Source organism: Aquimarina mytili (genome assembly GCF_016735115.1).
GTDB classification, from domain to species: domain Bacteria; phylum Bacteroidota; class Bacteroidia; order Flavobacteriales; family Flavobacteriaceae; genus Aquimarina; species Aquimarina mytili.
Genome location: NZ_JAERQJ010000012.1, coordinates 1 through 57671, shown reverse-complemented (window position 1 = coordinate 57671; position 57671 = coordinate 1). Strand labels below are relative to the sequence as shown.

The following is a 57671-nucleotide window of genomic DNA, read 5'->3' as shown; positions in this document are numbered from 1 at the left end:
GGTATTTTTATCAGGATGGTCCTGCATCATATTTTCTAGCGATGGAAGCCTGAGTGGTAAAAACTGACCAAAGTTGATATACAGCTCATTATTATGAGTTCCATTTTTTCGTAGATCGTTGTCACTAATTAAGGTTTCTCCATTCATAGTTAATTCTAGCCTAACTTTTCTATACGTATCATGTTCTTCGCGAACGGTTATCGATAAGGTTACAGGGATATATCTTGCAACTCCTGTAGCCGGCCAGTTATACTCAATAAAATGCCCCTGAAAGGTCGTTTTTCCACTTCCAATCACAGTAACCGGGGCGTAATTTGTGCTATATCCTTCTAAAGAAGCTAAACGCTCTTCGGCAGAGATCGGGATCCAATCGTTATTTTGATGTTGTAGGTATTCTTTTAGAGTTTGACTATTAAAGATATCATTATCAGATAACATCTGTAAAGCCTTCGCTTTATCTCTGGGCACCCCATATCCAAAATAATGCATAATCGCCAGCCAGTGTTTTGCCATAGGGTGGTTACTGCTTTCAAAATGCATCTTGGCTTTATTGACTAAATTGGTATTGGTAAAATCATCATTAGATACCAGGTTTTTAAGGCTAAGATATCCAAGGATGTAATGAGCAATATCCTTTTTATAATCCTGGGTAATTAAGGTTTCAAGATCATTAGATATGGTAGCATAATTAATATAATACTCCTCTTTATATTTATTGGTTAACAAGTTGATCCCATGCGTAAGCATAGCAGCAGGATATTTATAATATGCTGCCCTGAAAATGTGTAAATAGGATAGTTCTTTACGTCTGCCAAAAAGTGTAGTATAATCTCCTTTTTGTAAATGAAGTAAGCCCTTGGCATAAGCTGATGATGGATTGGTTTTTCCATAAGACTCTTCGGCACAAGGAGTGATATATTCGATCAGTTCATCTATTAACTCAGGAGGAAAGTTCTGAAATTGTGATTTGTTGCGTAAAACATCTTCTGCTTTTTGATCACAGGTTGGTTGTGCATAACTATGATACACAAAACATAGGGCAAACAAGAGTAGCCCAAAAAGATTTGATTTGTTCATTTTTATTTGTTTTAAAAGTTAATTTATGTAGTACTGAGTACTTAGTATTGAGTATTGAGAGATTTTTAGTTCATGTTTTTTAGAATTTTTGGTACTTGATTTTTTATCTAAAAACAGAGTATACAAATCCCTGTACAGCTAAAAAACCATTGTTTTTTTGCTGTATATAATGACCTTAAGAGTTATCCTCTTAATCGGTCAGGATCATCAAAGTGTTTGTGAATGCCTAAGTGCGCTCATTTTGGCTCCGCTCAGTACGTACTATATTCTTAGGCTGAGCGAAGTCGAAGTCTAAGGGGATCGTTGGTTTGTCATATACATTGGTTTTAAGGTTGTTAGTATAGTATTGAGTATTGAGATATGAGTATAGAGACCTTTTTTCTCAATATGTATTATCCTGAATTATAAATAAGAACAACTACGTCTCTTCGAGTGGTTTTTTATAAAAAAATTGTATCGAGAAATATAGAGTAATCCAAATTTTCTTGTTTTCGATACTCCAAATCACAGATTTGGCACTCAAACTAACGAAAATTTATTATTCACAGGTTTGGTATATCATAGGCCTGGCTTTAAGGTTGTTAGTATAGTATTGAGTATTAAGATATGAGTATTCAGACTTTATTTTCTCAATATGTATTATCCTGAATTATAAATAAGAACAACTACGTCTCTTCGAGTAGTTTTTTATAAAAAATCATATCGAGAAATATAGTGTAATCCAAATTTTCTTGTTTCGATACACCAAATCACAGATTTGGCACTCAAACTGACGAAAATTTATTATTCACAGGTTTGGTATATCATAGGTTTGGTTTTAAGGTTATTACGATATTTCTTATACAAGATTACGACATCATAGTTTCATTTTTCGATACTGGGAGGGTTCTAAATGTTAAAGTTTGTGTTTGTAATATTTTGGTTCCATTCACATCATGACTTCGCTCACATTTCGGCTTCGCTCAATGTTCGGGGAGATACTAACTAGATGAGTATCTCTATAAGTAAGCTCAAACACTCATGCGTCCACCCATACGTTCTTTATCAAAAAAACCAACGGTAAACCCTACGGCTTTTTCATACACAAAACTTTGTAGGTTATGATCATACTCTATAGGAGCGCCAAGTTGTTTCATTACATTTATGATACGGTACAGCTTGGTTTTTGAGATCCCAAGTTTGTAGGCAAAATCATCTGGTGTACCCGTAGCCTGCATACGAACCAATCTATCGACTCTTTCTATAAGCTCTATTTGTTTGATAAGAATATTCATATTGTTTTCCCTTTCTTTTTAATTGTTACTTTACCGTAGATGCTTCGTAGTTAGAAATTATCCTCATCATAGAAAGAAGCTATCCACTTATATTTACCCACTTATTACCCCTTCCATTTTACCTTCTTAATTTTTGACACCAATACTCTCCTCTAGTACAAACGTATTTCTTGTTATATAAATCACTTGTATGGCATGTTCTGCAGGGGTTTGTTTTTGATACAGTTTGAGGATCCAACGGAAGAGAATGGTTTCATAATGACTATGGTGTATCGGGTTGTAGATAAACTGATCCATAGTAAGGTGTAATGCCTGTAAAATATCGGCTAAATAATGATGCTTTTGGTGTTGTGGGTAGGCGTGCATACAATCGTTTTTGTTGAGATCAAAAGTATGAGGCAATACAGGTGATTTGCAAGAGAAGTATGTCGTAATTTATAAAATAAGGGGTCGTGTTTTATAAATTCGGTATCGTAAAAAACATTCACAAAACACTGAATACCAACCTATTAAAACAACACGGATTCGATATAGGAAAATTACGTCAGTTCGAATGCTTCGACTTTAGGAGAAGTGTACTTCGATAACCTCAGCAGAACTATCGAGAACAGTAATTTTCTTATCAAAAACTTTAGTAGTTGTACATTTTTATTCTTGCTCTTCTAACTTTTTAATAAAATAAGAAGGATGAATTCCAGTTTTTTTATAAAACTTTTTAGAAAACTCTCTGTAGAATTAAACCCGATTTTTTTGGCAATGGCTTTAATGATATATTTTCTAAATACAGTAGCTATTAGTTTTTATGATACTTAATTAATATCCATATATCACAAACAAAAAAACCGAGGCATCTCGGTTTTTTTTATGGATTATAATCTAAATCCAATGCTTGCATATCGGCTCGCCAAAGTTTTATATATGCAAGAACGTATTGTTATAAAAGCCCTAAATCTTTGGTCATTGCTACCAGGTGGATTGAGTTTTTGGCTTTAAAATTATATTTCAGTTTGGTCAATCGTTTTTCTATAGAACTTACACTATGAGGTGATATTTGATTTTTCTTAAAATACTCTCCTATTTGCTCTTGAGTAAGGCCATCTGATAAATGTTTTAGCAATAAAATATCATAGTCCTTGAGTTCAAAAACATTATTCTTACTCATTGCATTTTCTAACTGCGGAGACAGGTAGGTATTGCCTCTGTATACTTCATCAACCGATTTTACTAATTCATTTAAACCTTTTCGACCCTTGCATACATATCCGTTGATATGCTGATCGGTAAAAAATGATTTTACTTTTCCGGGGCGATCCTCCATAGAGTATACAATAATTTTTATATCGGGTTGTAATGCCCTTGCAGCCTCAATTAGCTCCACGCCTGAGCTCATTTCTCGCTCTCTGTGACTTGTCTTAAACGATAGATCAGTAATCATAAGATCAAAAGGATCTTTGTCTTTATGGGCGCGTTTAAATCTAAGGTACCCCTCATCGCAATACTGTGCTTGTTGGATATTATCAACTCCGGTTCTTTCATAAAGGATATTGGCAATCCCATGATTGATACTCCCAAGGTCTTCTGTGATCAAAATTTTCTTGAACATAAGCTTTTCATTTTACTTAACTCGGAAAAATATTTTGGCTTTAAAGCCTTTTCCTTTCTCTGAGTCAAAGATAAATGATCCACCAATTGAATTTATACGGTTTTCCGCATTCTGGAGTCCATTACTATAAAAAATTTCATTTTTATCGACTCCCACCCCATTATCAGCATAACTAATTTCCGCAGTTTTTTTACCTTTTTTTCTAAAAGTGATCGCAACAAGGCTTGCCTGGCTATGTTTTTTCATATTGATCATTAGCTCTTGTATAATGCGATGTATCACGATTTTTTTTTCGGGTTTTACAGCTTGCCAATTAATGTCATCAATATCTTTGATAATAATTTTTGTATCATAAGAGCTATAACTACTTAGCATTCCGCTAAGTTCTTGCGCATAATTTTCTCCAATATCAAAACTGCTATTTTCTCTGGAAATATCTCGAGTTCTGCTATAAATATCCTCTAATCTGTCCAATACTTCATGATCATCGGTATTATTTTGAATGGTATTCATCACATGATATACATCGTTGGCCAGCTCGTCATGAATTTTTTTTGAAATACGGGTTTCGGCATTAAAAACATCCCGTATTTTTTCTCTTTTATGTCGTTGCTGAAGCAAATAAAAGATCAATCCAGCTGCCAGCAATAGGATAATGGTGCCAAAAAGATAGATAATTTTTTCTCGATCTTTTTTTGCCGTTTCTGCCTTTAGGATTAAATTTTCGTTGGTGAGTTTATCATTTTCATACTTGGTTACGGCATAGATCTCGCGGTTGCTTTGGTTGATTTTGCTTAGCTTATGATAAGTTTCATTAAACACCTTGGCTTCCTCATTAGTATTGTCTTTAAGCTGAAATACAAAACCCAGAGCTTCAATGATTGAGGTTAGGCTTTTTAACTCTAAGGCATTTTTATAAGCTTCTTCCGCAAAATGCAATGCTTTTGATTCTTCTTCTTTATCTAAATAATATTTAGTAAGGTGGATATTACTAGCTATTAATCCACCAGTGTCATTTATTTCATTGCGTATTTTTAAAGCATCTCGAAGTAATTTTTGAGATTCTGTATTCTCTTTATTTTGAAGCCATTTCACATGCCCTAAATTATCTAATACCCGGGCATACTCATATTTGTTATTTTGGATTACTAAATTATCTTTTAAACCAGAAAGAATAGATATTGCTTTTTTATAATTTTTTTGATCTGCAAATATATTAGCTTGTGTATTTTTAAAAACTAACATATAATTCTTACCTATGATTTTAGAAGAAATACTATCACTGCCAAGATCAAGAGCCAATTGATTATACCTCAATGCCTCATTATAGTTTTTTTGTTCTAAATTAGAAACTGAAATTATATGATATAACCCCGAAAGGCGCTTAATATCTGGAGTATTCTCTATGTATTTAACCCCATCAATTGCAGTCGTCTTACTCCCAGAATAATCACCTAAAGTTACCTGAATATTTGACATTTGAAGTAAACTTGCTCCTGATTCAATACTATCATTAACTAATCTAGAAATCTTAAAAGCTTCATTATAATATTTAAAGGCTTCAGCTAATTGATTGTTTTTTTTATGGTAAAGTCCCAGTTTAGTATATGCCTTTATCATATAAATCGTATCTCGATTTTCTTGAGCCAAATCATATAATTTTTGAGAATAAACAAAAGCACTATCGTAACTTCTTATTTTTCCAAATAACTTTGTTTTCCGCATTAATCCTAAATAAATCAATGAATCTTGTTTATCCAAATAAACTCTGTCCAAAAAAGAAGCTATGTACTGTAACCGTTTAGAAAATGATAATGAGTCCTTATCACTTAAAGCATAATATAGAGAACTACTATCTATCTCTTGTCGTGAATTAGTAATTTTTGTCTGTTGTTGACCAAAAACCGAAGATATACTATATAAAATTATAACCCCTACCAAAATAAAAAAAGGGGAATTGACGCGCCAAAGTTTCATTCCCCAAAATTACTAAATTAAATCTGGTCTGCATATTTGGATATAAACATACAGACCAGATTTAATAATAGTTTGATTTCTATACCATTAAATTTTAACCTTCATCCTCATCTTCCATTTGTCCATTTTCTCCTGTAGTAGCAACTTCATCAATAGCCGGAGCTTCGTTATCGGCAATGTTATCTGCGGTACAAGCGGTAAAACTTGTGGTCATACATAGGGCGATTAGTATATAAAATATAGTTTTCATGATTTTTTCTTTTTTCGGATTTAACAAAGGGGTTACTGTCCGGATTTTTTTTCCAGATATTTTGATCATCAGTAACCGTTAGGTAATCGGGAGTACTCCTTTGATTTTCGGAAAGTTGAAATCGTAAACAGTAGTCTTTGGTAACTTTCCAATTTGACCATTTACTACTGTGTTACGGATTTCCGTAAAAACTGGGTTGATACATTTGCTATGTTAGCAAAGTATAACCGGAACTAGTTACTATGTGAATTTAGGAAGACTTTGCAGGTTGTTTTATAAACGATTCCAGAGATTCCAAAGATTCCGCAAAAAGCTTAAAGATTCCAATAATTTGAATAGCTATGAACCAAAAAACAAGTCTAACGTACAAGAATGAGATTCTTGAAAAGTACAGAAAAGAAAAAGGTGGCGAGATGAGCAGCTACCTTCTAAAACCTACGAGAAAACAAATAAAAGAAGCCTGTATATGGCTGCTTAATCGTAGAAAAGGTAGTTATGACGAGGGGATTTTAAATCGCTTTTTTAAGTTTAAAGAAGGAGAGAATAAACTCTATGCCATCGAACGCACTAAGGGAGACAAGTTTAAACCAATTGTAAATTTTTTAACAGGAGAAACAAAATCAACAACACCAGCCAACTTAGAACTGATTAGCTGGCTTATCGATTTTAGGCCCAGGCCATTATCTGTATATTTAAGATCAAATCACCCAATACACAAGCCTCTAGAACCCAATCAAAATACAATCTATGCAAATAACGAAGTAGAAATACCTGATATCCCCGAAACTAAAGTGATTCATAAAAATGATAAAAGCATCACTATTATTTCTCAGATCAATCCAACTCTTAAAATTACGACTATAGTGTCGTTATAAAATAGAGGAGACAAAAAAGTATATACGGGAATCACAATATATGTTGACCACAATACATTTAGGGGCTACTATAAAAAGTAAAATTTAGGACACATAGTATAATACGGTTTAAAAACCATGGCTATGCTACACTCTTTTATGTATTAAATACATGGGTTACTCTATATCTGCACATCGTCAAATATCACCCCACTATTAACACATTTTAGACTATACATCAAAGATTTTAAGCAGTCGCTTCTTTTTTCTTCTTGTAGTGCACATTGTTTCTCCAATATGAAAAAGCCCCCAATACCACTAAAAAAGCTATCGAATAAAAAACTGCATTAGGTGTTACTACTTTATCCCCACTGGCATAAGAGTGTAACCCTTTCAGATAAAAGTTTACTCCAAAATAAGTCATCAACACACTGTAGATAGCAAGTATAGATGCAAAATTAAACCACCATCTGCCTCTTAACCCCGGGACTAATCGCATATGAATTACAAAGGCATACACCATAATACTAACCAAAGCCCAGGTTTCTTTTGGATCCCAACCCCAATAACGACCCCAACTCTCGTTGGCCCACATACCCCCTAAGAAGTTTCCGATTGTAAGCATCACCAGTCCAATGGTCAATGCCATTTCGTTTATAATTGTAATCTCTTTGATATTAAGATCCATTCTTTTCTTATTAGATTCTGTAGTCAAAATCATGAGGAGTAAAGAAAGGATTCCTAAAATTGCTCCCACAAAAAATGGCCCGTAGCTCCCAACAATGATAGATACATGTATTAACACCCAATACGAGTCTAATACAGGTTGTAGGTTTGCGATGGCTGGATCGGTCCAGTTTTGATGTGCAAAAAATAAGATAATTGCTGCCACAAACGTAGTTGCAGCTATGGTGAGGTTACTTCTTTTACCAAAAGCCAACCCAATGGCCAGTGTCATCCAGGCAACATAAATCATAGACTCATAGGCATCACTCCATGGAGCATGACCAGATACATACCAGCGTATAATCAATCCGGCGGTATGCAAAATAAAGAGCAAAATTACCAAACCGATGGTTCCGTTAATGAGCCCTCTGATTATTTTAGACTCTTTAAAAATTCTAACAATTACAAAAATCATTAAAAACAACCCGATCAATCCATAATATCGATATAAGGTTCTAAAGATGTCATATTTGTTTAGTGCAATTTCAGCTTTGATCTTTTTATCAGTTGGCAGTACTTCGCTTCCAAATTTTTTCTGGAAACTTTTTATGCTTTCCACATATTGATCTGGTTTGCTATAATCCCCTGTTTTTTTTGCTTCAAAAAGCGATTGTCTATAAATCTGAATAATCTGTCGGGTATATACAGAATCCATCCCCGTAAACTTGTATTCGTTTAACTCTGGTGGAGAAACCCATTTATTCCCTTCATCTCCCGGTACCGGAAAGACTCTAAGAATCCCACCGCCTAATGCCTGATTAAGCAGGTAAAATTTTTCGTGGGTTTTTAAGAAATCCTTTTCAAAACTACTCGGGGTGTTGGTACTACTTGCCCGTTCCAGATATGGAGTCAATTTATAGGTCCCGTCAGGCTCGACAAGATCAATAAGAGAAACTCTTCTTTCTGATTTAGGAACACCTAATATTTTACGAATACTATCATTTTCTCGCTGTAATTCTATCAAAGGAATACTATACCAGATATATGGATTTTCTACCATAGATACAAATACCTGATCTGCACTTAAGCCTTCGTAGGTATCTTTTTTACTTAGTTTACGTAGTAATTCTGAAGAAAATGTGTTTACAGGCTTCATTCGCCCTCGTTCATCCTGGATCACAATACTACCAAACTTAGCCGCGTGCTCGGCATCTACAGCATTGGTTTTAATAACCGAATCTAATTGCGATTTGCTGGGTAGGGTTTGTAGATGCGTACTATGATTTGGTTGATTTTGTGCAAAAGAAAATGTTGATATACCAATGGCAAGCCATACAGATAGCGTTTTCTTTTTAGACTTTACTTTGTTTAACATCACCTCGAGATCTTTAAAACGTGATCCTTTTGTAAAAAGAATTAACATCAACCCAAGATACAATAACATATAACCTGCATAGGTAATCCAGGTACCCCATCGATCATGATTTACAGATAATACGGTTCCTTTTTCGTCTGGATCAAAAGATGCTTGAAAAAATCGATATCCTTTATGGTCTAACACATGGTTCATATATATATCATATGGGCGTGAAGAATTTTCTTCTACGATATCTACCTTGCTTTTAAAAGATTTATAGACATTTTGTGTTCCTGGATATTTTTCTGCTATAAAATCATTTAATTTTAATGAAAAAGGTAATTCTAATTGTTTAGATCCATAACCAAAATACATATCTAAACCTCCAAGAGAAAGTTTCATCATATCATTATTATACCCCTTCCCTCCAAGTAATTTTACTTCTTTAGTTTCTTCTTTGGTAGTGACTTCTAAAATTAATGCATCTTCCTGACCTTTATCTTTAATTTCGATAGGTACGATATCGTATTTTCCTTTCATTGCCGGCTCAGGAATCACAAACTGCATTCCGGCAGTTTGATAGAGTGACCTTAGTATTAAAGGCTGTACACTATCTTTAAAAACTAATCCTTGTTTTTGATCTGCCATACGCAGATAAGATCCTTCAAAAGGAGACTCTATAAAATAGTCATCATCATCGGTATAGGTAATATTGATAGCTCCTTGGGTGGGTTTATTAAATGCAACCAACACATTATGAATGTTAGCTACTTCTCCTTCTTCAAGAAAATGATCGTGTCGATTGCCGTCTCCTGCCTCTACAATCTTTAAATAATTTTTTCCGTCTTCAGAAGGAACTAACCCCATTTCTGCTCCTTGGATAAACTTTTTATATGCAATTGTAACGGGTTGTTGATTATAATCAGTCTGTATCGTAAAATGATTATCGGCAGCTTCGGCAAGTTCTAAAGCTTCAGAGAGAATACGCCTGCGAGGTTCTCCATTAATTTCACCATCCAAAAATACCGTTAGATATGTTTTTTCAGAAAGAAAAGTAGACGTGGTCTCCCCTTCTCTAATAGGCATTACTCCTTCATAACTAATATATCTTGTTACAAAAGCACCAACAATAATTAAGATAAACGATAAATGAAGTAATAATGTAGCCCATTTATCTTTTTTATACAGTCTGTACCTAACAATATTTCCACAAAAATTAATAGCAAAAAACACCATAATGGCTTCGAACCACCAGGTATTATATATCCATATTCTGGCCGCAGTAGTACCATAAGCATCCTCTAAGAAAGTACCTACTCCCATAGATGCTGCAAAAACAATAAATAAAACTGCCATTAATCGTGTTGAGAACAAAATGCTTATAAGCTTATCCTGCATAATAATCTTTCTTTTTTAGCTCGGCAAATTTAGTGTTTTTAGCAGGATAAAGTATAATTATCGGCTTTTGATTTACGGGTTTTAACAGAAGTGTTAATCTTCTTTAATTTTTAAAAGGAACTTGCTTATTTTAGCCAAATGATTAGAGTCGTACTACTTGGTGCCGGAAATGTAGCTCAACATTTATATACTGCTTTGTGCAATCAAACCTCTGTTGAGGTTATACAATGCTATAATCGTAAAGGATCAAAGCTACATCCTGATCAAAAAAAAGAGTTGGTAACCAATACGCTAACCGAACTTGTGGACGCAGATATCTATATATTAGCGATCAGCGATGATGCCATTGAGGAAGTTTCTTCTAATCTGCCTTTTACAAATCGATTGGTCGTACATACCTCTGGTAGTGTTCCTATGGATACTATACATAGTTCAAATCGTAAAGGTGTTTTCTACCCTCTACAAACATTTAGTAAAGATAAAACGGTTGATTTTAGTACTATTCCATTTTGTTTAGAAGCCGAAAACGAAAAAGATTATAACCTCTTAAAAGAACTGGGAGTTACTTTATCTCAAAAACTTTATAAAATATCATCACAACAACGTAATGCTCTTCATGTATCCGCTGTGTTTGTAAATAATTTTACAAATCACTTATTTTCTATCGGAAATGACATTTGTTCGGATAATGATATTCCTTTTGAAATATTGCATCCATTAATTAGAGAAACTGCAGATAAAATTGCAACAATGAATCCTGATAATGCACAAACAGGCCCCGCAATACGTAATGATCATAAAACTATTAATCGACACATAAAATTTTTATCTGATACAACACAAAAAGAATTATATCAAACCCTTACAAAGGCTATACAATCTAAATATGGAAAAAAGCTATAAAGAATATCTACAGCACATCACAACATTTATTTTTGATGTAGATGGCGTATTAACTGACGGAACCGTTTTGGTTAACACCAATGGAGAACTTCTGAGAACTATGAACATTAAAGACGGTTATGCACTTAAAACTGCTGTACAACAAGGATATAATGTATGTATTATTTCTGGAGGAAAGAATGAAGGTGTACGACAGCGATTAAAAAATTTAGGGATCCCAGATATTTATCTTGGGGCGCATCAAAAAGTAGAACAACTCAATGAGTATTTCGAAAATAAGAATATCAAAGCCGAAAATGTGCTCTATATGGGTGATGATATTCCGGATATGCCGGTAATGCAAATCATCGGGTTACCAACATGCCCGCAAGATGCTGTTGCAGAAATCAAAGAAGTTTCTAAATACATATCGTATAAAAAAGGAGGAAAAGGTTGTGTGAGGGATGTAATCGAACAAGTACTCAAGGTTCAAGGAAAGTGGATAACAAGTTTTGATGCAGAAGCTTAGATTTGTTGATGGTTGAAATCCCCAAAAAAGTTAAGCGACACAAATTATTTTTATTACTTAGATGAAACTCGTATTTGCTACAAATAATCGTAATAAACTAAAAGAAGTACAAGCCTTGGTTCCTTCGGGAATTGAATTATTGAGTCTTACTGATATTGGTTGTAAAGAAGATATTCCTGAAACTTCGACAACTATTGAAGGTAACGCTATCCTAAAAGCCAATTATGTTAAAGAAAAATATGGATATAATTGTTTTGCTGATGATACTGGATTAGAAGTCGAAAGTTTAGATGGCGCTCCAGGAGTATATTCGGCAAGATATGCTGGTGAATCAAAAGATGCGGATGCAAACATGAATAAACTTTTACTTGAATTGGATAAAAAAGAACATCGTACTGCTCAATTCAAAACAGTCATTGCCCTAACTATTGATAACCAGCTTGAAACATTTACCGGAATATGCAAAGGTGAAATTACAAAAGAAAAAAAGGGCACTGGTGGTTTTGGATATGATCCTATCTTTTGGCCTAAAGGGTATTCTGAAACCTTTGCAGAGCTCCCACTATCTGAAAAAAATAAAATCAGCCATCGCGGAAAAGCGGTACAACTATTAATAGAATATTTGAATCGTTAACCTGCCCCAGGAAACGCTAACATCTCTCCCATACCAACCGTAAAAAGCCAATTACCATAAATTGCATGCTCTACAGAGACTAAAGTGGTCGACTTTGTTTTTTGATAAGTATATGCAAATAACACACCCCCGATAAAAGTGAGCACTTGTACTAAAAAACTCTTTAGAAAGAGATGAGCCAAAGAAAAAAGAATTGCGTTTATAAAGATAAACAGCCACTTGTTTTTAACCAATCCTTCATAGCGTTCATAAAAAAATGTTCTATAAATAATTTCTTGCGGCCAAACAGATAAAAACGTATAAATAAACAAAATCATTACCCACAATTCTGGTCTTTTAAGCAGCACTGAAAAAAGTTTATCTGGCGCAACAAAAAATACATACAAGCCCGTAACTACAACGATGATTGCTATTTTAACAATGGTTTCTCTCCAAAAAGGTTTCCAATACTCCTTATTAGGTAACCTCAATTTTAGTAACCCTTTTCTCCTAAGTATTAGTAATATATATACAAAACCAATTATTGTAAACACAATTTTAAAAATAATAGAATAACTAAGCAGAAAACTTATAGGAAGCAAAACGAAAAGAAAAAATAATTCAAAACCTTTATATAGATTGGTATGCATCTCTTTGACTTTTAAGCTAATTTCAGCATAAAAAATGAAAACCTCATCATTTAAATTGTGATCATAACCAAATATGCTATTATTTAACATTTCAAAATTTCACCTAATTTCTATACCATAAAAAAAGCCTCGGACTACCGAGGCTCATAAGTTTAGTGTGACCATAATTTGAGGTATTATATCACTTAGGGCAAAAAAAGTTAAAAAACAATTCCAATTTTTCTCTTACTTTTTCTAATTCCTTTCAAAAGTAATATAATCAAGTGTTTACCCTATAAAAAGCAAGGCAAAAAACCTAGTTTTTGTCGACTAAAAACAAATTAAATCGATTAAATGTATTTTTCCAATATATTTCGTAAGCTATACTCCTGATTTAGTGGAATACAAAAAACCCCGGATAACCGGGGTTTTAAAGTTTTGGGGTGACTTAATTCGGGGGGAATTATTTTGTCTTGGGGACAAAAAAAGTCTAAACAATCAATCAAACAAACAATTCTAATTCTTCTTTTTCTTATTCTTTCACAGGTCAAAAATAATATAGAGAATCGTTTTTGCATTAAAATTGAATATCAATAAAACTTACTTTATCGGCAAAAAGCATATTTTATCGTTAAAATGTGATTTATAAATCGTACTAAATTATAAAACCTATTTATGAATGAATTAAACTCTGGCTATACGTTGCATAAATTTTATTAATATCGTAACATTACATCCATAAAATTTCGAATACAACATATGGAAAGTCAAAACATCACTCCTACTGATCCCCAAAACGAAAATATTATTGAGAACAAAGAGTTAAACATTTGGGAGGCAATATTGCCAGTAGTGATCCTAGTAGGTATGTTATTTTTTAACGTTTATCTATTTGGGGATGATGCTTTAAGTGGCAGTAACCAATTCATCTTATTGCTAGGTGCTGCAGTAGCTGCAATGGTCGGTTTTTTTAATAAAGTTACTTACAAACAAATGATGGAAGAGGTTGCAAGAAATGTAAAATCCACTACAGGCGCACTTCTAATATTATTAATGGTTGGTTCGTTAGCAGGTACATGGCTAATTAGTGGTATTATACCGACAATGATTTATTATGGATTGCAAATTTTGAATCCTACTATCTTTTTAGCAGCATGTGTGATTATTTGTGCTATCATATCTATTGCTACGGGTAGTTCCTGGACTACATCGGCTACAGTGGGTATTGCACTTATTGGAATAGGTGACACCTTAGGAATCTCTTTAGGAATGACAGCAGGAGCAGTAATTTCAGGAGCATATTTTGGTGATAAAATGTCCCCACTTTCAGACACTACAAACCTTGCCCCGGCAATGGCTGGTGGAGAACTTTTTTCGCACATAAAATATATGGCTTATACTACAGTTCCAACTATAACCATAACCCTTATCGTTTTTATTATTATTGGATTTGCTATTGATACTTCTGGTACTCCGCAAATCGATGAACAATTAAGTGCCATAAAAGATGCTTTTAATATTACTCCATGGTTGTTTATAGTCCCATTATTAGTGATTGGGTTGATTATTAAAAAAACTCCTCCATTAATTGCACTTCTGGCCGGAACATTATTAGGAGGAATAGCAGCAATTATTGCACAACCCGATATCGTAATGAATATTGCAGGCAGTACAGAATTAACTTTTAATTCTGCTTATATGGGGGTAATGAAAGCCATAACAGTGGATACAGCTGTAGAAACCAGTAATGCAGAGCTTAATGATCTGTTTTCTGCAGGTGGAATGTCGGGAATGCTTGGCACTATATGGTTAATTGTTTGTGCAATGGTTTTTGGAGGTGTCATGGATGCTATAGGAGCATTAGCCAAAATAAGTAAAGCTTTATTGAATGCTTTTGATTCTGTTTTTGGACTTTTTGCCAGTACTGTAGCAACTTGCCTTGCATTGAACGTTACTGCTTCTGATCAATATCTCGCTATTGTAGTACCTGGTAGAATGTATGCCAAAGCATTTAAAGATAAAGGCCTGGCACCAGAAAATTTAAGTCGAACTCTTGAAGATTCTGGAACGGTAACTTCTGTTCTTATTCCGTGGAACACATGTGGTGCATACCAAAGTGGTGTATTAGGAGTTCCTGTTGCAGATTACTTCTTTTTTGCCATTTTTAATTGGCTCAGCCCTTTTATGACACTAATCTTTGCGGCCTTTAGAATTAAAATTAAGGAATTAACGCAACGTTAATACGGCATAAAACATAAAACACTACAAAAGGCATATGAGTTTCATACGCCTTTTTTATATAATACATTTATACAATCGGAATTGGTTTTTTATCATTGCCTATAGCAACAAATTTAAAAGAGCCTTTTACGGCGAGTTCTCTATCAAAACTATACATATCTTCTTTGTATATCTGAACATCTACGACACAACTTGTTCTGCCAACATTAGAAACTTTAGCCACCAACTCAACAATAGTTCCTTCAGGGATAGGTTTTTCAAAATCAACTTTATCCGAAGATATTGTTACTACTTTTTTTCTACTAAAACGAGTTGCACATATAAATGAAACTTCATCCATGAGTTGCAGTGCTGTGCCTCCAAAAAGAGTTTCATAATGATTTGTGGTATTCGGAAAAACGGCTTTAAAAATTCTGGTTTCAGATTTACTTATTAACTCGTCTATAGTATTCATATAATCCTGTATAATTTTTTCTTATTATTATGAAGTTAAAGATAAATCTTATCATAGTATCTTTACCATACATTTAAAAAAAATCGAATGAATATTATAGAAAGTTTGCAGTGGCGTTATGCAACTAAAAAATTTGATAGTACAAAAATACTTCCACAAGAAAAAATCGATACCCTCATCGAGGCATTTAACTTAACAGCTACTTCATACGGGTTGCAACCCTTAAAATTAGTAGTGATCAAAAACAAAGAGCTTCAAAAACAGCTTACAGAGCATTCCTGGAATCAACAACAAGTTGCCGATGCATCTCATGTATTGGTATTTTGTATTGAAAATGCTGTTGGAGAAGACTATATTTCCAAATATTTTGACAATGTAAAAACTACTCGAAATACTCCTGATGAAATACTAAAACCATTTAAAGATCAGTTAGTGGATTCATTTAAAAACAAACCAGAAGAAGAAATACATAACTGGGCATCAAAACAAGCGTATTTGGCAATGGGAAATTTACTTACGGTATGTGCTGTAGAAGAAATAGATGCTTGCCCGATGGAAGGCTTTATTCCTGAAAAATATAATGAAATACTAAATCTAAGTAACCATGGACTTACTTCTGTACTTGTGTTACCGGTGGGATATCGAGCACATGATGATATGTTTTCTGAATTTAAAAAGGTAAGAAGATCTATTAAGGATACTATAATTACTATATAATGCTGCATTTTTGTTTTTATAAATAGTAATCACAGGTATTTAGATAGTAATACTCAAAAAAATATAAAATAGCAACAGGAAAATCAAAACTCTTTTCGGTACTTTTGCCGAAAGGAGTTTTTAATTTTAACACTACAGTTATGCCAGGATTTGAATTATTTGGTGCCGAAGAAAAAAAAGAGGTTCAGGATGTATTAGATAATGGAGTTTTAATGCGATATGGATTTGATCCTATGAGAAATGGTCATCATAAAGCATTAGAGTTAGAGAATGATCTGGCAAAAAAAATGCAAAGTAAATATGCTCAAGTAGTATCTAGCGGTACGGCAGCATTAACTGTAGCTTTGGCATGTGCTGGTATTGGATCAGGTGATGAGGTAATCATGCCTACATTCACTTTTGTAGCAAGTTTTGAAGCAATATTATCAGTTGGAGCTACTCCCATCTTATGCGACATCGATGACACATTAACTCTGGATCCAAAAGCAGTTGAAGCTGCGATTACTGCAAAAACAAAAGCCATAATGCCGGTTCATATGTGCGGATCAATGGCCGATCTTAAAGCTCTAAAAGCTATTAGCGATAAACACAACCTTATTTTATTAGAAGATGCCTGCCAGGCTATTGGCGGAACCTATGATGGTAAGCCACTTGGGAGTTATGGTGATTTAGGTTGCTTTTCTTTTGACTATGTAAAGACTGTAACATGCGGAGAAGGTGGCGGAATTATTACTAACTCTGAAACGTATGCAGACAGAGCCCATAAATATCAAGATCATGGCCATGATCATATTGGCAATGACCGCGGAGCAGAAACACATCCATTTTTAGGATACAATTATAGATTATCGGAGCTAAATGCTGCCGTAGGTATAGCGCAATTGAGAAAATTAGATCATACCATCGCTGTTCAGGAAAAGAACTATACAATTTTACGGGATGCCCTATCATCAATTCCTGAAGTGACTTTTAGACGAGTACCTGAAATGGGGGTTGAAAGCTACGCTTTCTTAAGTATATTCTTACCTTCAGAAGATATCGCCAGAAAGGCTCATAAAGCCCTAGGAGCACATGGCGTAGATGCTTGTTTTTATTGGTATGATAATAACTGGCATTACTACAAAAAATGGGAGCACTTATTGGAGCCAAAATCTTTGAATACATTATCTAAAGAAATACAAACAGGCTTACAAAAAAATAACAAATCTTTTGATGCAAGTGATGCCTGGATGGGAAGAACAATCTCTTGCTTAATCAAATTAAGCTGGACAGAAATTGAGGTCAAAGACAGAGCTTCAAAAATGGTAGATGCTATACAGAGTGTAGTGTAGAAATACTAAATTAATTTAGTATTCTACATATTCAACAATTTCTAATCCATATCCAATCATCCCTACACGTTTTTGTTGAACAGTGTTCGAAACTAAACGTAGTTTATGAATATTGATATCATGTAATATCTGTGCTCCGATACCAAAATCTTTGGAGTCCATAATAATCTTTGGAGCTTTTATTACACTATCGCCATCCTGAATTTCTTTTAAAGCGCTTAAACGACTTAAGAGATTTAAAGACTGACTTTCTTGATTAATAAAGAGTATGGCGCCTTTGCCTTCATTATTTATACGCTGAAACATTGCGTCCAATCTCTTATCAGCATTGTTAGTTAAAGTCCCCAGAATGTCATTATTATATAATGTAGAGTTAACTCGGGTGAGAACCGGTTCATTATCATTCCAGCTACCTAGGGTTAATGCAATATGAATTTGATTATTTGTAGTTTGTTTATACGCTCTAAGCCTGTATTTACCAAAGCGTGTTACAATATCAAAATCTTCTTTTTTATCAATTAATGAATCGTGTTGCATACGATATGCCACAAGATCTTCAATTGAGACCAGTTTAAGGTCGAATTTTTTAGCAACCTCTAACAATTGAGGTAAACGAGCCATAGTGCCATCTTCATTCATTATCTCAACAATAACACCGGCCGGTTTAAGACCAGCCAATCGAGCAAAATCAATAGCAGCTTCGGTATGTCCGGTTCTTCTTAGCACTCCTCCTTCTTTAGCTTTTAAAGGAAATATATGACCTGGACGTGCCAACTCATGAGGTTTGGTATCTGGGTCTGTTAATGCTAAAATCGTATTGGCTCTATCACTTGCGGATATCCCTGTAGTAACCCCGTTTCCTTTTAGATCAACAGAAACCGTAAAAGCAGTTTCCATAGGGTCAGTATTATTACCCACCATCATATTCAACTTCAAATCTTCGCAACGATTTTCTGTTAAAGGAGCACAAATAAGGCCTCTACCATGAGTAGCCATAAAATTGATCATCTCTGGCGTAGCCTTTTCTGCAGCGGCTAGAAAATCTCCTTCATTTTCTCGATCTTCATCATCAACAACAATAATAACTTTTCCTTGACGGATATCTTCAATAGCTTCCTGGATTGTATTCAACTTGATCTTTTTTTTGGTCTCAGTAATCTGCGACATAGTAGTGTTAGCTTAAAAAATTTTCACAAAGATATCTAAAAAGAACGCTACTTCTTAGATTTAGATACTCGTTTTATAAAGAAATCTCTTATCGGTTGAATAAATACATCTAGATTAAAAATCCCTTGATCTGTAGTAGCTCTGTATGTTAAAAATATACTAAGTGGAAATATAATAAATGTAGCTAACCACGAACCTATAAATGGAGGAACCCCTCCTTCTTCAGCACTATTTTTTGCAAAAATCCCAATGAAATGATAAGTAAGAAATAGTACAACGCCTATAACTATTGGTAGACCTAAACCTCCTTTTCTTATAATTGCTCCTAATGGTGCGCCAACAAAAAATAATAAAATACAAGAAATACCCAGAGCATATTTATCATGTAGTGACATCTCGTATTTATTTAAAGCTCTCTTTCTAACAACTTGATTTCTAAATGTAGTATTAATGTTTCTTATGATTCCATCAGTATTAGAATATGCCAGCTTATAAATTTGTAATTTTTGTCCTGTATCAAAATGATCTTTCAAATCTATGATATCCGTTGATACAGTACTCTGTTGTGCCGCATATTTTATATTCTTATTGATGTCCTTTAATCCGTTTCTTCTTTCTATATTATTTATTACAGCAGTAACACTATTATTAACATGTATAGACAAGGTATCGATCTCACTACTTAGCTCATTTACATTAAGCATATTATATCCTTTATGATATTGTTGTTCATCCATATCCACATTATCTAAAGAAGACAAATCTATATTAAGAACGTACTGCTTAAAGTGGGTCTTAGCAAAAGGGAGTTTTTTTCTTCTCTTTGCCGATTTTGGTTGAATTTCATCATAATAATTACCATCATTAAGCACCAATGTCACCAAATCAGAGTTAACACTTCCTTTTAGCTCTCCATCTACGGCTTTAATTACTGTAAAATTACCAGGTCGAGCGGCTTTTTTATGAATAATAATATCTTTGAGAAATTCATCATTATCACCGTACTTTTCGGCGACTTTAATATTTATATCTCCCAGATCATTAAATTGATTGGGAGTAATTACCATAGCGGGTTTAACCTTAACTATATTTTTTCTGAGATTAATAAATCGTTTTTCTGACGCAGGAATAACTGTATTAGAAAAGAGAAATGCACCTATACCTACAAAAAATATGAAAACAGACAATGTTCTCATTGCTCTTTGAAGAGAAATACCTGAAGATTTCATTGCCGCAAACTCATAATTCTCAGCAAAATTTCCGAAAATCATAATAGAGGTTAATAAAACTGTCAGTGGCAATACCATGGGAATTAGTCTTGGCGTAGCAAAGGTTAAAAACTTTAGAATGACAGAAAAATCTAAATCTTTACCTGCTAATTCTGATATAAACAGCCATATAGTCTGCAATAAAAGGATAAACATAATAATAATAAAGAGCGGAAAAAATGTCTTTAAAAATGTAGTTAAAATATATCTGTCAAGAATTTTCACAAGTTTTGTATTTCCGAATTATCTTATATTGGACATGTTTACTAAAAATCAAAGAACGCGTATATTTTAATACTCGTTCTTTGAAAAACATACATAAAATTATGTAACTGTCTTAATATTAAATCTTTCTTTATGAAAAGAACCGTTCTAATCTAGACGATTTATATAGTAATTCTCATATTTTGATTCATCAAACTTAAATAATGTTTCAGAAATTGGTTGATTCGTTTTAAAACTATTTACGGTAAAAGTAACATTAGTTCCATTGTTAAGTTTCTGAACCATTTTGTAAATATGCTTAGTTTGCTTATCAATACCAAGTAATATTTCTTTTAAATCACTTTTAGAATCAATTGGAGTCAATTTAATGAATTGAATTTTTCTTCCATTTAAATCCCTAACGGCATCCATTTTATACGAATATCCTTCTTCATAAAAAGTTAACATTTTAGAAGGTGTTATACTATTGGCATCTTCTTCATCTTGAGATGATATATTTATCTCTTCATCTTCAGGGATAATAACGTATATTTTTTTGCCATCATACATTCGTTGAGTTCCCATTAGGCTAAGAAGGTATTTATTTCCTTGTAATGTTACATCTCCTCTAGTTTCCTGAGATACATTTTCTGTTGGATTATTAAGGGCATATTTAAAGCTTATCACAATATTAGTATATCCTTTAACCTTTTTAGAAACCTCATCTAAAAGACTTTTAGCACTTTGGGCTTGTGCGGTGGTAATTCCTAGTAAAAACAGTAAAAGTATTGCCTTTTTTATCATTATTTTTTCTTTAATTGCTATTATCTTTAAACTAAATTATTTTATTCTTGCTCCAATAATTGTTGGAGTGAAACTAAATCAGGAACTAAAACCTGTCTGGCTTTACTACCTTCAAAAGGACCAACAACACCAGCAGCTTCTAACTGATCTATTAATCGACCAGCTCGATTGTATCCTAGCTTTAATTTTCTTTGTAACAGAGATGCAGATCCTTGTTGCGCTGTAACGATTACTTCGGCAGCTTCATTAAAGAGTTTATCTCTATCGCTTTTATCTATATCAAGACTTGTGCCACTTTCTTCACCTACATATTCTGGTAATAAGTGTGCATCAGGATATGCTTTCTGGCTGCCAATATATTCGGTGATTTTTTCTACTTCCGGGGTATCAACAAATGCACATTGAATCCTAATAATATCATTTCCTTGTGTATACAACATATCCCCACGACCTATTAATTGGTCTGCTCCACCTGTATCAAGAATGGTACGTGAATCTATTTTAGAAGTTACTCTAAATGCGATTCGTGCAGGGAAATTAGCTTTAATCATACCCGTAATCACATTAACCGATGGTCGTTGTGTTGCTATAATCAAATGTATTCCTATTGCTCGGGCTAGTTGGGCTAACCTAGCTATTGGTGTTTCAACCTCTTTACCGGCCGTCATAATAAGATCAGCAAACTCATCTACAACTAATACAATATAGGGTAAAAATCTATGCCCATTTTCGGGATTAAGCTTTCTAGCCTTAAATTTTGTATTATACTCTTTAATATTTCGAACCATTGCATTTTTTAGCAGATCATAACGAGCATCCATCTCAATGCAAAGAGAGTTAAGGGTATTAATTACTTTAGTATTATCTGTAATTATTGCCTCTTCTGTATCGGGTAATTTAGCAAGATAATGACGTTCGATCTTGTTAAAGAGCGTAAGTTCTACTTTTTTAGGATCGACAAGTACAAACTTTACTTCGGCTGGATGTTTTTTATACAATAAAGAGGTTAGTATTGCATTAAGCCCTACCGATTTACCTTGTCCTGTTGCTCCTGCCATCAGAAGGTGAGGCATTTTAGCTAAATCGACTACAAATGTTTCATTAGAGATTGTTTTACCAAGGGATAACGGTAATTCCATTTCAGCATTTTGAAACTTGGGTGATGCAATAGCTGATCTCATTGATACAATGGTAGCATTTTTGTTAGGAACCTCAATACCAATGGTTCCTTTTCCTGGTATTGGCGCAATTATACGAATCCCTAAGGCCGCCAAAGATAATGCGATATCATCTTCTAAGTTTTTAATTTTAGAAATACGTATTCCAGCCTCTGGAACAATCTCATATAATGTAACTGTAGGACCTACTGTAGCTTTAATTTGAGCAATCTCAATCTTATAATTTTTAAGAGTCTCAACAATTCTGTTTTTATTTTCTTCTAACTCTCCTTGATCAATTGTGATTCCTCCAGCATTAGCTGTATAATCCTTTAGTAAATCAATGGTTGGAAACCTATAATTACCAAGTTCTAATTTTGGATCAAACTCTCCAAAATCTTTGACCAATTTATTGCTCAAGTTTTTTACAACTTCTTCTTCAACAGTTGTTTCAACTTCCATTGCAATATCCTCTGGATTATCTTCAGATTTTATTATTATTTTTTCAGGGATTTCAGAATCTCTATTTTTTGGATTACCGTAAAAGTCATTAATCGTAGGATTTAAGGTAACTTCATTAGTATTCTCTTCTTTTTTAACACTTTCAACAATAGGGCTAGCGCTTTTTTCTTCACTCTTTTTGACTTTCTCCTTGGACCTGGCTATGATTGCATCAATTTTTTCTTTAATACCAGAACTTGTTGATTCATCTGTACTCGGAACCGGCGTTGGTATTGAATGACCATTATTTGTTTTTGGAGTTTCGTCAAAATCCTTTGCGATAGCTTTTTGTGTGTTTTTTATAGATGCTGTAAGTTTTTCTGGGGTATATCGCAAACGTACTACTATATATACAATCGCAAAGAATGCAAGAACGAGTACCGTTCCAATAAACCCTATATAGTCTTGTAAGAAATCATTGGTTTCGTATCCAATTATTCCGGCCATCAGACCATTTTCGCTTTTTGTAAATCCAAGAACAACTGAAACCCATATCATTACCAAAGTTCCCCAAAACCAAAATCCGGCTAATTTTCTTTTGTTTAAATCAAAGAACAGATATACACCTGTCAATGAGGTTAAAAACGGGATTACTAATGCAGAAATACCAAAACCTTTAAAAATAAAGAAATGACTTACTACTGCTCCAAATTTGCTTAACCAGTTTTTGGGCGATGATGTTCTGTTATAGAATTGTGATATTTCGCTCTGATCAATTTTCCAATTAAAGAAAAATGAAATAAAAGCAAAAAATAAACCTATCCCCAAAAAGAATAAAAAACTACCCAAAACAACTTTTTGCTGTCTTGATAATGTAAATTTTTCTCTTAATGAAGTTTTATTTTTAGTTGTTTTCCTTTTTGTACTTACCTTTCTTTTAGCCATTTTTTGAATGTCTTATCGCAAAAATACGAATATCTATATTGGAACGTAAAAATGCCTGAAAAATTTTCTAAACAAAGTAAGGTATATAAATAATCAATCCTATAATAACGGCTATGACAGCAGCTATAAAAACCGCTCCTGCAGCAACATCTTTTATAAAACCAATTTTATCATGAAAGTCAGGATGTATGAAATCTGCAACTGCTTCTACAGTAGTATTAACACCTTCAATACTCATTACCAATCCGATGGCAAAAATTTGCAACATCCACTCCGTTGTAGTAATTTGAAAATAAAAACCTAGTATCGTTATAATAACAGCAATTCCGGCCTGAACTTGGATACTTGGTTCAGTTTTTAGTAACAGCAATGCTCCTTTCAAGGCATAACCACAACCACGCAACCTACCTAATATAAAATCAGAAACTTTACTCATTATGTGCTAATATCCTAAGACAGTGTTTTTAGGGCTGCTGCATAATTTGGCTCCTGAACTATTTCTGGCACCTGCTCTGTATAGGCCACTACACCCTCTTCATCAAGTACTACAACTGCTCTAGAATGCAATCCTTTCATCGGACCATCTGTAATTTCTACTCCATAGTCTTTTCCAAATTTACCATCTCTAAAGTCTGAACTATTGATAACATCTTCTAAACCTTCTGCTCCGCAAAATCGAGCTTGTGCAAAAGGTAAATCTCTCGATATACACAAAACTTTAGTATTTTTTAAGTTACTCGCCTCTTTATTAAATTCTCTTACCGAAGCAGCACATATACCTGTATCCACCGAAGGGAAAATATTCAAAATAACTTTTGAACCTCTGTAGTCAGATAGTCGAGATATTGACAAATCTGTATTTACTAATTCAAAATCAGGTGCTTTTTGACCAATTGCGGGTAAGTTACCGCTAGTATGCATTTCGTTTCCTTTTAAAGTTATTGTAGCCATAATAAATGATTGTTGTTTTTTTGAGCCTTAAAATTAGTAAGATTAAATGGTAATTTTAATAAAGTTTATAGAAAATAAAAAAACCTTCCGGATTGGAAGGTTTTTAATTTTTCTTTTTCAAGTATCAATAGATCCTAAGACCCGTTGCATAAAATTATTTAATGCTTCTTTTTTTGGAGTTCCTTGTTTGATCATTTTATCAACTTCGAGAGCTCCATACATATTAGAAATCAATTCTCCGATAACATCAAGCTCTTCATCTTTAAGAGAGGATACCTCGGTTAATGCTTCTAAAGTTTCTATGGTTTCTACCAAAAAATCTTCATCATTTTCTTCGATGAAACTGGTAAGATGCTTAATTACTGGTAACTTCATCTACTAACTCTTTAAGAACATCAAATTTGTTGGTTTGTACCTGATTTACGAAAGTTCCATCCTTAAAAGTGGCAAAAGTTGGAAGATTATCTACCGTGGCCATTTTTCTGGATTCTGGATATTTTTCGGCATCGACTATAATAAAAGCAGTAGCGTCATTTTCTGTTGCTAGCTTTTTAAATTTTGGCTTCATAATTCTACAATTACCGCACCAAGAAGCCGAGTATTGAACTACGACAGTATTATTATCTGCAATTAGTTGTGAAAGATTATCTTCTGTTAATTCTTGAACCATTTGAATTGATTTTAAAGATTAGAAGCAAAATTTCTTCAGAAGGTATTCTGAAGAAATTTTACAGTACGATATTAGTTAGATGCTAAATAAGAAGCCACACCATCTCTATTAGCATTCATTGCTTCTTTACCTTCTTCCCAGTTAGCTGGACATACCTCTCCATTCTTCTGAACATGAGTATACGCATCTATTAATCTTAAAAATTCTGCAACATTTCTTCCTACTGGCATATGATTTACACCTTCATGAAAGACTGTTCCTTCTTCATCAATTAAATATGTAGCTCTATAGGTAACATTATCACCTTCAACAGTTACAACTCCAGTTTCTTCGTTATATTTTTCGTTAGTAATATCAAGAATTCCTAATGTACTTGATAAGTTACGATTAGAATCTGCTAAGATTGGATATGTAACTCCTTCGATTCCGCCATTATCTTTTGCTGTATTAAGCCATGCAAAATGTACTTCAGGAGTATCACAAGAAGCACCAATAACGATAGTATTTCTGTCTTCAAATTCTTTTAACGCCTCTTGAAAAGCATGTAATTCTGTAGGACACACAAAAGTGAAGTCTTTCGGGTACCAAAAAAGTAATACTTTTTTATTATTCTTTTGAGCTTCTTCTAAAACATTAAGCTTAAAAGTATCTCCCATATCATTCATTGCGTCAACGTCTAAATTTGGGAATTTCTTGCCTACAAATGTCATATTAATTTATTTTAAAATTTAATTATTGATTAATTTTTTACAGCACAAATATACACCTACTTGTATAAAAAAAATGAGTGCTCAATTTTTATTATTTATATCTAAATAGTTTTTACTAATCATGACTTATTTTTCAAATAAATAACATTTTTTCTTACAAAAAACTGTATTCACCTACATAAAATACGGATAAATTACACTTTTATTACGGTGAATTGCACAATGTTAAATCTATTTTTGTATTTTCGTCAACTGACTTAAACCATGAATTACAAAGAGTTGAGAAACTTAATTTTATATATAATCCTTTCAATCCTAGTAGGTTTTACACAAAGCCTACAATCTCAACCTTCTCTAATTTCTGATAGTATACAAAGCTATATTGAGAAAGCTGAAAAACTACAAGAAGCATATCAATACGAAAAGTCTCTAGAAATTGCTAAAGCTGCTTTGCAAAATGCTCAATATAATAATGATGATAAAAGCCTTGGTTATATCTATAATATCATTGCCAAGAATTATGAAATTAATGAAGAAGATAACAAGGCAAGAAGTAATTATAGAAGAGCACTTGTCTATGCACAAAGTTCTAACAGCAAAATACTAGAAACTGATCTTTATAATAATCTGGCACGGGTATACACTAAACGTAATCTTACCAGGGTAAAAGGAGTTACCTACTATAAAAAATCATATGAGTTTGCCACAAAACTAAATGATACGGCTAGAATGATAAGGCCATTATTAAACCTTGGCGAATATTATATATCCAGAAATGATTATGACAGTGCATATGAAAATCTTGCACCTGCTATAGAATTAATTCATGAGAACTCTTCAAACCTTGTAAAGACAAAACTGAACGGTCTATTAGGTAAATATTTTTTAAACACTAAAGAATATGAAAAATCTGAAGAGTACATAGAATTGTCAATATCTTATGCCCTAGGTGAAACAAAAAACAAAAACAATAATGACGAATTAATTTCTACATATTTTGAAGAATTAGCCTCATCATACGAAACTAAATCACAACTTTATCACAAACAAGAAGATTTTCAAAAGGCATATGATTACCAAAAGAAACAATTTCAAAATATCTTAAAGGCTAAAGAATTTAAAAAATTAATAGATCTTCAAAGGGTTAATATTAAATATGAAGTTGATCAATACGAAGAGAAAATCAAAAAAGCTGAAACTGAAAAGAAAGAAAGTGAAAGCGAAGTATTAAAGTGGAGAATCAGTATTATACTGGGTATTATTGTGATCCTAATCTCTTTGGCTTTCTTAATTAGCTCATACAGAAATAATATTCAAAAGAAAAGACTAAACAATGTCCTGATTGACAAAAACAAAGAGTTAATAAGTGCAAAAGAAACAGCAGAGCAAGTATCTACTCTAAAATCTCAATTTATATCTACAGTAAGTCATGAACTTAGAACTCCTCTTTATGGTGTTATAGGACTAACATCATTGTTGATGGAAAATCCGGACAAGAAGAAAAAAGATGAATACTTAGAGTCATTAAAATTTTCTGGAGATTACCTTTTGGCATTAATTAATGATGTACTTCAACTTAGTAAGATAGAAACCAATGAAGTAAAATTAGAAAAAGTAACTTTTGATATCAGGTCATTAATTGAAGGAATTGTTAACTCATTACATACCAAACAAAAAAGCAACAACAATACTGTTCACATTGATATTGATAAAAAAATAAATACCACCTTACTTGGTGATTCAGTAAGGCTATCACAAATACTAATAAACCTAATCGGTAATGCTCTTAAATTTACTAAAGATGGTAACATCTGGATCAATGTAAATTGTATCGATTGTAAAGCTGACAGTTACATATTGCGTTTTATCGTAAAAGATGATGGTATCGGAATTCCGAAAAATAAACAGCAAACTATTTTTGACAACTTTGCGCAAGTAAAAAATGAAAATCAAGAATATGAAGGAACAGGCCTAGGCCTCGCGATTGTAAAAAAGTTGATTCAACTACATAATAGTGAGATTAATATAAATAGTAAAGAAGGTAAAGGTTCTGAATTTTATTTTGACCTCTTTTATGAAAAAGTAGTAAAAGAAGAGGAAATTTCATTAAAAACTGGCGAAAATTTAAGTATTGGAACAAGTAACTTTAACGTACTCATTGTTGACGATAATAAAATAAACCAAATCGTAACACAGAATATCTTAAAAAAGAATGGATATACCTGCAACATTGCGAGTAATGGTATGAAAGCCATTGAAATGATAAAACTTGAAAAGTTTGACCTTGTATTAATGGATATTAATATGCCTGAAATGAATGGCCTTGAGGCAACAAAAGTTATACGAACTTTTAATACACATACACCAATCATTGCATTAACAGCGGTCGAAGAAGGAGAGATAAGAAATCAAGCTATCTCTGTCGGTATGAACGATGTAATTATTAAACCCTACGATACGCAACAATTCTTTCAAACCATTATGAGAAATATCTCAAGAATGAAAATGGTTTGATTTTTTTATAAAATTTCAAGGAATTTAACCCCCATCGATATTTTCTCTGTTAATTCTTATATCATTTCTTTTGAATACCGTAATTTAGAGGTGTAAATCTTCAGATTATCATTTAAACATATGGATTCAAAAAAAATGGGTTTTAATACCGTTTGTACTCACTTTGGCGAAATCAAAGACGAACAATTTAAAGGTGCAGTTTCACCAATATATCTTTCAACTTCTTACGCATTTGAAGATGTCGATGTAAAAAGATACCCGAGATACTTTAATACCCCTAATCAAGAAGCTTTATCCAAAAAAATAGCAAAACTTGAAAAAGGCGAGTCTTCTTTGATATTTGGTAGCGGAATGGCGGCTATTAGTACTACCCTATTCGCATTCTTACAAAAAGGAGATCATATTGTATTACAAAGAACACTATATGGCGGCACAGCCAATTTGGTAAATGAAGAATTTACAAAACATGGTATCGAATTTTCTTATGTAGAAACTCAAAACATAAGTGGTTTTGAAGAAAAAATACAATCAAATACAAAAGTAATTTATATAGAAACTCCATCAAATCCTTTGTTAACCATAACCGATATACAAGCGATTGGAGACTTAGGGAAGAAAAAAGATATTATTACTATGATAGATAATACTTTTGCTTCACCAGTAAATCAAAATCCAATAGCATTAGGTATAGATGTCGTTTTGCACTCTGCAACTAAATATCTAGGTGGTCATAGTGATATCTTAGCCGGAGCTGTTGTTTCTTCAGAAAAAAATATAGATCGCATTTTTCAGGTAGCCAAAAACTTTGGAGGTAGTTTAAGCGATTTTACAGTATGGATGCTGGAAAGAAGTATAAAAACTCTGGGCATTAGAGTTAAGCGACAAAATAAAAATGCATTAAAACTTGCTAAATGGCTTGCAAAAAATGATGACATAGCTGCTGTATACTACCCTGGATTAAAATCTCATCCAGACCATGAAATTGCAAAAAAACAAATGAAAGGATTTGGAGGAATGCTATCGTTTGAATTAAAAGAAGGATTAAATTCGAGTGATTTTCAAAAAGAATTAACGCTTATAAAAAGCTCTATGAGTTTAGCAGGAGTAGAAAGTACCATTCTCTCCCCTACTTTAACCTCTCATGCGTTATTAACCGGTGAAGAAAGACAAGCTCAAGGTATTAAAGATGGTTTATTGCGATTTAGTGTTGGTATTGAAGAAAAAGAAGATTTAATGGAAGATATCCAACAAGCTTTAAATAAAATAAAAGTCCCAGAATTAGAACACTAAACTATGAAATTAGACATCCTAGCTATAGGAGCACATCCAGATGATGTAGAATTAAGTTGCTCAGGTACCATTGCAAAAGAAATTGACAAAGAAAAAAAAGTTGGAATACTAGATCTTACAAGAGGTGAATTAGGAACGAGAGGAACTCCAGAAATTAGAGATCAAGAAGCCAAAAAAGCTGCACAAATTTTAGGGGTATCTATAAGAGAAAATCTTGGATTTAGAGATGGTTTTTTCATGAATGATGAAAAACATCAGCGAGCAATAATTACTATGCTTCGAAAATACAAACCCGAAATAGTATTATGTAATGCAATTGATGATCGACATATAGATCATGGCAAAGGAAGTAAATTAGTAAGTGACTCCTGCTTTTTATCTGGACTAAGAAAAATTGAAACTACATATAATGGAGAGCTTCAAGAGGCATGGAGACCAAAACACGTATACCATTATATACAATGGAAAACTATTGAGCCCGATTTTGTTGTTGATATTAGTAATTATATTGACAAAAAAATCGAGAGTGTAGAAGCTTACGAATCTCAATTTTATGATGCTAATAGTAAAGAACCTTCTACCCCGATCTCTAGTAAGAACTTTTTGGACAGTATAAAATACCGTGCAGCAGATTTAGGTAGAATTATTAATGTGAAACACGCAGAAGGCTTTACCGTAGAACGCTATGTAGCAGTCGATTCCATTTTTGATTTAATTTAATGCAAAAAAATGTTTGTAGAAATGAAGAAATACTTTATTTTTGCAGCCTAAATTTAAATGGTGGTTGTAGCTCAGTTGGTTAGAGCGCCTGATTGTGGTTCAGGAGGTCGTCGGTTCGAGACCGATCTTCCACCCAAAAGACAAAGCTTCTCGGAAATGGGGAGCTTTTTTTGTTACACCAACATAAAGGAAATAAACTAATCGGTCGAGAAGCCTGTACTGAGCCCAGTCGAAGTGAGACCGATCTTCCACCCAAAAAAACAAAGCTCCTCAGAAATGAGGAGCTTTTTTTATTTTAAGAGAACGTGTTTTTATTCTCCTTCTTTCTCTATTTTATCTACAACAACCTTTTTTGCTCTATTTGCAACTTCCCAAGCCGTATAAAATACTAATTGAGCACGTTTGGCCATTAAATCATATTCGATCTTATCAGGCGTATCTGTGATCTTATGGTAATCCATATGTACACCATTAAAATAAAATATAATAGGTATATTGTGTTTTGCAAAATTATAATGATCACTTCTAAAGTAAAATCGATTAGGATCATTCTTTGCATTGTATGTATAATCCAAATCCAGTTTGGTGTATTTTGAATTAACTTCTTCACTAATATTATGCAGTTCGGTACTTAATCGATCACTTCCTATCAAATACACATAATTATTCTTGTCCTTTTCTTCATGTGCTTGATCAATTCTTCCAATCATATCAATATTAAGATCTGTAACCGTATTTTCTAAAGGAAAAACAGGGTTTTCTGTATAATATCGAGAACCATACAACCCTTTTTCTTCTCCAGTTACATGCAAGAATAAGATCGATCTTTTTGGCCCTACACCATCGTCTTTAGCCTTTTTAAATGCTTCTGCTATTTCAAGTAAACTAACAGTACCAGATCCATCATCATCAGCACCATTATATACGTTACCATTTGCATCTACACCTACATGATCATAATGAGCAGAAAGTACTACAATCTCATCCGGTTTTTCGGTTCCTTTTATATATGCCAATACGTTTTCTGAGGATTTTATTCCTCCTCTAAAATAGTTCTCAGGTATTTCCTGATAGTAATCATCTCCTCCCATAGGAGAGGGTATTTTCATTTTCTTATACTGTTCTTTTAAGTATTCTGCTGCCTTTTTTTGACCAGGCTCTCCTGTATCACGACCTTCAAAATCATCACTCGCAAAAATGTAAAGATGCTCTTTTAGTTCTTTAGAAGTAATACTTTGAGCATAGGCAACAACAGTTGTCTTATCATTTTTTTCAGATGTCGAATCTAGCTTAGAAGTATTTTCAGAAGAATTTTGCGAAGTTCCACAACAACTCACTATAAAAGCTCCGGCAATTATTAACGTACTTTTCATTCAATTATTTAATTAAGAGCACACAAGATACTCATTTCATCCTATATTTTTCAAAGAATATTCAGGTATGCAAAAATTACCTAAAAATTATTTTAAAAATATTCTTTTTAGAATTAAAAAAGGTTTTATATTTGCACCCGCATTCAGGGAATAAAACCTGATTCGACATAACACTGGAGAAATGGCAGAGTGGTCGAATGCGGCAGTCTTGAAAACTGTTGAGGGTCACACCTCCGGGGGTTCGAATCCCTCTTTCTCCGCAAAAAGCCTTGTAAATGTTTGATTTACAAGGCTTTTATTTTTACTTGACAAAATTATCGACAATTCTATTTTTTACATTGCCGAAAAATATATAAAATCCGTTTCTGTACTATTTTTCTTAAAATTAGCCTTGAACAGTCACTATGTTCTGTTGACAATACTTCTCATTATATTATATGTAAAATCCCCATTATTGGGATTACCTGTTCCATTTATAAGTTTTAACTTTATGATTTGCAGAAAACATCAATCAATACCGCTGTATGGAATATAAAACCAAGTTATTCATCCCAAGACAACTTATTGAAAAAAAGACAGAAATACTTAGGTATTATAAAAATGAAATCACTTTTGAAGATGCTAAAGCTTATATTTATGGAGGTACAGATCTAACTGAAATAACCGAGTTTATAAGTTTCGAAATTATAGATATCAAAAATTTAACAATAAGACTTAAGTTATATCACCATAACAATACGGTGACTACAATTAAAAAAATGTCGTTTAGACAATTAACTATTGAGTCCTCTAATAACTTCAATCAAAACCCAAAAAAAAGCTGGGAGGAGTTAACACCTCAAGAAAGAGTAGAGATATGCCAACACGAATTATCAAGATGGAGCCTTATTCTCAAATCAGAATTTTCGAATTCATTAGAAATCGAAAACGGCGAATCTTTCGATTACATTGAATTAATAAATAATTGCACTACCAGCGAGGGGTTTGAAATAAAGATACACTCAAAGACTATTAAATATCATGCTTCGTTTGAGATGCCCCCTGAAGTTTACAATGTATTATGTCAAGAACAAGCTGGTTCTGAAGCGAGACAAGGCTGGTTTGTAGATTGGAATGGTACGAACCCAGTAAAACCGGATAAAAATCATGGTCTTATAAACACATCGTATCCAAATATAAAAACCAACCCTGCTTTTAGTCAAATTTACTGGGAATCAGAATATCATATGAGAGATATTATCAAAATTGATCTATCCAAATATCGAACTGTATATGAAACTATAATGCATGGCCAAATAGATATTAACTTCGGAACAATCGATTATAATCGTTGGACACATGCCCTTGGACCTAACAATGAATATATCCAAAAACCCAAAGTACGTAAACTAATAGTTGCTCATGATAAAACAGAATATATAGATCCACCATCAACATACTCAGAAATTTTATCCGGCACATATAAATTCAGACTCCCATTGTTTTTAGAAAATGGTATCTATGATGTTACGTCACCTAAAGAAAAAAAGCATTATAGCATACTTCAGAATATAAATATGTATGAAATTAATGTTTTGAATACCGGCAAACATGAAATTGTACTCTATAATAGTTCTGCTAAGGCCAAAGAATTACAAAGATTGGTGGTTGGTAATATTGATCTAGATTCAATACCTACATATCCCGAAATACAAACTATAGATAGATTTTGTTTCGCTCCCAGAAAAACAACTTCCAAATATGATGAAAATTGGCTCCCTTCTTCTATTAAAGAAAAAAACAATACCACTTATGCCTTTCTACTAACCGACCAAAACAACTATATTCAACCAGAAAGTTGGGGTCTGGAAAGAATGATATTATCAAAAGAGAATAACGAAAGATTAATTATTGATTTGATAAGCTATGAGAGAATACTTCCAATTTGGCAAGGGTCTATAAAAGTCCAAAACGTAGTAACATAGTTTTCTTAACCAACAATAAACTGCATCCAAAAAGGATTAAGTGGCACCTTCATTCTACTAAGAAAGTATAGTCATATATCATAAGGTTGTACGCAAATAACAAATTCATCCTCCAAGTTGCATTATAACGCAGTATTAGTATTACTTCAGTAATAAATCAGCTATTACCGTGTAATTTCACCGATTTATGTTAGAGTTAATCGATTATAACTTTAAAAACCCCATCTTTAATGCTGTCATTCTAAATCATTTTGTAACTTTAAGAGAAAATACCCCAGATCTATAATAGAAAATCACTCTTTTACTATGCCTTTTACTCTGGATCAATTTGAAATCTTAGCTGAAAAAACCCTACACTTTCTCCTTGTTTTTGAAAAAGATGGTAGAATCATAGCCTATAATAGCAGATGCGAAATACTATTCCCATCTGATGTAAGCTATATGGAAGGAGGTTACATCACAGATTTTATTATTGATGATGATGTCCCGGTTTTTAAAAAGGTAATTTCTGAACTTTCTCCAGAAAATTTTCTTATCAGCAAATCCTTCAGTTTTGCTACTGAAAACCATGGCGTACTTTCCTTAAAATTTGATTTAACTTTTCAGAACAATCTAGTCTATGCCGCAGGAACAGATACCACCGAAGAATACAAAGAGCATAGAGCCCTGATGACTATTTCTAAACTTACCAAAACCGGTGCATGGTATTTCAATCCTAAGAATAATGAAATGTACTGGTCCAAAGGGTGCTATATTATTAAAGGTTTGGATCCAGATACGCCTATGACCAGAGCGCTTGGCGCTAGTTTTTATCCTAAAGAATCCAGAAAAAGAGTTGAAAAATATCTGGATGACTTAATAAAAAATAAAAAAGCGTATGAGTACACCGAGAAGATTGTTACCGAACAAGGAGAAGAGAAATGGGTAAAAGTTGTAGCCCATCCGGTTATTCATAAAAATGAAGTTATCTATGTAAATGGTACCATAGCAGATATAACAGATCGTCACCATTATATCGAAAAATTAAAGTATAATGAAGAAACTAAACATCTAGCCTTAAAAGGGATTCAATCTGGATTATTTGATCATCATATCGCAAAAAATGAAGTTTTTTATAGCTCAGATTTTAAAAAAATGCTTGGCTTACCCTTAGATCAGGATTTTGTGCCCGAAGAGATCTTTAGAAAAATGATTCACCCAGAAGATGTTGACGGCGCCTTTAAGAGACATCAGGATAACCTTAAAAAAGAAGGAAACCACTATCACAATCATTATCGTTTAAGTGATAAAAAAGGAAATTACAAACATTACGAAGTTCATGGTTTTAGAAGAAAAAATGAAAAAGGGGAAACCATTAGAATGATTGGTAATCTAATCGATGTACATCAAAGAAAATTAAATGAACGAACTATAATTGAAGGCAAAAATAGGTTACAAGCCATTGTAAATAATGGATTTGCATATACTGTACTTCTGGATACCAAAGGAAAAATCTTAATAACCGATAAAAAATCATTAAAGATCATTAAAAAAGACTTTAAAGTCGACCCAACAAAGACTGATTGTTTATTTATTGATGTAATGCCAGCAAATTTTAAAAACTCATTTATTCATACTTTTAATGAAGCCTTAAAAGGTAATACTATAAAAAAGGAAATTGAGCGTGTTATGCATGATGGAAATACACAATGGCTTGAATCAAAATATACTCCAATTTTTGATGACGATTATAAAATAAATTCTGTTTTGGTAAGTTTTCATGATATTTCGGAACGTAAACTTGCACAACAAGCCATTACCTTAGCGCATCTAAGAGAACAAGAGTTAAGCAACTTAAAATCTAATATTCTATCCAATTTTAGTCATGAAATAAGAACACCATTAAATGGTATAATGACGATAAGTAATTTAATTTTAAAAGATAAATATCCCGAAGAACAAAATCAATTACTAAAATATCTGGAAGAAAGTAAAGACAGGCTCCTGGACACCATGAATAAATTATCAAATTTCAGCGAAATAGATGCTATCCATGATACTCTCAATTTTGAAGAAGTCGATATCAATTACACGGTAGAATCCTCTTTTAGAGAATACCAGCATATGGCCGACATTAAAAAACTGGATTATAATCTGGAGCTTGATACCGAAAGTCCTCAGGCAAAAATAGACATAAATTTATTTCGACCAGCACTTAATAATATCATACATAACGCCATTAAATACACTGAAAAAGGCGCTGTTAGCATCAGGATTAATTCTAATACTTCCAAAAAAAATATTTATATTTATATTAAAGATACTGGTATAGGTATAGACAAAAAGGATTTTTTCAAAATATTTGAGCCTCTAATGCAAGGGAGCACTGGTATAAGTAGGGAGTATGAAGGAACAGGTGTTGGACTAAGTCTATCAAAAAGATATATCGAGATTTTAGGAGGGAAAATAAAATTAAAAAGTAAGCTAGGAAAGGGGACAGAATTTATCATTATAATTCCAAAACACGTATGAATATTCTTTACGTTGAAGACAACAAAATAAATGCAATGGTAATGGATAAGATGTTATCCAAACATGATTCTAATGTAGTTATTGCAGAAAATGGGTCACAGGCTCTTAAAGTAGTAAGAGAGAAAAACCTTGACCTTATTCTTGTTGATATTAACCTAGGATTAAATCAAATGGACGGTTGCGAGTTACTTCAAAGATTTCGAAAACTGGATATCCTTAAAAGTATTCCTGTATTTGCTGTTACCGCTTATGCAATGCCTGGAGACAGACAGCGTTTTATGAATATTGGCTTTGACAATTACTTCTCAAAACCGGTTAACTTTGATGAATTATTATCCGCTATTTCCACTTTGAGTGTGAGCTAATTTTTTTATCGTATCTGACCAAATCTAATACCAAGTTGTTTTTCCAACTCTCTTATAACTTTAACTTCAGGTTTTGTTATTAAAGCTAATGACAACCCCGTATTACCAGCCCTAGCTGTCCTTCCACTTCGGTGAGTATAATACTCTATCTGGTCAGGCAATTGATAATGAATTACATAAGACAAATTAGCAACATCTATACCTCTTGCAGCAACATCTGTAGATACTAATAATTGTAAACTCTTATTCCTAAAAGCTCTCATTACTTTATCTCGTTCTTTTTGAGTCATTTCTCCTTCAAGTAAACCTACATCATAATTTTTGGCTTTCAATTGTTTAGAAAGCGTTCGTGCCGCTACTTTGGTCTTTGTAAAAATAATACCTCTACTTCCTTTTTGTGTTTTCAAGAAATACGTAAGAGTATCTAACTTACCTGCCTCCTCTCCTACTACAAATTGATGGTCAATACCCTTATTTACAGCATCATTCTTATCTACACTTACTTGAGGAGCATTTTTATCAACATATGTAGTTATAATCTCGTTCAATGAAACGGGCATGGTGGCTGAGAAAAGCCATACATTTCTATGTCCTTTAGTTTTACTTAAGATTGTTGTCAAATCTTTTTTAAATCCCATACTCAACATCTCATCAGCTTCATCCATTACAATAGTCCTTATTTTAGAGATATCAACAGCCTTTCTGTTGATTAAATCTATAAGTCGTCCAGGTGTAGCAACAACAATATGTGTTGGCCTATTTAACCTGGAGATTTGCCTATCAATCTTCTCTCCTCCGTAAACTGACTCAACAAAAATCTTGTCGGTATATTTTGTGAATTTAAAAAGTTGTTTAGCGATCTGCTGGCCAAGCTCTCTGGTTGGAGCCAAAATTAAGGCTTGTACATGTTTCTTCTTAGCATCTATATTAGATAACAGGGGGATACCAAAAGCTGCCGTTTTTCCGGTTCCTGTTTGTGCTTTTCCAATAAAATCAGTTTGATGATTCATCAAGACAGGTACAGCCTGTTCTTGAATCTTTGTAGGAATAGTAATACCTATCTCTTTAAGACCTTTACATAGTTCTTTAGAAACTCCAAATTCAAAAAATGTCATAGTTAACTGATTTAAGTTGCAAAAATAGCCTAATATATTTACAACCCAACATAATCAGTAATAACTAAGTATATAATTTTTGATTAGCAAGATATGCGCATAAAGTAAACGAAGAGTTGTTTCTTTATAGTCAATCCTTTTTTATGAAAATGAGCTTTATTCATGCAAAAACCTCCTGAACAATTAAAATCAGCTCCTTCATCCGAAGAGATAATATCCTTTAAGGATGCCGCAATTTCATGATCATGGTGATCATGCTTAGTTTTAAAAATGTAAGAATTTTCTTCTTTTATTGGTAATATAACTGCATCTTCATTATGAGCACCGATATGAGTAGTATGAGAATTTTTTTCGTCTATAGAGTGATGGTCATCTGTATCTATCATCTGTGAGTGTACAGCGTTAAAAACCAACAAAAAAGCTACTAAGATTAGAGAGTGTAAAGATTTGCTCATATGATTCAATTTTAAGATTGGGTATTAATTTTATCACATTTCAAAAGTATGCCAGATCTATAAAAATTAAGTACTAATACTTACATAACTTTCAAATACATCGGCAAAATACACGATTAATCGATTAAATACAAGAGAAATTCAAATTTTAACACTTTTTATCCTTAAAAAATGTATTTAATCCTTGTAAAATTACATTTTAGTAAGAAAAAACCTTCAAAATAATTTCAAATCATCTTTTGAATGGTTGGGTAAATTAAGTGTCATCTCTAATTTTTTATTTAGTTTTTCAATAAAATATTTAGATAATAAAGGAGATTCTTTTTCTATATTTTGATGAACAAAAAAGTGAATATGGTTAATCCCAGAATCTTTCCAGGATTTGAGTCGCTCCACCCAAGCATCTAATCTATCATAATCTGTTGGGTGATTTGCTCCAACATATCGTATAAAAGCTTCATCATTGGTAAGTCGCATATGTAACAAATCTCTTCTACCCGCAGTATCTGTAATTATATTCGCTACATTATTTTCTTCAAGAAGAGTATATAATTCATCTGCAACCGATTGATCATTAAACCAATCTGTATGTCTAAACTCTACTGCTAACCGTATTTCTTTTGGCCATTTTTCCATAAACCTGATGACTCTATCAAAGTTCTTCGGGCCAAAATTGCCATGCATCTGTAAGAAAACAGTTCCTAATTTTTCTTTAAGATGTACTGCACAAGCCAGATATTCATCAACATAAGGTTGTACATCTTCATTTAAGCGCTTTAAATGAGAGATATTCTGTACAAGTTTTGGAAAAAACTTAAATCCTTCCGGAGTTTTATCGTACCATTTTTTAAACTGTTCTTCAGGAAATATCCGATAAAAAGTTGCATTTAACTCAATACTGTTGAACTGCCTTGAGTAATATTCAAGCTCATCCTTAGTTCCTCTTGGATAGAACCCTTTTAAATCTTGCCTATTCCACTTAGCACAACCGACATAAACAGATAAATTCTCTGTACGATTCATTTTCAGAACCTTTGCTGTATCTTCGTGATCTTGTGGTAATGTGAAATCAATTTTTTCTGGATATTCTACTTTGCCAAATTGCATATGTGAAAAGAATTAGTATAAAAGTGTAACAAAAGTATAATTCGATTGACTAATTTTACAATAACAACATAAAAAATACAATAATGAGTGCTTTAAAATCCATTTTGATAGCTTTGATATTAGCTATTACGACATCATTTCATGCACAAACTGCAGATGAAATATTGAATAATTATTTTGAAAACACTGGTGGTAAAGATAACTGGGAAAAACTAAAAGGTATCGAAATGATCGGTGTAATGAAAATGCAAGGTATGGAAATTCCTTTTGAACAAGTATCTACCAAAGATGGTAAACAAGTAGTTACCATAGAACTTCAAGGAAATAAAATGGTTTGGTCTGCTTTTGATGGCGAAACTTCATGGCAAAGAAACCAAATGACTATGGAGGCAGAAAAAAGTGATAACGAAGCTACCGAAAATTTAAAAAAACAGTCTAAAGATTTTCCTGATCCATTTTTGAACTATAAAGATAAAGGGTATTCTGTTGAGCTAATTGGTAAAGAGACTGTAGATGGTACAGAAGCCTTTAAAATAAAATTAACCAAAGATCCTATTACTATTAATGGTGAATCTCAGCCAAACATCTCTCATTATTATTTTGATACCGAAAATTTTGTACCAATCATTATAGAGTCTGAAATTAATGATGGACCAATGAAAGGGCAAATCGCAAAATCTTCTATTAGCGATTATCAAGAAGTAAATGGAGTTTATTTTCCTTTTACGATAACCAATCAATTTCAAACTTTAAGTTTTAAAGATATTAAACTTGATCCTGAAGTAGACACAGCAATATTTGCTTTTCCAGAAAAGACAGCTGAAGAAAAAAAGGAATAACACCATATATTAAATTAATCCCCAATACTTCTGTTGGGGATTTTTTATTCACATCAAATCAATCAAACTAATCATGAACAAAAAAATTATTTTTGGGGCTTTGAGTATACTCTTCTCTATGAGTATGCACTCTCAGGAAATTGTCCTTAAAGGGAAAGAACTTTTTGGTAACTTGGAAGCTCGACAAATTGGTCCTGCCCTTATGAGTGGTAGAATAATAGACCTAGAAAATCACCCGACAAATAGTAGAATACTCTATGTAGGTACAGCCGGTGGAGGAGTTTGGAAATCCTCTAATGGTGGTGCTAGCTTTGCACCTATTTTTGATAAACATGCACAATCTATTGGTGTAGTAGCGGTAGACCCTAGTGATCCAGATAATACCATATGGGTAGGTACCGGAGAAATATGGACCAGAAATAGTGTTTCTATCGGAGATGGCTTATACAAATCTACAGATGGTGGTGCAAACTGGAAAAAAATGGGGTTTGAAAAATCTGAACGTATAAGCAGTATTGAAATTAATCCTAAAAATTCTAACGAAATTTATGTTGCTGTTCTAGGCGCATTATGGGGAGATAGTGAAGAACGAGGTATTTACAAAACAATAGACGGCGGAAAAACCTGGAATAAAATACTATATACAAACGAAAAAACCGGAGCTAGTGATCTAATCATGGATCCTACCAATCCCAACATCTTATATGCTTCTATGTGGGAGTTTAGAAGAACTGCATGGGGGTTTAATTCTGGTGGAGCCAATAGTGCTCTATACAAATCTACAGATGCTGGTAAAACCTGGAATAAAATCCATAATGGGTTCCCTAAGGGAGATCTAGGTAGATTTGCTATTGCCGTGGCACCTTCTAATCCTAAAATTGTTTATGCCGTAGTAGAAAGTAAAGAAGATAAAGGATTATACCGATCTGATGATGCAGGTGCAAGTTGGAAATTATTAAACTCAGATTTTGAATTGGTAGTACGACCATTTTATTTTTCAAGAGTAGTTGTAGATCCTAAAAACCCAGATGTTCTAATCAAAGGTGGGTTCTTAGGTTCTATCTCTCGTGATGGAGGTAAAACTTTTAAAGCTTTAACACCTTTAACAGGCCCTTTAAAGCTTCATCCGGATATTCATGATGTTGTATTTGACATTAATAACTCTGATCGATTATATGTGGGTACAGATGGCGGTGTATATAGAAGCTGGGATAGCGCGGGTACTTTTGACATGGTTGACAATCTACCTCTGTCACAGTTTTATCATATTAGTGTTGATAATGATGAACCTTATAATATATATGGAGGGCTTCAAGATAATGGATCTTGGTGGGGACCTTCTTCCTCTCCAGGAGGTATCGAAGCTCGTGATTGGAATCCTGTAGGTGTTGGCGATGGGTTTAGAGTATTAAGACATCCAACAAAACGTATCATTTATTCTGAAATGCAAGGTGCACAAAATGTATGGAGATATGATATGGATAAGAATTATACAAAAAACATCCAACCACTACCTATAAAAGGAGAAGCCGACTTGCGTTTCAACTGGAATGCTCCTATGGCGATTAGTAATCATCAACCAGATCGTTTTTATATGGGAAGTCAATTCTTACACGTAAGTGAAGATATGGGTGATAATTGGAAAAAAATATCTCCAGACCTTACTACTAATGATCCGGCAAAACAGGATAAAGAATCTGGAGGAATCTCTACAGATAAATCAGGAGCAGAAACGCACACTACCATATTTACTATTGCAGAATCTCCACTAGACGAAAAAATAATATGGGTAGGTACCGATGACGGAAATGTTCAAATAACTCAAGATGGTGGTAAAACATGGACCAACACAGTTGAAAACATTCAAGGGCTTCCTAAAAATACATGGGTATACCATATAGAAGCAAGTAGTCATAAAAAAGGTACAGCTTATGCTGTGTTTGATGGGCATGCATCAGGAGACATGAACACTTATGTATATAAAACTTCAGATTTTGGTAAAACATGGACATCAATAGTAACAGATGATATTGTAGGATTTGCGAGAAACATTCAAGAAGACTATGTCAATGAGGATCTTTTATTTCTAGGTACAGAGTTTGGCTTATTTATCACTATAAATGGTGGTAAAAACTGGTCTCGTTTTACCAACAATATGCCTGCAGCTGCTGTTCATTTTATTGATCTACAAAAAAGGACCAATGATTTGGTAATGGGTACTCATGGTCGTGGTGCTATTATTATAGATGATATTTCACCTTTACGACAAATAAACCAGGAGGTGCTTGCCAAAGAAGTTCATTTTTTTGAAACTAAACCAGCGATCATTAAAGAAGAAAGTGGTTTTGGTGGCGGAAGCACAGAACTTCAGTTTGTAGGAGACAATCCCAATACTGCTGCTAAGATTATATATTATCTCAAAAAGCGACATACTTTTGGAAAAATGACTCTATCTATACAGGATCAAGAAGGTAATGAAGTGGTTTCTTTAACACCTGGAAAGGCAAAAGGTATCAATATTGTAGACTGGAACTTTAGAAAAAAAGCGCCTAAGGTAGCCGCAGGTAAAACATTTACTTTTGGTGGGTTTACTTCTCCCAGGGTTTCTGAAGGAACCTACAAAGTAGTACTCAAAAAAGGGAAAAAAGAATTTACAAGTTCTATCATCGTAAAAAATGATCCAGAATCTTTAATTACAAGTCAAGAAAGAATTGCACAACAAAATGCTGCAAAACAATTATTTGATGGTATGGAAGATCTTGCATATTTAGTATATAAAATTGACCAAAACATTAAAAAAGCAGAAAATCTATCCAAAAATGATCCTGCTTCGAGTAAGATTTCAACTTCTGCTATTGATGAGTTAACCAAATTAAAAGAAACTTTAGTGGTTACTACAGGAGATAATTATGTAAACGAAGCAGAGCCGCAATTAAGAGAAAAGTTGTCTGAAATATATGCCGAAGTAACAAATCAGTTTGAAAAACCATCATTTTCTCAGTTAGAAAATATAGATGTATTACAAAAACAGATTGATGAAGCTAAAGCTGCTTTTGAAAAAATAAATGCTAAGCAAGTAGCAAAACTTAATAAATATCTTGAAAAAACAAATGGTAAACCCACTGAAATTCTGGATAAAGCCAAGTTTTTGAGCAAGTAAAACTTTTACATATATTTTTTAAAGCTCCCTCTTATAGGGAGCTTTTTTATTGGTATCAATATCTTAAAATTCGTTTAATACTTAAATAAAGTAGAAAACGTAGATTTATACATTTTGATAAGATTCCGTAACATCAGTATTGTTTATAAGTAGTTTAAAACTCTATTTGATGTCTTGAAATTTGAATACAACAAATACGTATTTTTAGTAAACCTTCATTATTATGGAAAACAGGGAATCAAATTTATTGGCAATGCGCCCACAATTATTGAATGCCAGAGTTTCTGAAAACATGTCTAATGACGAGCAATTTCAAAACAAAACTATTAGGCCAATAATAAAATTACAAGGAGATTTATTACTTGAAGTATTTAAAAACTACATCAGAAAAAGAAAGAATACCTTTTACGAATTGTCCTTAGAAAAAAGGCTCGCCTTTATTGAAAATGCAATCCAAAAAGACATGAAATTCAGAAATAGTCTTAAAGGAATGATCATTGGGCAATTTACTGTTGAAGAATACACTAAATACACGCAAAATTCATCAGCCCTTAACAAACGAATGATGAACATTGTCAAAGAACGCTTGCAGGATAACGTACAATTATTGGAGTACAAGGTTGCTTAGTAAGCAAAAAAAGAAGCGATTGTCCTCCAACAATCGCTTCTTTTTTATATCGTTTTAAAGATTATTTACCTAAATAATCCAGAATATTACGTTCTATACGTTTTTCTACTTCAGAAACATCGGCCTTAACAAACGATACGCCTGTAATGTTTTCATAAAGTTCTATATAACGTTCAGAAACAGAACGTATATAATCGTCATTCATTTCTGGGATTTGTTGTCCTTCCTTACCCTGAAAACCATTACTAATCAACCATTGCCTTACAAATTCTTTTGACAATTGTTTTTGCGCTTCGTTGTTTTGCTGCCGCTCCTCATAGCCTTCAGCATAAAAATAACGAGAAGAATCAGGTGTATGTATTTCATCAATTAAAACAATCTTACCCTCTTTCGTTTTTCCAAATTCATATTTGGTATCTACCAAAATCAAACCTTGTTTTACAGCAATTTCTGTTCCTCTCTGAAAAAGCTTGCGAGTATAGTCTTCAAGAATCAGGTAATCTTCTTCAGAAACAATTCCTTTAGATAATATTTCTTCTCGCGAGATATCTTCATCATGTTCGCCATTATCAGCTTTAGTCGATGGTGTAATGATCGCTTCAGGAAATTTATCATTTTCTTTCATTCCCTCGGGCATTGATACTCCACATAATATTCTTTTTCCGGCTTTATATTCTCGAGCTGCATGACCAGAAAGATATCCTCTAATTACCATTTCTACCTTAAACGGATCGCATAGATGTCCTACAGCTACATTAGGATCAGGTGTTGCTATTAACCAATTAGGCACCAGGTCTTCTGTAGCTTTCATCATTTTGGTAGCAATCTGATTTAAAATTTGCCCTTTGAACGGGATCCCTCTGGGCATGACTACATCAAATGCAGATAAACGATCAGTAGCAATCATAACCAAAAGTTCATCATTAATATTATATACTTCTCTTACTTTTCCTTTGTATACTGATTTTTGATTAGGAAAGTTATAGTTTGTATCTGTTATTGTATTCATTATATAGGTTTCAGGTATCGGATAATGGATTTTACGCTTTTAATATTCTTAAAAAACAATTAAAAATCTATCCGTTTCTATTTTCTATTTCTTTATAAGCAGCAATTACTTTTTTAACCAGTTTATGTCTAATAACATCTTTATCATCTAGATAGATCATACCTATCCCCTGGATATTTTTAAGTACCAGTAATGCTTCTTTAAGACCCGAAGTAACTCTACGAGGCAAATCAATCTGCCCGGGATCTCCAGTAATAATAAACTTTGCGTTTTTACCCATACGAGTTAGAAACATTTTCATTTGGGCATGAGTTGTATTTTGCGCCTCGTCCAGGATAACAAAAGCATTATCTAGTGTTCTTCCTCTCATAAACGCCATCGGCGCGATCTGGATGATTCCTTTTTCTATAAAGCTATCTAATTTTTCGGCTGGAATCATATCACGCAAAGCATCATATAAAGGTTGCATGTACGGGTCCAGTTTTTCTTTGAGATCACCAGGTAAAAAACCTAGATTCTCTCCGGCCTCAACAGCAGGGCGCGTTAAAATAATACGACGTACTTGTTTCTCTTTCAGTGCTTTTACGGCCAAAGCCACTCCGGTATAGGTTTTTCCGGTACCGGCAGGACCAATAGCAAAAACCATATCATTTTTATTCGAAGACTCAACTAGTTTACGTTGATTTGCTGTTTGTGCTTTTATCAACTTGCCTCCTACTCCATGCACCAACGTTTCTCCGCTATTGACAGATGTCTCATAATCAGCTTTGCTGTCACTGGTGAGCACACGCTCAATCACATTTTCATCTAGTTTATTGTATTTTCCAAAGTGTTCCAAAAGCATATTAAGACGCATATCAAACTCTTCGAGCATATCCTCGTCTCCATAGACTTTCATTTTACTGCCTCGGGCTACAATTTTTAACTTAGGAAAGTATTTTTTTAATAACTGAATATTACTATTCTGAAGTCCGAAAAATTCTCTCGGATTGATTTCTGTTAATTCAATGATAAGTTCGTTCAAAAGCTATACGAATTTTAGTATGATTTTTTTCAAGGATTGACTAAGTTTGCTAAAGTTGTTTTAAGTCTTTTGCCGGGAAAACAAAATGATAATTTAAAACTGATTTGATCATATATAGGATCATAACGAGATTTTATGGTCAATAAACCAATAAAAAATGGTTTTATCATCATTTTGCAACTCAAAGAAAGACTTATAAGAACTTCAAAACAAATTTACATATTTTTAAGCGCTTACAGTTAAAAGATATTAACAATTCTTGTACATGCCAATCATTACGTTAACTACTGATTTTGGAATCAAAGATCACTTTGTGTCTGCGGTTAAAGGAGCAATTTATACCGAATTACCCGAAGCCAAGGTTGTTGATATATCTCACGAGATTTCGCCATTTCATATCACAGAAGCGGCATATATTATACAAAATGCATATAAAAGCTTCCCAAAAGGTAGTATTCATATTGTTGGTATTGATAGCGAACTTAATCCCGAAAACAAACATATTGCAGTACAATTAGATGGGCATTATTTTATTTGTGCAAATAATGGATTGATATGCTTAATTACTTCAGAGTTTAATCCCGAAAAGATTGTCGAAATAAATATTCATGATGCTATTGTATCCAATTTCCCTGTGCTCGACGTTTTTGTAACGGTAGCCTGTCATATTGCTCGTGGCGGCACACTAGATGTTATTGGAAAAACTATTTCAGAAATCAAAACCATAAAGGGTATTACTCCTATCGTAAATGTAGGCAACAAACAAATTGTAGGCAGTATTATCTATATCGATAATTATGGAAACCTAGTTACTAATATTACCCGAAAACTTTTTGAAGAGGTAGGCAAAGGTCGAAAATTTAAAATTACAGCGCGTACAGCGGTTTTCGAAAATGTATACGAACGATATAGTGATGCTATTAATTTTGAAATCGAGAAGGGCAGGCGTGAAGAAGATGGTAAAAAACTGGCTATTTTTAACTCTTCGGGGTATTTAGAGCTGGCAATATATAAAAGTAACCCAAAAACGGTAGGCGGTGCTTCTAGCCTTTTTGGTTTGCACTATAGAGATACAGTGAGTATTAGTTTCGAATAATTAGTAATTGAATATTTGATATTGATATATATAATAATTAAAAAATAATATAGGTACTCGAACAGGTTATTTGCTTTATTTTTTGTCATCATATCCTTCGAGAACCTTAGGATAAAATGAAAAAAAGATAAGTTCACCCTTAATGCTTCGTAAATAATAAATAGTTGTCATTCCAGCGCAGGCTGGAATCTATATAATGATAAAACATAAACAAAATGGATTCCGTTCTACAACGGGATGACAAAGATGAAACGTAAATAATGATTGAAAGAATAGTAAAATTAGGTTTTGAACCCGATCAAGTAGATGCCTTTATTGAGGTTTTTGAACAAAACAAAGACAAGATTCTAAATTTTGAAGGATGCAGTCATGTCAAATTATTAAGAGACATCAATACTCCCAATCAATTTTTTACCTATAGCCATTGGGAATCTGAAGAACACCTCAATAACTATAGAAACTCTGCGTTATTCAAAGGAGTTTGGGCCAATACAAAAAGTAAGTTTAATCAAAAACCCGAAGCCTGGAGTGTAAATAGAGTATAATATCAAAAATACGTCAATTCGAGTTTTTCAAGCTTCAAACCAAAAAAAATATGTTCGCATTAATACGAAAAGAAATAAATACCTTTTTTTCCTCTGCCGTAGGATATCTCGTTATTGCTATTTTTTTAATCCTAAACGGACTTTTTCTTTGGGTATTCAAAGGGCAATTTAACATCCTTGATAGCGGCTTTGCTGATCTATCTCCCTTCTTTCAAGTAGCTCCATGGATATTATTACTTTTGGTTCCCGCAGTTACCATGCGAAGTATAGCCGAAGAAAAAAAACAAGGAACTTTAGAATTATTACTTACAAAACCCATTAAAAGATGGCAAATGGTATTGGGCAAATATCTAGGTAGTCTATCTCTTATTTGTATTGCTTTAGTACCTAGTATTCTTTATGTAATAACCATTTATCAATTAGGAAATCCAATTGGTAATCTAGATATTGGAGGTACTCTTGGGTCGTATATCGTGCTTTTATTACTTGTTGCCTCATATACGTCGATTGGGATATTTTCTTCTTCAATTACCAACAATCAGATCGTGGCTTTTTTGATAGCATTACTAATTTGCTTCACCTTCTATTACGGGTTTAGTAGTCTTGCTAATTATGAAACTTTAGGAGATACTGCTTATTTTTTTGAGCAACTTGGTATGCAATGGCATTATGAGCGTATGAGTCAGGGGGTTATAGACACCAGGGATATAATTTATTTTTTAAGCATTATTGTATTTTTTGTTGTTTTAACCAGTATCGTTTTACATAAAAGCACTAAAAAACAAAAGATTAAACCTCTAGTAATTCTATTGGCTTTAACTACAATAGTTAGCGTACTGGCTGGCACGGGTTACACCCGTTTTGATCTTACACAAGATAAACGTTTTACACTATCTCAGGCAACCGAAAACCTTGTTCTTGAAGCTGCCGCCCCTGTGGTTATAGATGTTTTATTAGAGGGTGATTTTCCTTCAGAATTTAGGCGTTTACAAGCAGAAACCAAACAAATCTTAGAGGAGTTTAATGCTATAAATTCTAATATTAAATACATTTTTACCAATCCTCTGGCCCAAGAAGAACTACGTGCACAAACCATTTCAGAATTACAACGATTTGGACTTACCCCCATGGAAGTTAGTGTACAAGAAAGTGGTAAAACTGAAATCGAAACGGTGGTTCCATGGGCCATTATGAGTTATCAAAATCAAAGTGTAAAAATTCCTTTGATCAAAAATACAATAGGAGCAACTTCTGAAGAACGTGTGTATAATTCGGTTCAACAATTAGAATATACATTTGCCGATGGCCTAACCAAGCTATTGCATCCAAAAAAACAAAAAATTGCAGTATTAAAAGGGAACGGACAATTACCAGATGTTAACATTGCAGATTTTATCAAAATACTACAAGACTATTATTTTGTTGGTGCTTTTACTTTGGATTCTGTAGCCGGTAATCCTCAAAAAACATTAGAAGAGTTACAAAAATTTGATATGATTATCAATGCTAAACCCAATGTAGCTTTTTCTGAGAAAGAAAAATATGTGCTCGATCAGTTTATCATGAATGGCGGTAAATCTCTTTGGCTACTAGAATCGACTTCTATGGAAATCGATAGTCTTATGAATCCTGAAGGAGCTTCAGTAGCATTGATGCAAGATTTAAGGCTTGGAGATGCCTTATTTTCATATGGTGTACGTGTAAACCCGGTAATTGTTAATGACCTCTACTCTGCCCCGTTGGTTCTGGCCTCAGGAGAGGGTAATAACACCCAATTTACACCATACCCATGGTTTTATGGATCACTAACCAAAAGTACAAGCAATCACCCAATTGTAAAAAATATAGAGTCCGTAAAATTTGAATTCTCTAATCAGATCGATACCTTAAAAAATGATATTAAAAAGACGGTTTTATTAAGCAGTTCAGATAAATCAAAACTCGAAGGAGTTCCTAAAGAAATGAGACTGGATGTGATCAGAAAAAAACCGGATATCGAAAGTTATATTGAAGGGCCACAAACCCTGGCGGTCTTATTAGAAGGAAACTTTAAGTCTGCTTATAAAAGTAGAATAAAACCAACTGCGCTAAAAGCCAATAAAGACAATAGTCTTGATACAAAAATGATCGTTATTGCCGATGGTGATGTCATCAAAAACAGTACTCGAAAAGGACAACCAATACCATTAGGTTTTGATCCATACATGAACCTTAATTACGGTAATAAAGAGTTTTTACTTAATGCCGTGAACTATTTGTTAGATGATACGGGGATTATAGAAGTGCGAAGCAAAGAAATTAAAATTCCATTTTTACATGTAGAAAAAGTGGTTGCTAATAAAACATATTGGCAAGTTATTAATATTGCGGTTCCACTACTAATTTTGGCGGCCTTCGGATTCTTATTTGTAATGCTACGCAAAAGAAAGTACAGCAAAGCAGTATAAATACCATCTATTTGTTACACTAGATGCCCCGGCGCATCGAGTGATTCGACCTGAGGAAGAATTGTATCGAGATGTAACAAACCTCAACAAGTCATACAGGGATCTTCAAACGGATAGTCTGACATCAAATTTTGCTTTCTTAACGTTATTACATCACCTGCTTAAATTCTATTTTCTATATTTGATATTACAAAGCCCCAAAATTAAAAGCACATACCTATCGAATACGAAAACCTAAATATCGTACTAAAGACTGAAGACCTTTCTATTGGTTACCGCACAAAAAAAGAATTGCATGTGGTAGCAGCCGATATCAATTTAAAGTTGCACGAAGGTGAATTAATAGGTCTGGTAGGCGCCAATGGGATTGGTAAATCTACTTTATTAAGAACATTATCCAGAGTACAACCAGCATTGCATGGCAGTGTCTATTTATCTGATAAAAAACTTACCTCATATAAATCTATAGAGTTGGCCGCACAATTAAGCATTGTATTAACTGAGCAAGTGGCTTCAAAAAACCTAACCGTATATGAGTTGGTCGCTTTAGGCAGGCAACCCTATACCAATTGGGTAGGCAAAATGGCCGAAGAAGATATCGAAAAAGTACATAAGGCTATAGAGGTGACTCATATTACAGATTTGATCAACAAAAGATGTTTTGAATTGAGTGATGGGCAATTACAAAAAGTACTTATTGCACGTGCTATTGCACAAGACACTCCTTTTATCATGCTAGACGAACCCACAACACATTTAGATATATACCATAAGGCGTATATTTTAAAGCTGTTAAAACGTTTGGCTTTCGAAACCAAAAAAACCATACTTTTTTCTACACATGAGATCGATTTTGCTATACAGCTTTGTGATAAAATGATTGTGTTAAATGAAGACGGTTTTGAGTTTGGAAGACCTAAAGAATTGGTCCAGGCAAGGGCTTTTTCTGGCTTATTTCCTGAAGACCTGATTTTGTTTGATGAAAAATCAGGACGATATAAAGTTAGAAATTAAAGCTACTAATTTTTCTATGGCATGAAACTTCTAATAGATAAATATAGCCAGGCAGAAATAGCTATGGTCTTAAATGCAAAAGAAATAAGCTTTCCTTATTTGTCTACGCTTATTTTCTTTGATCTAATAGCAAGAGATGTTCTAACTACTGTTGGCGAAGGTGGAGAACAACTATATCTAGCATTAGATAGTATTCATTTTAAATCTGGTGAAAGGCTAGATGAATATGTGCAAAAAGAATTTGAAAAAAAGCTACTAAAGCATTTTAGGAATACAAGACATAGCTTTAGCATTTTTTATATTTTCAATCACTTTTTTGAAGATTATAATAATGAATATGACCTCAAAAGAGATATTATCAATTCAGAAAACTTATTAGGGTTATTTGATCTGCATTATAATCTCACTAAAAAAGGAAAGCTTCTAAAACAAGAAATATTATCAAATTACAGTGCATTTGGTGAAATAAAAGGATTAAACTATTTTACTGTATTAGCTCCATACAAACAAAATTCAAACGAAGGGTATCCTGCCGACTTTTTCAAAAAAAGAATTATTATCGATGATTTTGAAGATACTTTCGAAATAAAGTTGATTGATACGGTTTTTGAGTTTTTCTACGATCAATGGCTTAAAGAAAAGAAGTTAAAGAGCCTACATGGCAAATTGCAATGGGGCAAATATGGAGGTGGCCCTACCGATGCTCCTATATAATTAAAATAATTGTTCATTAAATCTTTATCTTTGAATAAAGATTAACGAATACATGTCAGAATACACACCGATCATCATTGCCATAGGAGCAATTGTCATCTCTATTATCATAGGTTTTTTTATTGGTAAATATGTTGCTGCACTTAAAAACAAAAGCGAACAAAGTGCCCTAAACGAAAGATATAGTCAGCTTCAATCCCAAATCGAAGAACAGAAGCAACATTCAGAAAAACAACTTTCAGAAATCAGTCATGAACGCGAAGAGATTCGTAGAGAAAAAGATTTTCTGAATACCGAACTTACCCGACGTAATACCGAATATGAAAACTTACTGCTCAAAAACCAGGAGCAAAAAGATGAAGTAGAAAAACTTCAGGAAAAATTTACCAAAGAATTTGAAAACCTGGCCAACAAAATCCTCGACGAAAAATCAAATAAATTTACAGAGCAGAACAAAGAGAACATTAAAAATATCCTAACACCACTACAAGAAAAGATTATCACTTTTGAGAAAAAAGTAGATCAAACTCACAAAGAAAGTATTGATTATCATGCAGCACTGCGCCAGCAAATTTTAGGGCTTAAAGACCTTAATGAGCAAATGAGTAAAGAAGCCACCAATCTTACTAAAGCATTAAAAGGGGATAGCAAAATGCAAGGTAACTGGGGTGAATTAGTATTAGAACGAGTACTAGAAAAATCAGGTCTCGAAAAAGATCGTGAATACTTTATCCAACAAAGTTTTACAACCACAGAGGGCGAACGCGTATTGCCCGATGTAGTCATTTATTTACCCGACAACAAAAAAATGGTGATCGACTCTAAGGTAACACTCACCGCTTATGAACGTTTTGTTAATGAAGATGATGAAGACCTGAAAGCAAACTATCTTAAGGAGCATATCGCTTCATTAAAACGCCATGTAGATCAACTTTCTGAAAAGAACTACCAGGATTTGTATGATATTGAATCTCCGGATTTTGTATTGCTTTTTGTACCTATAGAACCTGCTTTTGCCATAGCCATCAATCAGGATAGTAAGTTATACAACAAAGCTTTTGAAAAGAATATCGTAATTGTTACTCCTTCTACCCTACTAGCTACATTGCGTACGATTGACACGATGTGGAATAATGAAAAGCAACAACGCAATGCTATAGAAATTGCCAGACAAGCAGGCGCGCTATATGATAAGTTCGAGGGGTTGATAAAAGATCTTACTGGGGTAGGCAAAAAAATCGACGATGCTAAAAAAGATTATTCTGCCGCTATGAATAAGCTGGTAGAAGGTCGCGGTAACCTGATCATCAGCGTAGAAAAACTTAAAAAAATGGGCGCCAAAGCCAAAAAATCACTACCAGAACCTATCCTAAAACGTGCTGGTGAAAACGAAGACTTATAAAACGTATATCTTATGGATGCTAATACACCATCAATCATTATTCAACTACTTTTAGGTATTGTTTATGCCTTGCCCACCGTCGCATTTATCATTATTAGCCTCTACTATCTTAAAAAAGCAGGTTCTACAATCGACGGAGTGCTTATACTAATAGGTAATATCATCATCTTTACTACCATTATTCTTAACCAGGCCTCTATGGTGCTATTTGTATATTATAGAAAATGGAGTGCTGATGTCTATTCCTATATTACTATGGGAACAGGAATATTGTCATTTATCGGGTCTATCCTATTTATAGTGGGATTATCTCTTCTAGTCAAAAGAGTTGTAAAAAATTATACATCCAATGAGAATTAACGGCATCTTTTTCTTCCTGCTTTTAAGTTTTGCGATTGCTCATGCGCAAGACGTATATTTCCCACAACGTGGAAACTGGGAAGAAAAATCACCCACTGTCTTTAAAATCAATCAAACAAAACTGGAAGAAGCCATCCAATTTGCAAAAGATCATGAGTATACTGGTGCTAAAGACTTACGACAAGCCATCCTAAAAGGTTTTGAAAGAGAACCGTATCACACTATTCTTGGACCTACCAAAAAAAGAGGAACACCTGCGGGAGTAATTATCAAAGATGGATATATTATCGCGCAATGGGGAGATGTTACTCGTGTAGATATGACATTTAGTGTAACCAAAAGTTATTTATCTACCATAGCAGGATTGGCGATAGATCAAAAACTCATTGCATCGGTAGATGATAAGGCTTATCAATATATTTGGGATCATACCTTTGATGGAAACCATAACAAACAGATTAGCTGGAGACATCTACTTACACAATCATCAGATTGGTCAGGACAATTATGGGGAGGATATGATTGGGCAGACAGACCACCAAAAGAAGGTGGTATCGACGATTGGAAATCCAGAAAACTAAACACCCCAGGAACCGTTTTTGAATACAACGATGTTCGTGTAAACGTACTAGCCTATTCGTTATTAAACATCTGGAGAAAACCTTTGCCGCAGGTATTAAAAGAAAATATTATGGACCTTATTGGTGCCTCTACCACATGGCGATGGTATGGCTATGAGAATTCATGGGTAAATATTGATGGAATCCAAATGCAGTCGGTAAGTGGCGGCGGCCACTCTGGTGGTGGATTGTTTATCAACACCCTGGATCATGCTAGATTTGGTCTTTTGTTTCTAAATAATGGTAACTGGAATGGCAAACAACTCTTATCTAAAGCATGGATTACCCAGGCGACACAACCATCTAAAGCCAACCCCAACTATGGGTTTATGTGGTGGTTAAATCAAAAAGGAGCCAGACATTGGGAAGGAATACCAGAACACCTATATTATGCAGCCGGATTTGGTGGTAACTTTATCGTTATAGATCAACAACAAAATCTAGTGGTGGTGACTCGATGGTTAGCCCCAAGACAAATCGATGAATTTATAACCAAAGTATATAACGCTTTATAACTATGCAAAAAGTACTCGCAATTATTATTATCACTATCCTGGCGCTATTTGCTGGCTGGTATGCTTTTGTATATTATGCTTCATATAGTGAAGGAACCCGTAGTGGCGAACTCATCAAATTTAGTAACAAAGGTGTTGTTGTCAAGACTTGGGAAGGCGAGATTAGCCAAGGGATATCTGGGGCGCAGATCTTTAGTTTTTCTGTAGAAGATAAAGAAAAGGAAGTCATAAAGAAACTCGAAAAATTTCAGGGTCGCTATGTTAAACTGAAATATAAAGAACGTTTTGCCAAAATATCATGGCTTGGTGACACCAAATATTTTATTATTGATGTTGTAGAAGAAGAATCACCGCATTTTAAGAGATAGAGTGAATAGGTGTTAGGTAGTAGGTTTTGGGAGTCAGGAATCAAGAAATAAACTCTGAATTGTCACACCTAATGTGTCATCCCAACGTAGGCTGGGATTTATTGATTGTATGAAATAACAAAAACTAAGAATAGAATGAAAAAATTTAAGAACAGTAAACAATCCAGCGTAAAGATTACAGAATTGATGCTGCCCTCTCATTCTAATTTTAGTGGAAAAATACATGGTGGCTATATCCTATCACTAATGGATCAGATTGCGTTTGCATGTGCCTCTAAACATTCTGAAACCTATTGTGTAACGGCAAGTGTAGACAAAGTTGATTTCTTAAAACCTATAGAAGTTGGCGAACTGGTTACGCTAAAGGCCTCTGTAAATCATGTAGGCAAAACCTCTATGGTCGTAGGTGTACGCGTAGAAGCCGAAAACATACAAACCGGAAAAGTAAAACATTGTAACTCTAGTTATTTCACCATGGTTGCCAAAAACAACGAAGGTCAAAGTGTTATTATCCCTGGTTTGATTTTAGAAAACAAAACTGCCATACGCCGCTTTGTACGTAGTATTATTAGAAAAGAAGATGCAAAAGCAAGACGTGATCGTTTTAAAGCCTCAGAGTTTGAATTAGAATCCCACCTGGATATTCTTAAAGAATATAATGTAAAGGTTAATTTATAACCTGTAACGATACAATTGATCCAGCACAGTACTAATACGTGTTTTCAAGCATACTATAACCAATAACACAACACCAATAGGGTGTTATAGTACTTAAAGGTTGTGGAGTAAACCTCGTATTAGGGTATAATTTCGTTTTTATTGCTGTATTGCTCACTCTTACCCACCACTAGCCACAGACTAGCGGTAGCGGGGGCACTAACACAACAGACTATGCCCAGTGCGGGCTTGGTTAATTTTATAAAATTGATCAACCATTTGGGATTCGTCTCTTTCACTTTACTTAGGATATTAATAATTTAGGGTCTAATCAAAACTTAAAACTCTCAACATGAAAACCTTTAATCTTTTTTTGTATGCCTTCCTATCGTTGATAATCCTATCAGGATGCGAAAAAAATGAAATTGAAACCATAGAAAATCAGGAATTGCAAAAATCAAAAACCATTCAAAAATTGTTAGAAATAGGATTTAGCAACGATGAGATAATTGATAATGGAAAATATTTTCTGGTTCAAGATGATGTTGTCTATCCTTATGATTGGGCAAAAGAATTAAACGAAACATCGGGGAAGCAAAGATTTAATGGCATCCCTATTAGTCCAAACAATACAGTTATAGGTATCTATTTAGCTCAAGAGACTTTTCATACGTTATCGTTAAGAAGAGCACTAGAGGAGGTTATCTGGTATCATAATAGGTTAAATAATAGAACAAAATTCTATCTATCTGGTTTGGGACCAGTAGTTATAAGCGCTGATAATAGTATATTCCCAGGTTTTTGCGCTCAGGCATCGGCTCCCAGAATAGTGAATGGAGAAGGAGTTCCCGGAGGGTTTATTAACATTAATGAAGATTATATGGTTGAACGAGATTATACCAGCAATGACGAACTTAAATTGATACTAGCACATGAATTAGGACATATCGTCGGTCTAAATCACACCAATCAAAGTTTCGGTCAATTAATTCCTGGTACACCTCAATCAGATCCGGGTTCCATTATGATATCAAATAATTGTGGAGTTAATTGGAATGGATATACTAATTTCGACAAATTAGCCCTGGAAACCATATATACATTACCTCCACCAGAAATTAAACGTGCAGGCCCAGGATGTTCTGATAAATTATGCATTTGGATGGTTGGAAAATTCTTTCAGCACGATAAATCTATTGTAGAAGTTAAAGTACCAACAGGGCAGATTTATAGATACAATATTAGTGATCTTGTGTACAACATCGATTTTCAAGGTCAGGAGGTGATAACGTTACGATTAAAAACTAATAATGAAAGGAATCAATTTGGTAGGCTGGGCTACGTAGATGTTAGAATCATCAATCCTGACAATGGAGATCAATCAAGTTTTAAAAGAGTTAGAAGATAATAATACTTAAAAACATTCTCTCACTGCCGCTAATGTCTCACTAGTGTGCTACGCAACCCTATCTTAAAAATACAAGATATTAAAAACAGCTACAATAACGTAGCTGTTTCTATATACACACCTATAACTAATAGCTCTTACCTGTCTTGTCCTGAAATAGGTTTACACAAAAGTGTAACTATATGGAAAGATATTCAAAGACTTCTTCATCAAAATGGCAAAATAGATATAGTGAAGAATTTAAGCGATTTGTATGTAATGAATTTTTAACAGGCACTTCTA

Annotated in this window: 51 protein-coding genes and 2 tRNA genes (1 of these 53 running past the window's edge); 29 read left to right on the top strand and 24 right to left on the bottom strand. The window is 33.5% G+C overall.

Annotated features, from left to right (window positions below; genetic code table 11):
* The 6 genes from JJQ60_RS19830 to JJQ60_RS19805 all read right to left on the bottom strand — a co-directional run.
* A protein-coding gene (locus JJQ60_RS19830; RefSeq protein ID WP_201924191.1) for a T9SS type A sorting domain-containing protein crosses the window boundary here: on the bottom strand, positions 1-1077 show its 5' portion. 480 nt of this gene lie to the left of the window's left edge; only the first 1077 of its 1557 coding nucleotides appear in the window; its start codon is at positions 1075-1077; the stop codon falls past the left edge of the window.
* Positions 1078-2087: 1010 nt separating this feature from the next.
* Positions 2088-2351, bottom strand: a complete 264-nt coding sequence (locus JJQ60_RS19825) for a hypothetical protein (protein WP_201924189.1) — start codon at positions 2349-2351, stop codon at positions 2088-2090.
* A gap of 126 nt (positions 2352-2477) precedes the next feature.
* Complete coding sequence (locus tag JJQ60_RS19820) at positions 2478-2717, bottom strand: hypothetical protein (RefSeq protein ID WP_201924187.1); 240 nt, start codon at positions 2715-2717, stop codon at positions 2478-2480.
* Between the two features lie 568 nt (positions 2718-3285).
* Complete coding sequence (locus tag JJQ60_RS19815) at positions 3286-3954, bottom strand: response regulator transcription factor (protein ID WP_201924185.1); 669 nt, start codon at positions 3952-3954, stop codon at positions 3286-3288.
* Between the two features lie 12 nt (positions 3955-3966).
* On the bottom strand, positions 3967-5931 hold the full coding sequence (locus JJQ60_RS19810; protein WP_201924184.1) for a tetratricopeptide repeat-containing sensor histidine kinase: 1965 nt from the start codon (positions 5929-5931) through the stop codon (positions 3967-3969).
* A 94-nt stretch (positions 5932-6025) separates the two neighbouring features.
* On the bottom strand, positions 6026-6181 hold the full coding sequence (locus JJQ60_RS19805; RefSeq protein WP_201924183.1) for a hypothetical protein: 156 nt from the start codon (positions 6179-6181) through the stop codon (positions 6026-6028).
* Positions 6182-6522: 341 nt separating this feature from the next.
* On the opposite strand from JJQ60_RS19805, the gene JJQ60_RS19800 reads away from it, so the two are divergent.
* Positions 6523-7056 carry a hypothetical protein gene (locus JJQ60_RS19800; RefSeq protein WP_201924182.1) on the top strand — a complete coding sequence of 178 codons (534 nt, stop codon included), beginning with the start codon at positions 6523-6525 and terminating at the stop codon, positions 7054-7056.
* Positions 7057-7282: 226 nt separating this feature from the next.
* Here the strand turns inward: JJQ60_RS19800 and ccsA are convergent, their stop codons facing one another.
* Positions 7283-10456 carry a cytochrome c biogenesis protein gene (ccsA, locus tag JJQ60_RS19795; protein WP_201924181.1) on the bottom strand — a complete coding sequence of 1058 codons (3174 nt, stop codon included), beginning with the start codon at positions 10454-10456 and terminating at the stop codon, positions 7283-7285.
* Between the two features lie 138 nt (positions 10457-10594).
* Here ccsA and JJQ60_RS19790 point away from each other — a divergent pair, with 138 nt between their 5' ends.
* From JJQ60_RS19790 to JJQ60_RS19780, 3 genes are all read left to right on the top strand, one after another.
* Positions 10595-11359 carry a Rossmann-like and DUF2520 domain-containing protein gene (locus tag JJQ60_RS19790; protein WP_201924179.1) on the top strand — a complete coding sequence of 255 codons (765 nt, stop codon included), beginning with the start codon at positions 10595-10597 and terminating at the stop codon, positions 11357-11359.
* A complete protein-coding gene (locus JJQ60_RS19785) occupies positions 11343-11867 on the top strand; it encodes a KdsC family phosphatase (protein ID WP_201924178.1) in 525 nt (174 codons plus the stop codon). The genes JJQ60_RS19790 and JJQ60_RS19785 overlap by 17 nt, the downstream gene beginning before the upstream one ends.
* Positions 11868-11928: 61 nt before the next feature.
* Entirely contained in the window at positions 11929-12501 is a 573-nt protein-coding gene (locus JJQ60_RS19780) for a non-canonical purine NTP diphosphatase (RefSeq protein WP_201924176.1), read from the top strand.
* On the opposite strand, the gene JJQ60_RS19775 is transcribed toward JJQ60_RS19780, so the two are convergent.
* Complete coding sequence (locus JJQ60_RS19775) at positions 12498-13034, bottom strand: CPBP family intramembrane glutamic endopeptidase (RefSeq protein WP_317194036.1); 537 nt, start codon at positions 13032-13034, stop codon at positions 12498-12500. The genes JJQ60_RS19780 and JJQ60_RS19775 overlap by 4 nt on opposite strands.
* Before the next feature lie 834 nt (positions 13035-13868).
* Between JJQ60_RS19775 and nhaC the strand changes: the two genes are divergently transcribed.
* Entirely contained in the window at positions 13869-15350 is a 1482-nt protein-coding gene (gene nhaC, locus JJQ60_RS19770; protein WP_201924172.1) for a Na+/H+ antiporter NhaC, read from the top strand.
* Between the two features lie 67 nt (positions 15351-15417).
* Here the strand turns inward: nhaC and JJQ60_RS19765 are convergent, their stop codons facing one another.
* Entirely contained in the window at positions 15418-15804 is a 387-nt protein-coding gene (locus JJQ60_RS19765) for an acyl-CoA thioesterase (RefSeq protein WP_201924170.1), read from the bottom strand.
* An 87-nt stretch (positions 15805-15891) separates the two neighbouring features.
* Here JJQ60_RS19765 and JJQ60_RS19760 point away from each other — a divergent pair, with 87 nt between their 5' ends.
* Both JJQ60_RS19760 and JJQ60_RS19755 read left to right on the top strand, forming a co-directional pair.
* A complete protein-coding gene (locus JJQ60_RS19760) occupies positions 15892-16521 on the top strand; it encodes an NAD(P)H-dependent oxidoreductase (protein WP_201924168.1) in 630 nt (209 codons plus the stop codon).
* 140 nt (positions 16522-16661) lie between these two features.
* Positions 16662-17852, top strand: coding sequence for a DegT/DnrJ/EryC1/StrS family aminotransferase (locus JJQ60_RS19755; protein ID WP_201924166.1), 1191 nt, complete (start codon positions 16662-16664; stop codon positions 17850-17852).
* Between the two features lie 15 nt (positions 17853-17867).
* Here JJQ60_RS19755 and ribB read toward each other — a convergent pair whose 3' ends face one another.
* From ribB to JJQ60_RS19710, 9 genes are all read right to left on the bottom strand, one after another.
* The gene (gene ribB / locus JJQ60_RS19750; protein ID WP_201924164.1) at positions 17868-19019 is read right to left on the bottom strand and encodes a 3,4-dihydroxy-2-butanone-4-phosphate synthase; all 1152 of its coding nucleotides are present in this window, start codon (positions 19017-19019) and stop codon (positions 17868-17870) included.
* A gap of 47 nt (positions 19020-19066) precedes the next feature.
* Positions 19067-20512 (bottom strand): LptF/LptG family permease, encoded by a 1446-nt coding sequence (locus JJQ60_RS19745; RefSeq protein ID WP_201924162.1) that lies wholly within the window; start codon positions 20510-20512, stop codon positions 19067-19069.
* 147 nt (positions 20513-20659) lie between these two features.
* Complete coding sequence (locus JJQ60_RS19740; RefSeq protein ID WP_394369557.1) at positions 20660-21292, bottom strand: LolA family protein; 633 nt, start codon at positions 21290-21292, stop codon at positions 20660-20662.
* A gap of 44 nt (positions 21293-21336) precedes the next feature.
* Positions 21337-23838 carry an FtsK/SpoIIIE family DNA translocase gene (locus JJQ60_RS19735; RefSeq protein WP_201924157.1) on the bottom strand — a complete coding sequence of 834 codons (2502 nt, stop codon included), beginning with the start codon at positions 23836-23838 and terminating at the stop codon, positions 21337-21339.
* 67 nt (positions 23839-23905) lie between these two features.
* Positions 23906-24274 carry a diacylglycerol kinase gene (locus JJQ60_RS19730; protein WP_201924149.1) on the bottom strand — a complete coding sequence of 123 codons (369 nt, stop codon included), beginning with the start codon at positions 24272-24274 and terminating at the stop codon, positions 23906-23908.
* Between the two features lie 14 nt (positions 24275-24288).
* The gene (tpx, locus tag JJQ60_RS19725) at positions 24289-24789 is read right to left on the bottom strand and encodes a thiol peroxidase (protein ID WP_201924148.1); all 501 of its coding nucleotides are present in this window, start codon (positions 24787-24789) and stop codon (positions 24289-24291) included.
* A 117-nt stretch (positions 24790-24906) separates the two neighbouring features.
* The gene (locus JJQ60_RS19720) at positions 24907-25164 is read right to left on the bottom strand and encodes a DUF6952 family protein (RefSeq protein ID WP_201924147.1); all 258 of its coding nucleotides are present in this window, start codon (positions 25162-25164) and stop codon (positions 24907-24909) included.
* Entirely contained in the window at positions 25145-25459 is a 315-nt protein-coding gene (locus tag JJQ60_RS19715; RefSeq protein WP_201924146.1) for a thioredoxin family protein, read from the bottom strand. Before JJQ60_RS19715 ends, JJQ60_RS19720 begins: the two co-directional genes overlap by 20 nt.
* A 71-nt stretch (positions 25460-25530) precedes the next feature.
* The gene (locus JJQ60_RS19710) at positions 25531-26169 is read right to left on the bottom strand and encodes a peroxiredoxin (RefSeq protein ID WP_201924145.1); all 639 of its coding nucleotides are present in this window, start codon (positions 26167-26169) and stop codon (positions 25531-25533) included.
* Between the two features lie 264 nt (positions 26170-26433).
* Here JJQ60_RS19710 and JJQ60_RS19705 point away from each other — a divergent pair, with 264 nt between their 5' ends.
* From JJQ60_RS19705 to JJQ60_RS19690, 4 genes are all read left to right on the top strand, one after another.
* Entirely contained in the window at positions 26434-28683 is a 2250-nt protein-coding gene (locus JJQ60_RS19705; protein ID WP_201924144.1) for a tetratricopeptide repeat-containing hybrid sensor histidine kinase/response regulator, read from the top strand.
* 120 nt (positions 28684-28803) lie between these two features.
* The gene (locus JJQ60_RS19700; protein ID WP_201924143.1) at positions 28804-29973 is read left to right on the top strand and encodes a trans-sulfuration enzyme family protein; all 1170 of its coding nucleotides are present in this window, start codon (positions 28804-28806) and stop codon (positions 29971-29973) included.
* Between the two features lie 3 nt (positions 29974-29976).
* Positions 29977-30693, top strand: a complete 717-nt coding sequence (gene bshB1 / locus JJQ60_RS19695) for a bacillithiol biosynthesis deacetylase BshB1 (protein WP_201924142.1) — start codon at positions 29977-29979, stop codon at positions 30691-30693.
* A gap of 59 nt (positions 30694-30752) precedes the next feature.
* Positions 30753-30828 (top strand) — tRNA-His (locus tag JJQ60_RS19690).
* 176 nt (positions 30829-31004) lie between these two features.
* On the opposite strand, the gene JJQ60_RS19685 is transcribed toward JJQ60_RS19690, so the two are convergent.
* Entirely contained in the window at positions 31005-32066 is a 1062-nt protein-coding gene (locus JJQ60_RS19685; protein WP_201924141.1) for a M28 family metallopeptidase, read from the bottom strand.
* A gap of 175 nt (positions 32067-32241) precedes the next feature.
* On the opposite strand from JJQ60_RS19685, the gene JJQ60_RS19680 reads away from it, so the two are divergent.
* The 4 genes from JJQ60_RS19680 (at position 32242) to JJQ60_RS19665 (ending at position 36906) form a co-directional block, all read left to right on the top strand.
* Positions 32242-32326, top strand: a tRNA-Ser gene (locus tag JJQ60_RS19680).
* 264 nt (positions 32327-32590) lie between these two features.
* Entirely contained in the window at positions 32591-34030 is a 1440-nt protein-coding gene (locus JJQ60_RS19675; RefSeq protein ID WP_201924140.1) for a hypothetical protein, read from the top strand.
* Positions 34031-34336: 306 nt separating this feature from the next.
* The gene (locus tag JJQ60_RS19670) at positions 34337-36541 is read left to right on the top strand and encodes a PAS domain-containing protein (protein WP_201924139.1); all 2205 of its coding nucleotides are present in this window, start codon (positions 34337-34339) and stop codon (positions 36539-36541) included.
* On the top strand, positions 36538-36906 hold the full coding sequence (locus JJQ60_RS19665) for a response regulator (RefSeq protein WP_201924138.1): 369 nt from the start codon (positions 36538-36540) through the stop codon (positions 36904-36906). The genes JJQ60_RS19670 and JJQ60_RS19665 overlap by 4 nt, the downstream gene beginning before the upstream one ends.
* 5 nt (positions 36907-36911) lie before the next feature.
* On the opposite strand, the gene JJQ60_RS19660 is transcribed toward JJQ60_RS19665, so the two are convergent.
* The 3 genes from JJQ60_RS19660 to JJQ60_RS19650 all read right to left on the bottom strand — a co-directional run bounded on the left by JJQ60_RS19660 (position 36912) and on the right by JJQ60_RS19650 (position 39583).
* Positions 36912-38021, bottom strand: coding sequence for a DEAD/DEAH box helicase (locus tag JJQ60_RS19660; protein ID WP_201924137.1), 1110 nt, complete (start codon positions 38019-38021; stop codon positions 36912-36914).
* Between the two features lie 83 nt (positions 38022-38104).
* On the bottom strand, positions 38105-38476 hold the full coding sequence (locus JJQ60_RS19655) for a hypothetical protein (protein ID WP_201924135.1): 372 nt from the start codon (positions 38474-38476) through the stop codon (positions 38105-38107).
* Between the two features lie 216 nt (positions 38477-38692).
* A complete protein-coding gene (locus tag JJQ60_RS19650; RefSeq protein WP_201924133.1) occupies positions 38693-39583 on the bottom strand; it encodes a DUF72 domain-containing protein in 891 nt (296 codons plus the stop codon).
* A gap of 83 nt (positions 39584-39666) precedes the next feature.
* Between JJQ60_RS19650 and JJQ60_RS19645 the strand changes: the two genes are divergently transcribed.
* From JJQ60_RS19645 to JJQ60_RS19635, 3 genes are all read left to right on the top strand, one after another.
* Complete coding sequence (locus JJQ60_RS19645) at positions 39667-40422, top strand: LolA-like protein (RefSeq protein WP_201924131.1); 756 nt, start codon at positions 39667-39669, stop codon at positions 40420-40422.
* A gap of 73 nt (positions 40423-40495) precedes the next feature.
* Positions 40496-43582 carry a WD40/YVTN/BNR-like repeat-containing protein gene (locus JJQ60_RS19640; protein WP_201924129.1) on the top strand — a complete coding sequence of 1029 codons (3087 nt, stop codon included), beginning with the start codon at positions 40496-40498 and terminating at the stop codon, positions 43580-43582.
* 223 nt (positions 43583-43805) lie between these two features.
* A complete protein-coding gene (locus JJQ60_RS19635; protein ID WP_201924128.1) occupies positions 43806-44210 on the top strand; it encodes a glyoxalase in 405 nt (134 codons plus the stop codon).
* Between the two features lie 61 nt (positions 44211-44271).
* On the opposite strand, the gene JJQ60_RS19630 is transcribed toward JJQ60_RS19635, so the two are convergent.
* Both JJQ60_RS19630 and JJQ60_RS19625 read right to left on the bottom strand, forming a co-directional pair.
* Positions 44272-45219, bottom strand: a complete 948-nt coding sequence (locus tag JJQ60_RS19630; RefSeq protein WP_201924127.1) for a phosphoribosylaminoimidazolesuccinocarboxamide synthase — start codon at positions 45217-45219, stop codon at positions 44272-44274.
* 67 nt (positions 45220-45286) lie between these two features.
* Positions 45287-46243 carry a PhoH family protein gene (locus JJQ60_RS19625; protein WP_201924125.1) on the bottom strand — a complete coding sequence of 319 codons (957 nt, stop codon included), beginning with the start codon at positions 46241-46243 and terminating at the stop codon, positions 45287-45289.
* A gap of 265 nt (positions 46244-46508) precedes the next feature.
* Between JJQ60_RS19625 and JJQ60_RS19620 the strand changes: the two genes are divergently transcribed.
* The 11 genes from JJQ60_RS19620 to JJQ60_RS19570 all read left to right on the top strand — a co-directional run bounded on the left by JJQ60_RS19620 (position 46509) and on the right by JJQ60_RS19570 (position 57389).
* Positions 46509-47339 carry an SAM hydrolase/SAM-dependent halogenase family protein gene (locus JJQ60_RS19620; protein ID WP_201924122.1) on the top strand — a complete coding sequence of 277 codons (831 nt, stop codon included), beginning with the start codon at positions 46509-46511 and terminating at the stop codon, positions 47337-47339.
* 260 nt (positions 47340-47599) lie between these two features.
* A complete protein-coding gene (locus tag JJQ60_RS19615) occupies positions 47600-47884 on the top strand; it encodes a putative quinol monooxygenase (RefSeq protein WP_201924120.1) in 285 nt (94 codons plus the stop codon).
* A 50-nt stretch (positions 47885-47934) separates the two neighbouring features.
* On the top strand, positions 47935-50331 hold the full coding sequence (gene gldG / locus JJQ60_RS19610; protein WP_201924118.1) for a gliding motility-associated ABC transporter substrate-binding protein GldG: 2397 nt from the start codon (positions 47935-47937) through the stop codon (positions 50329-50331).
* A gap of 297 nt (positions 50332-50628) precedes the next feature.
* The gene (locus tag JJQ60_RS19605; RefSeq protein WP_317194034.1) at positions 50629-51345 is read left to right on the top strand and encodes an ABC transporter ATP-binding protein; all 717 of its coding nucleotides are present in this window, start codon (positions 50629-50631) and stop codon (positions 51343-51345) included.
* Between the two features lie 21 nt (positions 51346-51366).
* Complete coding sequence (locus tag JJQ60_RS19600; RefSeq protein ID WP_201924116.1) at positions 51367-52059, top strand: hypothetical protein; 693 nt, start codon at positions 51367-51369, stop codon at positions 52057-52059.
* 52 nt (positions 52060-52111) lie between these two features.
* The gene (gene rmuC / locus JJQ60_RS19595) at positions 52112-53461 is read left to right on the top strand and encodes a DNA recombination protein RmuC (protein WP_201924114.1); all 1350 of its coding nucleotides are present in this window, start codon (positions 52112-52114) and stop codon (positions 53459-53461) included.
* Positions 53462-53473: 12 nt separating this feature from the next.
* The gene (locus tag JJQ60_RS19590; RefSeq protein WP_201924112.1) at positions 53474-53821 is read left to right on the top strand and encodes a hypothetical protein; all 348 of its coding nucleotides are present in this window, start codon (positions 53474-53476) and stop codon (positions 53819-53821) included.
* Positions 53811-54956 carry a serine hydrolase domain-containing protein gene (locus JJQ60_RS19585; RefSeq protein ID WP_201924111.1) on the top strand — a complete coding sequence of 382 codons (1146 nt, stop codon included), beginning with the start codon at positions 53811-53813 and terminating at the stop codon, positions 54954-54956. Before JJQ60_RS19590 ends, JJQ60_RS19585 begins: the two co-directional genes overlap by 11 nt.
* Positions 54957-54958: 2 nt before the next feature.
* Positions 54959-55324, top strand: coding sequence for a 6-phosphogluconate dehydrogenase (locus JJQ60_RS19580; protein ID WP_201924110.1), 366 nt, complete (start codon positions 54959-54961; stop codon positions 55322-55324).
* Positions 55325-55459: 135 nt separating this feature from the next.
* Positions 55460-56002 (top strand): acyl-CoA thioesterase, encoded by a 543-nt coding sequence (locus tag JJQ60_RS19575; RefSeq protein WP_201924109.1) that lies wholly within the window; start codon positions 55460-55462, stop codon positions 56000-56002.
* Between the two features lie 331 nt (positions 56003-56333).
* A complete protein-coding gene (locus JJQ60_RS19570) occupies positions 56334-57389 on the top strand; it encodes a zinc metalloprotease (RefSeq protein ID WP_201924108.1) in 1056 nt (351 codons plus the stop codon).
* The last annotated feature ends 282 nt before the right edge of the window (positions 57390-57671 follow it).

Coding starts and splice junctions, on each gene's coding strand:
- JJQ60_RS19575 (WP_201924109.1), top strand. CDS start 55,460: ATGAAAAAATTTAAGAACAGTAAACAATCCAGCGTAAAGATTACAGAA.
- JJQ60_RS19765 (WP_201924170.1), bottom strand. CDS start 15,804: ATGAATACTATAGACGAGTTAATAAGTAAATCTGAAACCAGAATTTTT.
- JJQ60_RS19675 (WP_201924140.1), top strand. CDS start 32,591: ATGGAATATAAAACCAAGTTATTCATCCCAAGACAACTTATTGAAAAA.
- tpx (WP_201924148.1), bottom strand. CDS start 24,789: ATGGCTACAATAACTTTAAAAGGAAACGAAATGCATACTAGCGGTAAC.
- gldG (WP_201924118.1), top strand. CDS start 47,935: ATGTTCGCATTAATACGAAAAGAAATAAATACCTTTTTTTCCTCTGCC.
- JJQ60_RS19730 (WP_201924149.1), bottom strand. CDS start 24,274: ATGAGTAAAGTTTCTGATTTTATATTAGGTAGGTTGCGTGGTTGTGGT.
- ribB (WP_201924164.1), bottom strand. CDS start 19,019: ATGTCGCAGATTACTGAGACCAAAAAAAAGATCAAGTTGAATACAATC.
- JJQ60_RS19640 (WP_201924129.1), top strand. CDS start 40,496: ATGAACAAAAAAATTATTTTTGGGGCTTTGAGTATACTCTTCTCTATG.
- JJQ60_RS19720 (WP_201924147.1), bottom strand. CDS start 25,164: ATGAAGTTACCAGTAATTAAGCATCTTACCAGTTTCATCGAAGAAAAT.
- JJQ60_RS19710 (WP_201924145.1), bottom strand. CDS start 26,169: ATGACATTTGTAGGCAAGAAATTCCCAAATTTAGACGTTGACGCAATG.
- JJQ60_RS19620 (WP_201924122.1), top strand. CDS start 46,509: ATGCCAATCATTACGTTAACTACTGATTTTGGAATCAAAGATCACTTT.
- JJQ60_RS19825 (WP_201924189.1), bottom strand. CDS start 2,351: ATGAATATTCTTATCAAACAAATAGAGCTTATAGAAAGAGTCGATAGA.
- JJQ60_RS19635 (WP_201924128.1), top strand. CDS start 43,806: ATGGAAAACAGGGAATCAAATTTATTGGCAATGCGCCCACAATTATTG.
- JJQ60_RS19580 (WP_201924110.1), top strand. CDS start 54,959: ATGCAAAAAGTACTCGCAATTATTATTATCACTATCCTGGCGCTATTT.
- JJQ60_RS19815 (WP_201924185.1), bottom strand. CDS start 3,954: ATGTTCAAGAAAATTTTGATCACAGAAGACCTTGGGAGTATCAATCAT.
- JJQ60_RS19665 (WP_201924138.1), top strand. CDS start 36,538: ATGAATATTCTTTACGTTGAAGACAACAAAATAAATGCAATGGTAATG.
- JJQ60_RS19655 (WP_201924135.1), bottom strand. CDS start 38,476: ATGAGCAAATCTTTACACTCTCTAATCTTAGTAGCTTTTTTGTTGGTT.
- JJQ60_RS19785 (WP_201924178.1), top strand. CDS start 11,343: ATGGAAAAAAGCTATAAAGAATATCTACAGCACATCACAACATTTATT.
- JJQ60_RS19585 (WP_201924111.1), top strand. CDS start 53,811: ATGAGAATTAACGGCATCTTTTTCTTCCTGCTTTTAAGTTTTGCGATT.
- JJQ60_RS19735 (WP_201924157.1), bottom strand. CDS start 23,838: ATGGCTAAAAGAAAGGTAAGTACAAAAAGGAAAACAACTAAAAATAAA.
- JJQ60_RS19615 (WP_201924120.1), top strand. CDS start 47,600: ATGATTGAAAGAATAGTAAAATTAGGTTTTGAACCCGATCAAGTAGAT.
- JJQ60_RS19670 (WP_201924139.1), top strand. CDS start 34,337: ATGCCTTTTACTCTGGATCAATTTGAAATCTTAGCTGAAAAAACCCTA.
- JJQ60_RS19590 (WP_201924112.1), top strand. CDS start 53,474: ATGGATGCTAATACACCATCAATCATTATTCAACTACTTTTAGGTATT.
- JJQ60_RS19805 (WP_201924183.1), bottom strand. CDS start 6,181: ATGAAAACTATATTTTATATACTAATCGCCCTATGTATGACCACAAGT.
- JJQ60_RS19570 (WP_201924108.1), top strand. CDS start 56,334: ATGAAAACCTTTAATCTTTTTTTGTATGCCTTCCTATCGTTGATAATC.
- JJQ60_RS19630 (WP_201924127.1), bottom strand. CDS start 45,219: ATGAATACAATAACAGATACAAACTATAACTTTCCTAATCAAAAATCA.
- JJQ60_RS19760 (WP_201924168.1), top strand. CDS start 15,892: ATGAATATTATAGAAAGTTTGCAGTGGCGTTATGCAACTAAAAAATTT.
- nhaC (WP_201924172.1), top strand. CDS start 13,869: ATGGAAAGTCAAAACATCACTCCTACTGATCCCCAAAACGAAAATATT.
- JJQ60_RS19700 (WP_201924143.1), top strand. CDS start 28,804: ATGGATTCAAAAAAAATGGGTTTTAATACCGTTTGTACTCACTTTGGC.
- JJQ60_RS19685 (WP_201924141.1), bottom strand. CDS start 32,066: ATGAAAAGTACGTTAATAATTGCCGGAGCTTTTATAGTGAGTTGTTGT.
- JJQ60_RS19755 (WP_201924166.1), top strand. CDS start 16,662: ATGCCAGGATTTGAATTATTTGGTGCCGAAGAAAAAAAAGAGGTTCAG.
- JJQ60_RS19820 (WP_201924187.1), bottom strand. CDS start 2,717: ATGCACGCCTACCCACAACACCAAAAGCATCATTATTTAGCCGATATT.
- JJQ60_RS19660 (WP_201924137.1), bottom strand. CDS start 38,021: ATGACATTTTTTGAATTTGGAGTTTCTAAAGAACTATGTAAAGGTCTT.
- JJQ60_RS19650 (WP_201924133.1), bottom strand. CDS start 39,583: ATGCAATTTGGCAAAGTAGAATATCCAGAAAAAATTGATTTCACATTA.
- ccsA (WP_201924181.1), bottom strand. CDS start 10,456: ATGCAGGATAAGCTTATAAGCATTTTGTTCTCAACACGATTAATGGCA.
- JJQ60_RS19600 (WP_201924116.1), top strand. CDS start 51,367: ATGAAACTTCTAATAGATAAATATAGCCAGGCAGAAATAGCTATGGTC.
- JJQ60_RS19810 (WP_201924184.1), bottom strand. CDS start 5,931: ATGAAACTTTGGCGCGTCAATTCCCCTTTTTTTATTTTGGTAGGGGTT.
- JJQ60_RS19705 (WP_201924144.1), top strand. CDS start 26,434: ATGAATTACAAAGAGTTGAGAAACTTAATTTTATATATAATCCTTTCA.
- rmuC (WP_201924114.1), top strand. CDS start 52,112: ATGTCAGAATACACACCGATCATCATTGCCATAGGAGCAATTGTCATC.
- JJQ60_RS19800 (WP_201924182.1), top strand. CDS start 6,523: ATGAACCAAAAAACAAGTCTAACGTACAAGAATGAGATTCTTGAAAAG.
- JJQ60_RS19645 (WP_201924131.1), top strand. CDS start 39,667: ATGAGTGCTTTAAAATCCATTTTGATAGCTTTGATATTAGCTATTACG.
- JJQ60_RS19715 (WP_201924146.1), bottom strand. CDS start 25,459: ATGGTTCAAGAATTAACAGAAGATAATCTTTCACAACTAATTGCAGAT.
- bshB1 (WP_201924142.1), top strand. CDS start 29,977: ATGAAATTAGACATCCTAGCTATAGGAGCACATCCAGATGATGTAGAA.
- JJQ60_RS19780 (WP_201924176.1), top strand. CDS start 11,929: ATGAAACTCGTATTTGCTACAAATAATCGTAATAAACTAAAAGAAGTA.
- JJQ60_RS19790 (WP_201924179.1), top strand. CDS start 10,595: ATGATTAGAGTCGTACTACTTGGTGCCGGAAATGTAGCTCAACATTTA.